Source organism: Phyllobacterium trifolii (assembly GCF_014192095.1).
Taxonomy (GTDB): Bacteria; Pseudomonadota; Alphaproteobacteria; order Rhizobiales; family Rhizobiaceae; genus Phyllobacterium; species Phyllobacterium trifolii.
Genome location: NZ_JACHXN010000005.1, coordinates 1 through 45845, shown reverse-complemented (window position 1 = coordinate 45845; position 45845 = coordinate 1). Strand labels below are relative to the sequence as shown.

Genomic DNA, 45845 nt, shown 5'->3' with positions numbered 1-45845 from the left:
CCGTGGACTACACGCTCGGCGATGGCGGGGCATGGGTGAGCCTGATGACGGGCGAGATGTCTGGAGACGTCCTGTTGAATGTCGAGAATCTGACCGGCAGCCAATACGCCGACTCTCTTGAGGGAGATGACAATGACAATATCCTGACCGGCGGAGCTGGGTTCGACATTCTCATTGGCAACGGCGGAACCGATATTTTCCGATTTCTTTATGCCGAGCATGGCAATCAGGATCACGAAGGACAGGCTTACGGCGATACGATAGGCGTTTTCAGCTCGGCGGAGGGCGACAGGATCGACGTTTCACCGATAGATGCGGATACGACCATCGACGGCAAGCAGGATTTCCATTTCATCCGCAACGGTGACTTTACCGGCAGTGCAGGTGAATTGCGGATGGTGGTGCCGGACAATGTGTACCCCAAGGATTATCTCCACCTAGAAGGAGATACCGACGGCGATGGCGATGCGGATCTGGTTGTCGCAGTCGTTGGCGATTTTGACCATGACTGGACCGTGAATGATTTCATCATGTGAGGCGGAACGAATCTTGAGTTTCATTACCAACAGTGCGCATTTGAACATCTTGTGATTTTGAGTCGAGGACGAATTTTTGGAAGACTGGGACCCTAACGTAGTCAAGATGCTCAGCATCTTCATGCCGACCACTTTTGACAGGCGCCTGGCCATCAAGGGGCATTCCCGCTTCGTCCATTACACCACCGCCGAGAACCTGTTTCGCATTCTCGATCAAGAGGAAATACGGTTTCGAAACACGCGATGCATGAACGATTATCGCGACGTCGAACAGGGGGTCATGCAGCTGCACCAGTGGAACAATGATGGGGAAAGCAGCGAGCCCCTGGCGAAGGCGCTTGAAGCCAGCAGTCCGGGGGTTTGGGGTGAGGCAATCAAGAAATACTACCAAGCATTGCCGAGCTTGCGGACCCAATCCTATGTCCTGTCGGTCGCCGAACATGATCCTGCTGAAAATGACACGGGCCGGCTGTCGTTGTGGCGGGCCTACGAAAAAGGCGAAACCGGGATCGCCGTTGTCGTCAAGGTCGCGCCTTTCATGCAGGTGACGGAGGCCCTGAAAGCCTATTCGAGCCCGGTGGCATACTGGACGCGGCACCAGCTTGACGATGAGTTCAAGGTCGTTACCCAGCGCGTGTCTGCCAACAAGGATTTCCTGTCGAAACTACCGAAACCCGCACTGATCGAAATGCTGTTCCTGATGCTGGTCTTCGCGGCGACATGCTCCAAACATCCGGGACTGAGCGACGAGCGCGAATGGCGTGTTTTGACCAATCCGCAGCTCTGGCCATCGCCGCAATTGGTCGAACACCATGACGTCATCGGTGGAATTCCGCAGACGGTCTACCGGATGCCGCTGAAAAACAGCCCCGCCGACAATGTGATGGGTATAGAACTGCCCGAACTCATCGACCGCGTCATCATTGGCCCGACAGCCTATGCCGGACCGATCCGCGATGCGATCATTGCGAAATTGGTAGAGAGAAAGATCGACGATCCCGCATCGAAGGTTGTCATATCGGGGATGCCAGTTCGAGCGAAGGCAATGGGGTAGTAGAGGCTGGTAAATGCAGCGTGATCGAAGCTCCCGAAATCGTCGCCGTCGAGCCTCCTTTTGACCAAGAACAGACCTAGACTGAACGCAACCTCGGGACGCTTTTGACGTTCGAACCGAGGGTGCTATTTTCGCGCAAGGAGGATAGTCAGATGCACGACCTAACCATAGTTCTGGCAATCTTCGCTATTGTTGTTCTCGCTTATCAGTCCGAGATCGATGACCATCCCCCCGTTCAGGACGAAGACCAGGCGGACTACGGTGACTGACCTAATGGGCAGCACCGGCAATAGCGTCCGGAAGGCCAACGGAATGGGCAATGCGATGCAACTTCCCTGGGGCGGTTTCCTCGCCCATCTCGATGCCGTTGAGTTCATCGACGGTCAGGCCGCAGGCGACGGCGAGATCCTCGACAGTGTAGTTGAATTTTTGCTTGATCATTTTCACCAGATTTGCGCTGGCGGCGATGGCGGAAGCCGTCGTTTCAATCGTGTCGACCATGGCGGATCTCCGGATCTGGCAAGTTTCGGTCTCCCGAAATGCACTGGTTCATATTTGGTTCCAAGCTGACGCAGCAGACTCTAAAATCAGAATGGTCTTGACAGTGAATACGCATATCCAGCCGGGCCGATCTCGATCCCCGCTATTCGATAGTTTCTGCCGGCGATCTTACTGCACGAGCGATCTGGACTGGTTGATCCAGTCGATCGCTTCGTGATGCGGCATAGGCTTTGCAAAATAGTGACCCTGCATGGTCACGCATCCGAGTTGCCGCAGAATGCGCAGGTCGGCTTCAGTCTCGACGCCTTCGGCGACGACCTCGATTCCGAGTGACTTGCCAAGGCCGAGAATGGACTGCACGACTTTGCGATCATCCACCGACTCCGCGATGCCGTAGATGAACGAACGGTCGATCTTGATCCGGTCGACATGCAATAGCCGAAGCGATGACATTGACGAATAGCCGACACCAAAATCGTCGATGGCAATGCGCACGCCTTCTTTGGCCAAGGCAGCCAGTTTGCCTTGCACCGAGCTGATATCCTTTGCCGTGTCCTCGGTGATCTCGATCTCCAGCATGGAAGCCGGCAGATCGAGTTTGCGCAGTTTTGCGATTATCAGGTCGTCCACAGCGAGTTGAGACATTTCTCGCGGAGACATGTTCATCGCCACCCGCAAGTGTCCGAGGTTCATTGCGCGCAATGTCTGCATCATGGTGCAGACGTCCTTCAATATGTATCGGAACAGCGGTTCCGCAAGTCCGGAGAACGATGCGACTGCTACCAGATCTGTTGGGGGAATCCAGCCGTGCCGCGGGTGTTTCCAGCGTACCAACGCTTCCAGATCGGTAATCTTGCGCCCGCCATTTCCAAAAATTGGCTGGAACCAGACCTCCAATGCGTCATTGCTCAATGCCTTGGCGACGTCGCGCTCTATATCGCGCCGCATCGCGAGGTGATCGCGCAAGTCGTCGTCGAATACATAATGCCGATTACGACCCTGTGACTTCGCCCTGTAAAGCGCTGCATCCGCACGGACCAGCATCTCGTCGACATCCCGTTCGCTGGATACACAAACGCCAATGCTGACGCCGATACGGCCGGCATCGAAGGTGGCGAACGGAATGGATATTGCAGCGATCAATTTGGTGGCGAGTATCGGCGGCGTCTCGTCATAACTGGCGGTGTCCAGCAGAACAGCAAATTCGTCGCCGCCCAGACGTGCCACAAGCACGTCGTTACTCAGACTCTGACGAAGCCTCCTGCCGACTTCCACAAGCACCCTGTCGCCCGCCTTATGACCGAAGGCGTCATTGATCGATTTGAAGCCATCGAGATCGAGAAGCATGAGCGCGAATCCGGTCATGCTGGAGGACGGTAAGGTTGCAACCTCCTGCATGAACCCGCTGCGGTTGAGAAGCCCGGTCAGTTCATCGTGGGCGGCGCGATGTCCCATTTCGGCGGCGGCTTGCGTCGCCTGATCCCTGGCCGCTTCCAGAGAGATCGCCATGGCGGTGGCCTCGTTCTTCAGCCTGCTCGACTGCCGGAACAGTCCTTCGCTTTCCCGTGCGCCGCGTATGAGCGCTGCGAGGTAAATTATCGTCGTTGCTGCCAGACAATACCGGTCAAAACCCCCGGCATAGACGAGGCAACCGGCAACCGACAGTAGAACCGGGACAATGTAACAGATCGGCATCAGCGCATAGGCAAAACCGGCGGTTACAGCGCCCGCAGTAATTCCGCACAGGACGACCAGGTAAAATACCGATTGCGGGGCGGTATAACCGTCGCACAGAACTGCGATGAAAGCCCATACGACACCTGAGGTCGCCGCCATGACCGACTGCAAGTAGAGATGTTGTTTTACCGATGCCGGGTCCAGGTTCCTCGCCTCAACCGGACCGGCGGGATCAAGCAGCCGTACTGGGAAACGGCACAGAAGCATCCGGGCCGCATTCACGAGGCTTGAGGCGAGAAACCACAACAACCCCGCCAGTCCTTGTCCGTAGTGAAGGGCCACGAGCAGGCTGATCAACCCCAGGATAATACTGACGGGAACGGAAATGAGCATGCTGCGGCGCACGGCCAGGAGCTGGTCGGCGGCGATCAGGTGCTGCAAGGGCAGCGCAAGCGCTTCTGCAGGTTGGTTGGGACTCATCGCGTCTCTGCCAGATATGCATCGTTATTGTTGCCTGAGGACAACTTAACCGCCTTCTGCATAATTATTGGTAACTTTTGCGAGCGGGCAGGCTCACCCAACCATTGTTAATTTTTCAGGCCGCGATCAGCGCAATAGGTCATGAACTCGTCCGGCAACATGATATCTTCACCCTCAACCTCCACCTGCAGGACCGGATGTTTGTGTACCGCGTGCAAGGCGTCCTTGGCGCATGGATATTTGATTGCCGTTATCGTCAACCGTCCTTCGACAATGAACACGCGAACGGTCGTGTCTAGCCGGGACATCGCCGTGGCTCCTTTGTATGTGCTTCGATTTGACCCTTAGATAGTCATTGAAGTGCACACAAAAAAGACCCGGGCTTGATTCCGCTACGCTTTCCACGCCGAGCCGCGAATGACGCTGCAGAAGTTGCCCCGGTGGAAATGCGGATCCTTGTCGGCAAGGACATCAGCCTTGACGTTACCGAAGGTGGTGTCGGGCTTGTGCTTGATGCCGTCATAGAAGGCCTGGATGATATCCTCCTTGAAGTGATCGCTGCGGGGATGGGCGTGTGCAACCGTCTCCCGCTCCGTATCGCTGTATTCAGGATAGGTCAGCCCGAGCACGTCCATTTCAACGCCTGCAGTCACCAGCGCGACAACCGGGTGCATGTGCTGTGGTATGCCGGGTGTCGTGTGCAGCGCGATGGCGGTCCAGACGAGATCGATGTCGGTCTGTGCGATGCCATGTCCACGCAGAAAATCGCGGGCGGCGTTGGCACCATCGACCTCGAACCGCTCATGCGCACTGCTGTGCCGATGGGTGAGGCCCATGTCGTGGAACATGGCGCCGGTATAGAGAAGCTCCGGGTCGAACTCGAGACCGCGATGCTTGCCGGCGAGCGCCCCGAAATAATAGACACGGCTCGAATGGTGAAACAACAATGGCGAAGCGGTGTCGCGCACGAGTTCAGTGACCTCGCGTGCGAGCTTGCTGTCGGGGATGCTGACCCCTTCGATTGTCAATGCCATGGGACTTCTCCTTCTTTCTGTTGGCAAAGTGTAAGAGATGCGCTAGTTTGGCCGCAATTGTCGTTGTACGACGAATACAGACATTCTCCGCCGGAAAGGGACATGGACAATGCCGAGAGGGCTGTTGAGGGTTGCGATACTGGCCGTGCCCGGCGTTCAGCTGCTGGATGTGTCAGGGCCGCTCGATGTTTTTGCCGAGGCGAATGTGCAGGCCGGCCGGCCGGTCTATGAGCTCTGCGTCCTTGGCACCCGGCCGGGCGCCATCCGAAGCTCATCGGGCGCGCGGCTGATGCCGGACGAGATCGTCGGGGAAAGCCCGAACTTGAAGATCGATACATTGCTGGTGGCGGGTGCGCCGAACGCGGCGAACGTGCCGGCCGATGGCCAAGTAGTCGATTGGCTGCGATCCGCCACGCCCTCCATGCGCCGCTATGGTTCGGTCTGCAGCGGCGCGTTCTTTCTTGCGCAGGCGGGCCTGCTGGACGGAAAGCGGGCCACGACCCATTGGGCAGTGGCCGAGCGGCTGGCCCGGGAATTTCCAGCGATGAGTGTGGACGCCGACGCACTACACATCCGCGATGGCCGCCTGTGGACGGCCGCGGGCGTCACCGCCGGTCTCGATCTGGCGCTGGCTTTGGTTGAGGAAGATCTCGGCCGCGAGGTGGCGATGAGGGTGGCGGGACAGCTCGTGATGTTCTTCAAGCGGCCGGGCGGGCAGATGCAGTTCAGCCGGAAAGGCGAGGCGGCTCCCGTTGGCCGGTCGGCGCTACAGGAGGTGCAGCGATGGGTCGCCGCGAACCCCGCCGAAGACCATAGTGTCGCAAGCCTTGCGCAGCGAACGGGCCTAAGCTCACGCCATTTCGCCAGGCTCTTCCGCCAGGAGGTCGGCATGACGCCGGGGGACTGGGTGGAGGAAGCGCGCGTCACCGCCGCAAGGGAAATGCTCGAGAGCGGAGATGCTGCTCCGAAGCAGGTGGCCGGACGATGCGGGTTCGCCGATGTCGACACGCTGCGGCGCGCCTTTGTCCGGCGCGTCGGTGTGACACCGGCGGAATACCGGAAGAGATATGCTCGGGAGGACATGAAAGTCGCCATTCCGTGAACGGAAAAGGGGGCTGCGCCAATACGAGCGCAAGCCACTCAAGCGCGGTTGCCCGCGGAACGCTGTGGCGCGTTGGAGTTGCACCAAACTTTGTTCGTGTCATATTCACATCGAAATAGACCTGCCAGCCGGATTGGACAAATGAACATGATGATCTTGCTCTTGGCACTTCTGATCGGGATTGTAGCTGGTTTGCGCGCAATGACGGCTCCGGCAGCTATCAGCTGGGCTGCTCACCTCGGTTGGCTGCATCTCGGCGACAGTTGGCTCGCATTCCTCGGTTATGCATTCACACCCTGGATATTTACCGCCCTGGCAATCGTCGAGTTGGTCACCGACCAACTGCCGTCCACGCCAAGCCGAAAGGTGCCGGTGCAATTTGGTACACGTATTGTCATGGGAGCCTTGTGTGGCGCGGCGGTTGGAATCAGTGGCGGTTGGGCTTTAGGCGGTGCTGTCGCGGGGGTGATCGGCGCAGGAATTGGCACTCTGGCGGGCGCCAACATCCGAGGACGTCTGGCCAGGAGCTTTGGCCAGGATCGGCCGGCCGCGATCATCGAGGACGTTGTGGCAATAGTTGCTGCCTTCCTGATCGTCGCTGCTTTACCCTGACGCCAATGGCTTCACTCGGGCACGGTCACAAGGACACTTCTGCGAGCGACGTCGGAATTACAAATGAGCCGGGCATCTGAACGACCAAGGAAGCCCACCGCGCATCGGTGCCGGCGCGGCCGGCACGCGGTCATCCACTCAGCCTGGTATTTCGTTCAGGATGAAGGCGGGAGAACTCCCTTGCCGACATCAGGACGGGCATAAGGCTGCGACCAGAATCGTTAAGACCATACTCGACACGTGGCGGCTGCTCACCAAAGTCTCGCCTGACCACAAGTCCGTCGTTCTCAAGCTCTCTGAGATGCTGCGTAAGCATTTTCTGCGAGATGTTTGGAATGTCTCGCAACAACTGCGAACTCCGCATCGACGGTTCTGCGAACAGGCGGAACAAGATCGGCAGCTTCCATCGTCCGCTGATCATGCGCAGCACTCTGGCCACATGCGCAACCGATCCATCCGGGCCAAGACAGACGTCTTTTTCCTCGCGTTCCATAGGCACTTTTAAGTGCGTAATTGCTTCACTCATCATCCTGTCCTCATAACATCCTGACACTAACATGGGAGTGACGTAATGGATTTGAAACTTGATGGAAGGGTTGCGCTGGTCACAGGCAGCAGCAAAGGCATCGGGGAAGGGGTGGCTCGAGGGCTCGCGCGCGAGGGTGCCATCGTCATTGTTCACGGCCGCAACAAGACCAAGACCGAGGAAGTCGCTCACAATATCATCGCCCAAGGCGGACGCGCCCATGTCGTCATCGGCGACCTGACGAATGACGCCGAGGTGCAACGCCTTGTCGATGAGGCGCAGGCTTTCATCAAGCCCGTCGAGATCGTAGTCAACAATGCGGGTGGCTCCGGCGAAACGGAAGACTGGGCAACGACGCGCGCCGAGACGTGGGCGGCGGGATATGATCGCAACGTCCTTGCGGCCGTTCGGGTCACTTCGCGTCTGTTGCCAAGCATGCGGGAGGCGAAATGGGGAAGGATCGTCAACATTTCTAGCCTCGCGGCATTGATGCCTCCTTTCAAAAGACCTGACTATGCCGCAGCAAAGGCAGCCATGATCGCAATGACCGCATCCCTGGCAAAGGCTGTTGCCATGGATGGTATTACGGTCAATACCGTTTCGCCGGGAACGATCCATAGCGTCAGCCTCGATGAGGCTTTCCGGAATGTGGCAGTCAACCATGGGCTTGCGGCGAATGCGCCATGGACGGAAATCGAACAAACGGTGCTACCCCTGTTCGCTGAAGTTCCTATGGGACGGGTTGGAACGCTGGAAGAGATTGCCGATGCCATCTCTTTCCTCGTCAGCCCTCGAGCCAGCTACATCACCGGTGCAAATCTACGGCTTGACGGAGGAATGTGGCCTGGACTTTAGATACTCGCTTTGGCCAATAGCGGGCGAGCCGTCATGGCCGCACGCCAAAAACCGACGGTCCTGATGTTCAGGCAATTTCGCCAAGGTGACGTCGAACCCATTTCGTTTCTTCCGAGGCCGTGCGTCCGAAATGCCGTTTGAAATCGCGGCTGAATTGAGCCGGGCTGGCGTAGCCGACTGAACCCGCGACCTCTGCGATCGTCCTGCTCTGGCGAGCGATCATCAATCTTGCTTCGTGGAGCCGCATCGCTTTCACGTACTGCATTGGACTGCTGCCTGTGAAGCCCTTGAAATGGACGTGGTAGGAAGGAGCGCTCATGCCCGCTTCTCTTGCCAGATCGGCGATCGAAATTTCGGAGCTATAGTTTTCCCGCAACCAGATGAGGCTTTGGACGACCTTTCCAGATGTGCCTTTCTGCTGGAGAGCGGCGATCATCGCGCGGCCTTGCGGGCCAACCAGCACCCGGTAATGCAGTTCGCGCAAAATGCCGGAACCAAGGACAGCGACTTCAACGGGGCTGCGAAGTGCCATCAGAAGGCGCATGAGGACATCCTCGATATCGGCATCCATCCTGCTCGACACGAGACATCGTGGCTTGTCGTTCGCCAATTCTATGTGATTAGCCACTTGCATGGCGATCCAGGCGGCCATCTGCATGTCGAACTCGACATAGACCGCAAGCAGTGGCCGCTCCGGACTGGCCGTTGACTCCATCCGGAATGGAACGGGTACTGAAACGGCCAGATAGTGTTCCTCATCATAGAGGTAGGTTTCCCCTTCGAGAATGCCCTGCTTGCTTCCCTGCAATACGAACACCGCCCCTGGCTTGTAGAGGACCGGAATGTCATGGAGCACAGCCTCCGTGCGGAGTATCCGGACGCAATTGAGCGCGGTTGGATTGTATCCGCGACGAGAGGCGAGGATACCGGCGAGCCCGACCAATTCACGTCGCCGTGATCGCCGGGGTTCCGTATTGATAGGATTTGGCAACAAATTCATAGAATCCGCAGTCGATTCACCCACCTTCTCATATTATCTGTCAATCCTGTCGTTATCAAGGAGTTTGCAGATCATGTCACAAAAGACCTTCTTCATCACCGGAGCGAATTCTGGCTTCGGCTTCGCCATTGCGTCCGCCGCCGTCCAAATGGGCCACAAAGTGATTGGCACTGTCCGTTCAGAGACGTCACGCACATCGCTCACCGAAGCGCTTCCTGCGGTCAAGGCAGTCCTCTGCGACGTGACAGAGTTCGACCGCATACCGGATGTCGTCAGACAGGCGGAAGACGAGCACGGACCTGTTGATGTGTTGATCAACAATGCCGGTTACGGCCACGAGGGGGTACTTGAGGAGTCGCCAATAGAAGCGATGCGCCGGCAGTTCGACGTGAACGTCGTCGGCGCGGTTGCGGTTGCCAAGGCATTTCTTCCGAGGTTTCGTGTGCGACGCAGTGGTTTCATCGTCAACGTCACCTCGATGGGCGGCATGATCACCATGCCCGGCATCGCATATTATTGCGGTAGCAAGTTCGCGCTTCAGGGCATATCGGAAGTGATGCGCTCGGAAATGGCCCCGTTCGGCGTCCGCGTGACTGCCCTCTGCCCCGGTTCCTTCCGGACGGACTGGGCCGGACGATCGATGGTCCGCACGGAGAGATCAATCGCCGACTACGATGCCCTTTTTGATCCGGTACGCGAGGCGCGGCAGGCGAAAAGCGGCAGGCAGCTCGGGGACCCAGACAAACTGGCGGCCGCCGTTTTAAGCCTGGTCGAGTCCGATAATCCTCCACCGCAGCTTTTGCTTGGCAGCGATGCCCTCAAGCATGTGTCGGATAGAATTGAGCGCCTCCAGCAGGAGATCGAGGCGTGGAAGTCTGTCACAGTCTCGACCGATGGGTAACGGAGCCGAAGTTCCGCCTTCCTCTTGACAGCCTCCCTACCAGAAGGTAGACAGGGCCATGAGCAACCTTTTGACAACATCCGACGAAATCCTGGCTTCCGCACTAACACTGATCATGAGCGGAGGATATAACGGCTTCAGCTATGCTGACATTGCGGGGGTCGTCGGCATTCGCAAGGCCAGCATCCATCACCATTTCCCAAGCAAGGTCGATTTGGTCCGCACGCTTGTGAAGCAATATCGTAAAGACGCCGAAGTGGGTGTGGCGGCTCTGGAGCAAGGCGTGCAGGACCCGCTCGAGCTCCTCAAAGCCTATGCGGGCCACTGGGCCAGGTGCATCGAGGACTCAAGCAGGCCCTTTTGTGTGTGCGCTCTGCTGGCAAGTGAACTGCCAGCGTTGCCGCCGGAAATCGCGGAGGAGGTGAAGGCTTTTTTCCGCTTTCTCTCGACATGGCTGACTTCAGTCATGGACCGAGGCTCCAGGGAGGGAGCTTTGAATCTGTCAAGCCAACCTCGCGTCGAGGCTGAGGCGTTCATGGCGTCTGTCCACGGAGCCATGCTTTCAGCGCGGGCCTACGGAACACCGGAAGTGTTCCCCGCCATTCTGGCGCCCACCTTGCAGCGACTGTCTCCGACGGTCGCTCAATAAAACTTCGGGCGGATGCAACCCCCCGGAGTGACAAGTTTAACTAGTGAAACTACCAACCAGTAGGAAGGTCAAAATGATGAAAAATATTCTCCCCGCTCTCGTGCTAGGACTATCCGGTATCGCGGCGATGGTTATTCCAGCGTCGCCTGTACATGCCGAAGATAAAAAGGCCGAGCAAATCCATGTCAGGGGCAGCATCGTCAGCTACAGCGCATCCACCCTGAAGGTGAAGACGCGCGAAGGAGACACCGTCGATGTCGCCCTCGCCGACGACTGGAAAGTTTCCAGCGTGGCAAACGCAAAGGTCACTGACATCAAGCCCGGCGACTTTGTCGGGATCGCATCTCTGCCGAAACAAGGCGGTGGTGACGGCGCCCTTGAAGTGCTCATCTTCCCGCCGGCACTGAAAGGTGCAGGTGAGGGCAGCTATGGTTGGGACCTTAAACCTAACAGCAGCATGACCAATGCTACCGTGGCAAATGCAGTCAAGGACGTCGACGGCCGGACGGTCACCGTTTCCTATCATGGCAAGGAAAAGAAGATCTCCATACCGGATGGCACGCCTGTCGTGACCTTTGCTCCGGCGACCAAGGATGATCTCGTTCCCGGTGCCATCGTCTTCGTACCGGCCGAGAAAGCTGCAACCGGCACCATCGCCCATCAGGTCCTTGTCGGAAAGAACGGCGTGGTTCCACCCATGTAAGCCACGCCGTCGCTGGTCGCTCCGGCGCCCCACCGGTTCGACCGGCGATTACGACGGCCCATACTAGCGTGCTGAGCGGCCGTTTTCATGCCCCCACTCAACAACTGGAAAGATATCTCTATGACACACTACCAAACGACCGTCGCTTCTCGCGAGAAGGAGCAGTGGCTGACGCGATACTATTTCACGCGAGCAGGGTTTTCTGCCGTCTGGGTCGCAGCTGCTTTGACTGTCGGCCAGCAATCGGCTTCCATCGCCGCCGCCTTGCTAATCATCTACCCTGCCTGGGATGCAGCCGCCAATTTCGTAGATGCATCGCGCAATGGCGGGCTGGGCAACAATCGAACACAGGCGATCAATGTCGCCGTCAGTTCCGTCATGACGGTCGCCGTTGTTGTCGTGCTCACAATGAGCATGAATTGGGTTCTGAGTGCTTTTGGCCTCTGGGCCATCTTCTCGGGTGTCTTGCAGCTTGGCACGGCCGTTCGCCGCTGGAGGACAAGTGGCGGCCAGTGGGCGATGGTCCTCAGCGGCGGCCAATCTGCCGTGGCCGGCGTATTCTTTATTGCTCAGGCGCGGATGCCCGAACCGCCTTCCATTGCCAATATTGCGGGGTATGCCGGCCTCGGCGCCTTCTATTTCCTCGTATCGGCAGTATGGCGAAGCGTCAGCCACATGCGGCGGAAGACCGCCTGATTTGGCGGGGGAGAGAGCGTTCTCCAGCTTGCTCGCTCTCTCCGGTGCTCAAGATCAGCTGCGGGGCTGTAGCAGCGCCAGCACGACTGTCGATGCAGCAAGGATGGCGGTAAGGGTCAAGGGTCCCGTGGCGCCATAGGTGTCCACGACATAGCCGCCGACAACCGCGCCGATAGTGATGGCGACCTGGAACGAGGCGACCATCAAGCTGCCTGCTGCCTCAAGCGCGTCAGGCGCCGCACGGGACAGATTGGTCGGCAGCACCACCGGCGCCATGCCGAAGGCGAAGCCCCAAAGCGTAGCGAAGCCGAAGGCAACGCCGATGTGTGCGCCCCAAAGCACCAAAGCGAGCGCAGCAACCGCCATTAGCGCGGCGGTAACCGCGAGGGCAACGCGGATATTGGCGTCGGCCATGCGGCCGCCGGCAATATTACCGACTACAGCGGCGATGCCAAACCCGAGCAGCGCCAGGGCAATCGGCCCGGTTGCAAGGAGCGTAACGTGCTCGAGGAAGGGGCGCACATAGACTGAGCCAGCAAAATGCCCCGTCATCAGCAAAAAGATGGCAAGCATGCCGAGCTGGATACCACGCCGCCGTGTCAGGCGAAGGACATCGGCAAGGCTGTTGCTTGTGGTTGCAGGCAAGGTCGGCAGGCTGAGAAACTGCAGCAGCATGGCAAGCGCGGCCAGTCCGGCTGTCATGGCCATGGCGCTGCGCCAGCCCAGCCAGTCGCTGATCAACGCGCCCATCGACGGTGCCGCAATGGTGGCGAGCGAGACGCCGAGGGTGACGATAGCCATGCCACGGCCTGTCGCATTGGCGCCAACCAGCCGCGCCACGACGGCAACTGAAAGCGCCCAGAAAGCGCTGAGGGCGATTCCCAACCCGGCCCGACCCAGCAACAATAGCCAGAAATCGGTCGCTACCGCCGCAAGAATATTGGAGCCGATCGCCAGGGCACTGAGACCAACCAGCACCGTCTTGCGGTTCAGTCGGCCGATGAGAACATTGCTCAACAAGGCCGTCACGGCGCCGACGGACGCGGTGGCGGTGACGACCTGTCCGGCTGTTCCCTCGCTGATGCCCAGATCGCGCGCCATTGGCGTCAACAGACCTGCCGGAAGAAACTCGGCTGACACCAGCGCAAAGCTGGCGGACGCCATTGAAAGGACCGCGAACCAGGTGGCCGCGCTCCATTCGGTTGGTGCAGCCGTATCGAGCTCTATGACCTCGCCATCAAGTTGTAATGTTGTGTCCGTCATCGAAATATCTCCAAGGGTTTGGAGATATTGATAGACGAGTCTTTCCGGATGATATGTGTCCTAAAATCCGAAATCCATGTCCATTCGTCCGGAAATTGTGCGGCGCACAACGCCAGGCGAGACATTGGTGATGCGTTTGAACGCGCGAGCGAAGGATGCCTCGGATTCATAGCCCAAGCGGGTGGCGACCTCAGCAACCGACATGCCGCTTTGTCCCAGCAAATCGCGGGCAAGCTGCATACGCAGACGGGCGAGATAGCGCGCCGCGCCCTCCCCTAAAACAGCGCTGAAGCGCTCGGCGAAAATCGAGCGCGATTGGCCTGCGAGGCCGGCGAGGCTTTCGAGTGTCCAGTTACGGCCGGGGTCCCGGTGCATTGCTGCGAGGGCGCGGCCGATATGGGGATCGCGGATGGCAGCGAGCCAGCCGGTGGTCGACGCTCCGGTGCAATTAACCCAGCAGCGGATGAGCCGCGCTGTGAGCAGGTCCGCCATACGTGACAAGATGGTGGCGCTGCCCATCTGCGGATGTGTGGCTTCAGCCGTCATCGCAGCAAGCAATGGACTGACGATCGGGTCATTGCTGGCCACGTCGCAGCCCTTGATGACTGGCGGCATTAAACTGATCAAGGGGTTGAGCGCACAGGCGCCCAAGGACATGGAGCCACAGAAGAGGGTGCTGGTCGCGCCCGTTCCTTCCCGGATCACTTCGCAAACGTTGCTCCCCAACTTGGTCACCTGGCAACCCTTGAGCGAATCGCCCACAACATCCGGCGCACTGGCCAGCCGATGGGCGATGCCTTGCGGCAGCAGCACCAGATCGCCATCGTGCAACTCCTGCCAGCCTTGCGCTTCTGTGTGTATCCAGCATGGACCCTGGCTGACAAAGTGAAAACGAAGCAGCGGTTGTTGCGGAAAGGCGATGCTCCATGGATGTCGGAGCTCGCAGCGGCCATAGTTGACGCCACTCAAGCGAAAGTCCTGCAGGACTTCGCTGAGCGCATCCATAGGCATATGTGGCGGCGTAGACGGTCGGGACGAATGGTCAAGCATTTTGTCAATATATATGCCGAACGTCCGACCGGCAATAGCATTCGGCTCAGGCGGCTGTGTCAGAGCCGGCCTCCCTGAAGCGTGTCTCGAATTCCCGTCGCAGGCTTCGCCTTGCTTCTGCGGCTCGCAAGCGTTGCTGCGCGATCTCTGTCGCTGGAGTATACGGTGGCACTGCAGTTGGCTTGCCATCTGCATCCACGGCCACCATTGTGAAATAGCAGGAGTTTGTGTGTCGGCGCGCGCCGGTGCGGATGTCTTCGGCCTCAACCCGAATACCGACTTCCATGGAGGTACGGCCGGCGTAATTGATCGAGGCACGAAAGGTCACCAATTCACCAACCATGATAGGCTGACGGAACACGACCTGATCGACCGACAACGTGACAGCGTATTGCTTCGAGAAGCGCGAGGCACAGGAGAAGGCGACGCGGTCCAGGAGATTGAGCAGGGCGCCGCCATGGACCTTGCCGCTGAAGTTCGCCATATCGGGCGTCATCAGCACGACCATTTCTATTCGACTTGTATCAGTGCCGTCATCCATTGTGCGCCTCCGTTGTGTTAGCAAATCAATTGGTATCAGCATCCGCTCTCGGCGTAGACCTTCTTTACAACAATCCTGGTTATGAAAACGTGCGCGGTGGCCTGTCCACGATTGAAGAGAAAAGTCTCGGCGCCATAGCCAGAGCAGGTTCAACCCCTATCAAGTCGGTACTCCGAGCCCCCTGCCACGCCCGGCCATGGTTGGCGACTACCTGATACCTCCGGCAAATAGTCTTGATTGAAAATCAACAATAATTCAATTTTTAAAGTATATTAACAGAATATCGAAATAAAAAATTCAGTTGGCTCGAAGGCTATTTTGTAGTTCACTGTAATTTCATAAGCAAATGACAGTGCCCAAGCGAACAGCGACTTCGATCACGGCTGGACGACAAATGATTTCACGATGTGATTATCAGAACAAAGGAGGATTCTATGTCAAAGATAGAACTCAACCTGTCGTCAACATCCGATAAGCCGGGGTGGGCGCCCGATGAATATTCAGAACATAATGCCTATTGGAAGGAAGCGGCGACGCGTTACACCTATACGACGGCCATCAATCCGGATCCGGTTCAGACCGCAGGGGGCAGCTTTGATTCCGCATCGGGCGACACCCGGATCAACCTGGTAGAGTTCCCCGACACTCAGGTTGGCAACGATCCCGACACCGGCGCGCCGGCGATCAGCATCGACTGGCAGGATGATGACAGCCTCGATATCGCGTTGAACCGGACCTGGAACACCATCAAGAACATCGAAATTTCCGATTTCACCGGATCGGCGCTGAGGGTTTCGAACTTCGTCGATGCCTGGGTGCATCTCAACGGCGACGCCGACCGTAACATCGCTATCGATGGGGTGAAGCGGGCGGAGGTGGCGACCGACGGCGGCGATGACCATGTCCGGATCGGCATCGACAGCAACACGGCCGACTGGAGCAATGACCTGCGCATCGACACTGGCGCTGGCGACGACGACATTCGTGTCGGGTGGGCCAGCCGGGACTTTACCGGTGACGGCGAGGTCAGGACGGGCTGGACGAACGGTCAGATATTTGCCGGCTCAGGCGACGACGTTGTCGACGTCGGCAACGGCAACTTCACGATCGATGGCGGCGACGGCTCCGACGGAATCTACGGCGGATCGGGCGACGACATCATCATGGGCGGCGACGACACGCTGAACGGCAATGGCGGCGAGCCTTATCACAACTATCTGAGTGGTGGCTCGGGCGACGACACGCTGATCGGTGCCAAATGGGGAACGAACGAGTTCAGATTGAGCGACGTCGGTCCCGGCGACCACGTCATCGGCGGCAATCTGACCGACAGGCTGTACCAAGATTATCAATCCGTAGCTTACGATATCACGGCCGCCGGAAACAACGCGATCGTCAATGGTGCCACCTTGCACGCGGTCGAAAGTATCGGCCTCGACTTCCTGGAGGAGGCCAAAGTGACCATCACCGGCGATTTCTCCTCCGGCGACTTGGACACCATTTCTGTCACCATTGGGTACAGCGGCAACGCACCCCATGAGAGCAGCTTCAATGTCGATGCCCGCGGCTCCAGCGGTGTCGATGTCCACCTCAGGAGTTGGGACGGCCCCGGTACCTTCCTCGGCGGTGGCGGAGACGACCGGATCGACCTGTTCTTGCTCGACAGCCGGGATGTGCTCGACGGTGGCGGCGGTGCGGATGAATTGCGTTTCGAGAGGACGGCCGTCGACGAGGAATCGATCGATGTCAACATCGAGGGGAAGGGCTCCTTCATCGATATCGATGGCGCTAAGGTCAGCGGCATCGAGAGCATCACCATCGGAAGCGGGAGCGGGAGTGACCATATCACCGTCTCCGGCGCGCTAGCCGCGGGCGGCCTTAGCAGCGTGACCTACGCGAGCAGCGCCTACACCGGCGATGAGGGCGACACCTTCGATGCCAGTAACTCGACCGATACTGCCGTCCGTTTCATCCTCACGGGCGGGGCTGGAAACGATACCCTCACCGGGGGCTCCGGCAACGATACGCTGAGCGGATCTTACGGTGCCGACATCCTGACCGGCGGCGCCGGTGACGACACGATCACAGGCAACGGCGTTGATGGCGTCGATGATGGCGCCGATCACTTCGCGTTCGCGCCCGACAGCGGCAATGATGTCGTCCTAGGCTTCCAGGCCGGAAGCGGCGACGTCTTGGACATTGCGGGCTACGGTTTCCTGAGCTTTGAGCAACTCGAAACGGAAGGCAGGATCACGGTCGTAGGTGACCACACCGAGATTGCCTTGAGCGATGATGACTCGATTCAGGTCCATGAGATAGGCCTTGCAGCCACCGACTTCCTGTTCGCCTGAGACGCGAGACAGCAGCGGAACGGCGCCGTTAGTATCAGAACCCTTCATACTAAGGCAGAGGAACGCAGGCAAAAAATTCTCATCCTACGAGATGTACTACGGCGGACTCGCCCGCAGCTGCAATTGGATAAGCGCAAACGACACCGCCGCCATTAATCCGACCACAACACAAATTGCCAATGACGGTCCCATTCCTAGCCAATGCATGATGAAGGCGAATACAAACGGTGCGGCCGACGACGCGACCAGACGCACTGCCGTGGATTTGCCGACCCTCTCGCCGTAACCCATGCTTCCAAACAGCGCTAACGGGAGGGTACCCTGGGCAATGCTTGAAAGGCCGCTTCCAAGGCCAAACACGATAGCGAATGCCAACGCCCCCGTCAGCCAGCTACCGCTCCAGAGCAGGATCGCTATCGCCGATGCCATCAGGCCTGACGATATGATCGCCAGACTCAGCGGCTGTAACTTGTTCCCGCTCATGAGGCTGAACAATCTGCTGGCGACCTGCGCGGGGCCGAAGAGCGTTCCCACCAGAACGCTGACGCTGCCGAGCCCCAAAGCAGTCAGGATCGGCAGCATATGGATCAGAATGGCAGCGTTGATGAATCCCAAAAGTGCGAAACCGGAGACCATAAAGAAGAATCCAGTGTGGAGCCGATCTGCCGGAAGTGTACCCTTTACGATAGGCATCGCAGCCTTAAGTGCAAGCTCATGGTGGTTGCGCGTAAGCCTTGCCAACCAGAAATGGATCGGCATGCAGAGAAGCAAATGCGCAGCGGCGAACACGTAATATACCTCACGCCATGTCAGATGTTCGTGAAGCGTCGTCGTCACTGGCCAGAAAATGGTCGAAGCGAATCCGGCGATCAGAGTTAAATGCGTGATGCTCGTTTTTGCTATGGTGGGCATGATTTGCACCAACAGAGCGAATGCGGCGCTGTAGAGCACCAACGTCGACGCGAGCTCGATGACAACAAGTCCGATGACGAAAGAAATCGCATTTGGTGCGAGGGCACAAGCCAGTAGGGCAACAGCTGCACCTATCGAACCGAACGCCATAACGCGTCCCGCGCCAAACGTGTCAATCCAGCGCCCCACCCAGGGCGACGCCAAGCCGCTTGCAAGCAACGACGCGGAAAACGCTCCAAACACCCAATCAGACGCCCAGCCGAATTCTTGAGCCATTGAAGCCGCCAATGGACTGAAGCTGTAGTAAAGTGTGCCGTAGCCGATGATTTGCGTCACGCCCAACGCAGCCACGATAAGGCGGCTTTCAGTGAAGAGGGGCAGGTTTGGAAATGTCCTCAACTCCGCCCTACGCCTCGCAGACTGCAGAACAAGTACCGACAGCAGGATCGCAGCGTCCTTGGCAGCAGTCCTTCATCAGAAACTCGATTAAGCCGGAAAGGGCGGGATAAACGGCGCTGTAGATTATCGAACGCGACTCTCGACGTGACTGGATCAGTCCGGCCCGTTCGAGATGGCTGAGGTGGAAAGATATTTTTGACGAAGACGCTCCCATTGCATCGCCAACCGCACCAGCGGGCATTCCGTCGGGTCCGGCCATGACGAGTAGGCGGACAATGCGAAGCCGGGTTTCCTGTGAAAGTGACGCAAATGCATCAAGGGCTTGCAATTCGTTCATTGTTATCTCAATATCTCAATAGATGTTGAAATGAGGATAACGCAACATGGACACGATGACCAGCCCAGTTCTCACTGAATTTTACGGCGACGGATCACTTGCCGGGATTCTTGCCGCGTTGGAACCGCACGCCGATAAACCGCTCATCATCGAATATGGCGGACGCACGATCCAATCGGGCTATCACGTCACGGAGGTTAAGGCGGGGGCCTTCATCACGCTCGACTGCGGCGGCAATCCCGATCAATGGCATGAAACGATTTTGCAGATTGAAGACATTCCCTCGCAGGATGGCCGCGATTTCATGAAGGTTGAAAAATTTCACAAGATCCTCGCGCAAGTTGCGAACCGGATCGAACTTGACGCCGACGCCCGCCTAACCTTTGAGGTGGGAAAACTCGAAATGCCCATGCAAGTCTTTGATGTCGGCACGCTGACGATCGAGTCTGATCGCATTGTCCTTGCCCTTGCTGCACGTCCCGCTATCTGTAAGCCGAGACATCGGGCTGTAAAAGGCGCGGCAGCGGCACCGTGTTGTGGTACCCCGGCAAGCAATTCGGGATGTTGTTCCAAGGCATCTTGACGATCCAGGTAATATCGGTATATCCCGATATATGGAAAAAGATAAAACCATTGCAGCCTTTTCGGCTATCGCGCAGCCAACACGTATGGATGCCTATAAGCTCATCGTCATGCACGAGCCAAATGGTATCGCGGCGGGAGAGGTGTCGCGCATCCTCGATGTTCCGCAAAATACCATGTCAACCCATCTCGCGATCCTCTCTCGGGCGGGCTTGATCTCGTCCGAGCGGCAAAGCCGTTCCATCATCTATCATGCCAACTTCGAAAACCTGCGTGCAGCCATCAACTATCTTTTGAAGGATTGCTGCGCGGGCCATCCCGACATTTGTGCACCAGTGCTTGCCGACATCGTCCCGTGCTGCCCGCCCAAGGAGAATCTCAATGCATGATCGCGTCTACAATGTTCTCTTTCTCTGCACTGGAAACTCGGCGCGCTCGATCCTGGCAGAATCGATCTTGAACACGGAGGGCAAGGGACGCTTTCGCGCATACTCTGCGGGGAGCCAGCCGAAGGGAGAGGTCAATCCATTCGCTCTGAAGGTCCTCGATGCTCTCGGTTATTCAGCTGAAGGTTTCCGTTCCAAGAGCTGGGACGAATTTGCGGAACCGGGAGCGCCGGAGATGGACTTCATTTTTACGGTCTGCGACAGCGCGGCGGGAGAGGCGTGTCCGATTTGGCCAGGCCATCCCATGACCGCTCATTGGGGTATCGAAGACCCTGCCGCCGTCGAAGGCATCGACATCGAAAAGGAGAGAGCCTTCTCGCTGGCAGCCCGCTACATGAAGAACAGGATCATGGCATTCCTCAACCTGAAGCACGATTCCGTCGATCGGCTGTGGCTGACAACAAAGCTGCAAGCCATCGGCCGCCGTGAGGGGCTGGAAGCGGAAGAAATTAATCCAATCGACACGGACTTCGAGACGGCCCTTCAAGCAGCATCGTTGCCGACCGACGATCTTGCCGAATCCAAAGGCAAGTTCTTTCGCTTTGCCGATCGTCAGGGCCATCATGTCGGATATGGCGGTATCGAATTCTACGGAAAGGATGCGCTCCTGCGCTCGATTACAGTGCCGCCCGAGGCGCAAAAGCATGGACATGGAAGTGCCATCACACGTTTGTTGCTCCGGTATGCTGACATCCAGGGAGCGGAAACGGGCTATCTACTGACGACCAATGCCGCACCATTCCGAGGCAAACTCGGCTTCCATCCGGTCGACCGAAGCGCTGTGCCCGCCGCAATTTTGGCATCGCCGCAGGCATCCAGGCTTTGCCCCGCGACAGCGTTTGTCCTGACGCGATCAGTTTCCATCTGAGGAAGAGCCATGCCCGTGGTACCAGACCTAGCCCGCCGCCTCGCGGCAGAAGCACTCGGCACGGCAATCCTTGTTGCCACGGTCGTCGGTTCGGGAATCATGGCCGACCGACTGACCAACGATGTGGCGCTTTCACTGCTCGGAAACACCATCCCCACTGGCGCTATCCTTGTCGTCCTAATCACTATTCTGGGGCCTGTCTCGGGCGCACACTTCAATCCCGCGGTCACGATGGTCTTCGCGCTGCGAAGGGATATCGAGCCTATTGCCGCGCTCTTCTATATCGCCATGCAGATACTGGGGGGTATTGTCGGATCGTTCATGGCGCATGCCATGTTTGAGCTTCCAATTATCGAGGTTTCAAGGACCGTTCGCACCGGTAGCGGGCAATGGATCGCAGAAGTCGTCGCCGCCTTTGGCCTGATATTCACCATCCTTGCTGGCCTTCGATTTCGGCCGGATGCAATCGGTTGGCTAGTTGGACTGTACATCACGGCCGCCTACTGGTTCACCGCCTCAACTTCGTTCGCCAATCCAGCCGTCGCTATTGCACGGTCCCTCTCGGACACCTTCGCGGGTATCCGTCCGCTTGATCTACCCGGCTTTATCATTGCGGAGCTGGTCGGTGCATTGCTTGCAATGGCAATAGCCAATTGGATGCTGGCGACCGAACCACTTAGCCAATCAAAAGGACAATGACCTGAACGTCACTATTTACGGTCCGGATGATGTGTCGACCGATCGAGATTGTCCGCCCGGCGCTCTCAGCCTGACCAGTCTCATTGTCTTTCTCGATGTGTGGAGTGTTAAAATTGGGCGGTGCGCTGACCTATCGGACCTGCCGGCCGGAGAGCACTCTTAGCCAGGGTGCCAGGTGGAAGGCGCTCATCAGGAGATACATCGCCGCCATGCCAGTGAGTGGCGAGGAGCCCATGCATAGCATGGCCGCATCGCCAGCCTGAAGACAGGAGAGCAGTGCCATCACGGCGAAGGTGGGTGCGGCAGCGAGGCATAGCCAGTCGGCGATGCTGAGGGTGGGGGTGTTTTCGGAGGGCATGCTGCCCGGTCGAGAATGGATATCGCTCATGGTCTTAATCCCCTGATGGTTACGCCAGCCAGGACTGGTTCCTCGCCCCTAGGGAGTGGGGAGAGGAACCCAAGCTGGATAGCCGTTACTGCTCACCCTTATCCCTGAACGCCGCCTCGCCGGCGGCCGACACTTCTTCCCATGTCTTGTCGGCTCCGGCGTCGTAATTGTCGTGCCAGTTCCACCAGGAGTAGAGCGGGGTCTGCGGATAGCCTTCAGGCGAGTCCTCCCAGATTTCCTGGCGGCCAAGCGGCGTCGCGTCGAGATAGCTCCAGACGGTGCCCATCGCCTCGTCGCCCCGGCTGTTGATGAAATAGGTGCGGAAGATGCGGTCGCCATCACGGATGAACACGTTGTGGCCGTGCCATTCGTCGACGCCGAAGTCTTTGTCGAAACTGTCCGTGATGGTGTACCACGGCATCTCCCAGCCCATCCGCTGCTTCAGCCGCGTAATGTCAGCCTGCGGGGCGCGCGAGGCGTAGGCAAGCGTGGTATTGCGGGCGTTGAGATGGGCGAGGTGACCGACCTGATCGGCGCCGAGCGAACAGCCGCGGCAGGCATGCTCGGGCCAGCCGAACACGCCGGGCTCGAAGAAGGCGCGGTAGACGATCAGCTGGCGGCGGCCTTCGAACAAATCGAGCAGGCTCGCCTTGCCATTCGGCCCCTCGAACACATAGGCCTTGTCGACTTCCATCCACGGCATGCGCCGACGCTCGGCGGCCAGCGCATCCTTGGCGCGCAGCGTTGCCTTCTCCTTCACCAACATCTGTTCGCGCGCGGCTTCCCAATTCTGCCTTGAAACGATCGGCGGGGTCTTCATTGCGGTGTGCTCGATCATTGGTCGTCTCCTTTGCCAGTCTGTTGTTGCTTACTATGAGTTAGAATAGGGCGGTGAAACGCAGGGGTGGGAGTTACAAGTGTGACGGGATTTGAAGGACCCGGCCCGCCGCAGCAGGGATGGCGGATCCGCTCAGCTTGCTCGGCGGTGTCGCTCGTCGCATGGAGAGGCAGATCGTTGGAGTCAGGCATGTCAGTTATCCCTTGTGAGATGCTCAGGGCTTGCCAATGCGGATATTGTCGTCAACGATGGCCACAGCGTCGACACCCCTTGCTGGTTGACGGCCATGACTTACGTTATGGCGGGCAGTGCTGGGGTGGGAGTAACAAGTGTGACGGGATTTGAATGGACTCGCTGATCACCGCGGCGGCACTGGCACTGGCCGCGGGCGATCCGCTCGGCGCGCTCGATCGCGTCGCCTTGCGCGAAGACCCGCCGGCGCTGGCGCTGCGCGGCATTGCGATGGCGCAGCTCGGCGACCTCGATCGTGCCAAGACGCTGCTGCGGCGGGCCGCGCGTGGCTTCGGCCCGAAGGAGGCGGTAGCGCGTGCCAGATGCGTCGTCGCCGAAGCGGAGATCGCGCTAGTCTCGCGTGACCTTGGCTGGCCCGCCAAGATTTTGGACGCGGCGCGGGCGACGCTGGAAAAGCATGGCGACCGGCTGAACGCCGCGCATGCCGGCCACCTCAAGGTGCGACGCCTGCTGCTGATCGGCCGTCTGGACGAGGCCGAAGATGTGCTGGCCGGGCTCGACCCGATGCCGCTTCCGCCGGCTTCGAGAGCCGCGCACGAGCTCGCCGTCGCCGGCATCGCTATGCGGCGCCTCAGGACGAAGCCGGCGCGCAGGGCGTTGGAGTGGGCAAGCCACGCTGCCCGCCGCGCCGGCATTCGGGGCCTTATCGCGGAGGTCGACAGCGCGTTCCTGGCGCTGGACACACCGGCGGCGCGGCTGATCGCGGGTGGTGAGCAGCGCCCCTTGCTGCTCGAGGAGGTCGAGGCGCTGCAGACGTCGCCGGCGCTGGTGGTCGACAGCTTCCGCTATGTCATCCGCAAGCAACAAGCAATCGTCTCGCTGGCAACGCGCCCGGTGCTGTTTGCATTGGCACGCACGCTGGCCGAAGCGTGGCCGGGCGATGTGTCGAGGGCGAGGCTGATCGCCGAAGCCTTCGGCGGCAGGCACGCCGATGAATCGCACCGGGCGCGGCTCAGGGTCGAGATCGGCCGGCTGCGCGCCGAGCTTCGGGGGTTGGCCGATATCGGCGCGACCAGCCAAGGCTTCGCGCTGGCGCCGCGCGAGGCAGGCGACGTGGTGGTGCTGGCGCGGCCGATCGAGGAGCGGCACGCGGCGGTGCTGGCCTTTCTCGCCGATGGAGAATCCTGGGCGAGTTCGGCGCTGGCGCTGGCGCTTGGCACCGGCCAGCGCAGCGTGCAACGGGCTCTGGTGCAGCTTAGCGAGGCCGGCAAGGTGCAGTTTTTCGGGCACGGACGGGCGCGCCGCTGGATGACGCCGCCGCTGGTGGGATTCACGACCACCTTGTTACTCCCGGCACCGCTGCCGAACGGTTAGTAACGGACATCAGACCATCTCAGTGAGGATAGAGACATGAAACAGTCAACAGCCGAAATCCTGCGCGAATACGGACCCTTTCCGTATGTGGAGAGGGTGCATGGGGTGAGCTTTGATGGCAACAACGTCTGGTTTGCCTCGGGTGAGAAGCTGAACGCCTTCGATCCGGAAAACGGGCAGGTGCAGCGCTCGATCGATGTCGCGGCGCATGCCGGCACCGCCTATGACGGCCAGCATTTCTTCCAGCTTGCCAACGATCGCATCCACAAGATCGACCCCGACACCGGGCGGGTTCTGGCGACCATCCCGGCACCCGGCGGCGGTGGTGATTCCGGACTAACCTGGGCCGAAGGGACGCTCTGGGTGGGGCAATACCGCGAGCGCAAGATCCACCAGATCAACCCGGAGACCGGGGCAATCCTGCGCACCATCGAATCCGACCGTTTCGTCACCGGGGTGACATGGTGCGACGGCGAGTTGTGGCACGCCACCTGGGAAGGCGAGCAGAGCGATCTGCGCCGCGTCGATCCGCAATCGGGCAAGGTTCTCGAGAAGCTTGATATGCCGGCCGGCATGGGCGTGTCGGGGCTGGAATCCGATGGCGGCGACCGCCTCTATTGCGGTAGCACATCGGCCGGGGTGGTGCGGGCGGTCCGACGGCCGCGCCGCGGCTGACTTTGGGTTCGACGCACCATATCGGTCGCGATCGGCGAATTCGGCCGCCGGGCCGCAATCAAAACTCCTAATGTGAATCCAGAAAAGCGAGCGGCAGCGCATTTATCTCCGCAGGGCGCTCTATAGGGGCTAGATGCGCCGCGCCTGTGACTACTTTAGCGTCGCGTTCGGAATGCGATCTGCGATCAGTTGCGACGCCGTGATGGGCGTCGTCTTGTCGTCACTGCCGACAATGACGGAAGTGGGACATGTCATCGAGGGAAGGAAAGCAGCACCAAATATCAAGCTGCTAATCGGCTGGCACATTCCCACTTGACAAGAATTGCTTGCCCGTATTTTAATCGTGCCTGCAGATTGTGCATAGCTTCTGCAATCACATGACTTTCGATGGTCGACGGGCAGTTTCGCCCCATGACGCCCCGTCTTAGATGGGAGCAAGCGTCGTGGGGTTTTTCGTATTGGCAGGTTAATGGACGCTGTAAAAATCGGCATTCTTTATTCGACTACGGGACCCTATGGCGCGATGGGGCGTGAATCCCGCGACGGCGCCGAATTTGCGATCGAAGAGTTGGGCGCTGCGCATGGCGATTTGATCCAGCCAATTTTCATCGATCCGCATGGCATAATCCCGGAATATCTCGAAGGCGCGCGTTCAATGCTGCGCGATTCCGGTTGCCGCCACATCGTTGGAACGATCACGTCTCTGGCGCGCAAGGAAGTCATTCCGCTTGTCGAAAAACATGATGGTCTGCTTTGGTATATGTGCCCCTATGAGGGCTTCGAAGCCAATGAGAACGTCATCTATACCGGCGCTTGTCCCAATCAGCATCTAATTCCCCTGTTCGAGTATCTCCTTCCCCGCTATGGCAAGCGGCCTTACCTCGTCGGCGCCAATTATGTCTGGGGTTGGGAGATGAATAGGCTCTCGCGTGAACTGATCAACGAGTCGGGCGGTGAGATTCTTGGCGAGCGCTATTTGCCGTTCGAAGAAACGGCGGTTGAACGCATCGTCAATGACATCGAACAGCGCAGGCCAAGTTTCGTCCTCAGCAATCTTATTGGTCCGGCAAGCTATGCTTTCCTGCAAGCTTTCAAGCAGCTTGGAGATCGCGACCCGGCCTTCAAGCCCGAGAACTGCCCCGTTGTCAGTTGCGATCTGACGGAATGCGAACTCGGCGACGTCGGTCGCGGCGTTGCTACGGGACAATTGTCGGCAGCTTCGTACTTCGACAGCCTTAATTCACCCGAAAATCTGGCGTTCAAGGCACGCCTCGCAAAGCGCTTCGGGACGGAGCGGCGCATTTCCAATTTCTTCGCCAGCGCTTATTCGGCTGTAAAAATGTGCGGCGAAGCCATTCTGGCCTCCGGAACGGACGAGCCACAAATCGTTCGCCGCAGATTGTCGGGAGCGCCCCTGTCGACGGTGCATGGCGATATTCGCATCGACGCCGAAACCAATCATGCAGCGTTGCCATTTCATCTTGGCCGCATCACCACGGACAATGGGTTTGATATCATCGCATCACGGCCTGCAATCGCGGCTGACCCCTATCTGACCGGACGCCGTAGGCGCTCGGCACCAAAATTGCGGATCGTATCATGAAGGAGACGCCGAACTTCACCGGTTGGCGGGTTACCGTCCTGCATCGCTCCGACGCCACGACGGAGCGGCTGACGCGGCAGTTGAAGCTCTTGGGTTTCCACGTGACAATCCAATGGATACCTCTCGATGCCGACGAACTGCCAGACGTAATTCTGGTTGATGCGGATCAGGGATGGAACGACCTTCTCCCTTGGAGCGGAGCCAGCGCACCCCGGCCAGTTGTCGCACTTCTCGGATCGGAAGCGCCGGGCCGCATCGCCTGGCTCATGGAACACGGCTCTTGCACGATCATATCCAAGCCGATCACCGCGTCGGCCATCTATCCTGCACTGGTTATGGCAATGAGCGTCCACAAGGAGCGTGAAGCGGTTCGCAACAGACTGCTGCACCTCGAAGAGCGTATTCGCCTCCGCCCATTGGTTCATGCCGCGGTACAGAAAATCATGGCGGCGCGCCAGATCGACGAAGAGCATGCGTACAGCATCCTGCGCAGCTGCGCGATGCAGAGGCGAGTCCCTATGGAACAGGTTGCAGCCTCGATTATCGGCGGTGCAGAACCCCTGCCGGAGGCCGGTTGATGCGGGTGCTGAAGGCCATGTTGCGCCAACCTGCGGCGCTTTTCGGGCTCATCGTCGTTGTGGCTGTCATGGCGATGGCGATCGCGGCACCGCTCATTGCTCCCTATAGCCCGGACAACCAGATGTTCGACGGGCTGACGCTTGAGGGTGCTCCGATGCCCCCAAGCGAACAGTTTCTGCTTGGAACGGATACGTTGGGGCGCGATCTGTTTTCGCGACTGCTTTTCGGTGCGCGCACATCATTGGTCATCGGTCTGGTTGCGAACGGAATTGCCGTGGCGATCGGATTGTTCATCGGCATCCTCTCCGGATATCTGCGTGGCATCGTTGGCAACCTGCTGATGCGCTTCACCGATCTCATGATGGCGTTTCCGGCCCTTTTGCTTGCAATCGTGCTTGCCGCCCTGCTTCGACCCAGCCTGTGGATCGTTGCGATGGTTATCGCGCTGGTGAACTGGGTGCAGGTGGCGCGCATCGTCTATACGGAGACACGAGGCCTGGTCGAACGGGATTTCATACTCGCGGAACGTTCGCTCGGTGCTGGACATTTTCGTATTCTGTTCATGCACATTCTCCCGCATCTGATGCCGACAGCAATTGTCTGGGGAACACTCGGCATAGCGACAACGGTGCTTCTGGAAGCGACGTTGTCATTTCTTGGCATCGGGGTGCAGCCGCCGCAGCCGTCCTGGGGCAATATCATCTTCGAAAGCCAAAGCTATTTCCAGGCGGCGCCATGGCTCGTGTTCTTTCCTGGCGCAATCATCCTTTTGACGGCGCTGTCGTTCAATCTCGTCGGTGATGCGTTGCGCGACATTCTCGATCCGACGCAGCGGGGGCGTGGCTGATATGGCACTCCTTGTCCTGCGCCGCCTCGTGCAAACCGCTCTGATCTTGCTTGGTGTGGCGGCAATCACCTTCCTGCTGCTTTATGCCCTGCCAGCTGACCCGGCACGCATGATTGCAGGCCGCAGTGCGACGGCGCAGACGGTTGCCAATATCCGCCGCGAACTTGGTCTCGACCAACCACTCCTTGTTCAGTTCTGGGCCTATCTGCAGGGTATCGTACATGGCGATCTTGGCCGGTCCTATGCGCAGAAGACAGATGTAGGCTCGTTGATAGCAGCCCGTATCCCAGCCACACTTGTTTTGATGGCGGCGGGAATTCTGGTCGAAGTCTTGCTCGGTCTGACGTTTGGCATCATTGCAGCACTGCGCCGTGGCGGAGCTGTCGACAGGGTTGTCATGATGGCGTCGTTTGTTGGTGTTTCCGCTCCCCAATTCGTTGTTGCCCTGCTTCTTCTTTATGTTTTCGCAGTGACACTTGGCTGGTTCCCGATGAGCGGTTTCGGCACGCCAGCGCATGTGGTTTTGCCGGCGGCGACGCTCGGTATTCTTGGTGCGGGATGGTACGCCCGCATGGTGCGCTCGGCTATGATCGACGTTCTCAATCAGGATTACGTCAGGACCGCGAGGGCCAAGGGTCTATCGTCCGCGCGGATTATCCTGCGGCACGCCCTTCCCAACGCCATGCTGCCCATCATTGCGATGATCGGAATCGATATCGGCCAATTCATGGGTGGCGTCGTCGTCGTCGAGGCGGTTTACGGTTGGCCCGGTATCGGCCAACTCGCCTGGCAGGCGATCCAGCAGGTCGACATCCCGATCATCATGGGTGTGACACTCGTTTCGGCGCTCGCTATCGTTCTCGGCAATCTCGTGGCAGACATTATTGCACCGCTCATCGATCCGCGCATTCGTGCACGCTGAATTCCAACAACCAAAAAGGGGAACAAAATGTTCAAAAGCTGGCTTAGAAACACAACAATTGCGACGGTACTGGCACTCACGCCACTGCCTTCGTTTGCACAGGATACGCCGCAACAAGGCGGCGATATCATCGTTACCTACAAGGATGACATCGCCACCCTTGATCCAGCGATCGGTTACGACTGGGTCAACTGGTCGATGATCAAGAGCCTTTATTCCCGGCTGATGGATTATGAACCAGGGACGGCCAATCTGATTCCATCGCTCGCCGAGACGTTCGGGGTTTCGGATGATGGCCTCACTTACACGTTCAAGCTTCGCAAGGGTGTGAAGTTTACAAACGGCCGCGAAGTCGTGGCCTCCGACGTAAAATATTCAATCGAGCGGGCTGTAAATCCAAAGACTCAAGGACCCGGCGCTGGTTTCTTCGGGTCGATCAAGGGGTATGAAGACGTCACAGGTGGCAAGACGACCACATTGGAAGGTATTGCGGCGCCGGACGACTCGACTGTCATCTTCCACCTGTCCCGTCCTGACGCGACCTTCCTCCACGTCCTTGCAATCAATTTTGCTTCCGTTGTTCCGAACGAAGCAGTCGAGGCAGCGGGCGGCGACTTTGGCAAGAAGCCGGTCGGTTCTGGTACCTTTGTCCTTAAGGATTGGACAATTGGTCAGCACCTCGTCTTTGAACGCAATCCGGATTATTTCGTCAAGGACATGCCGTACATCGACAAGTTTACGGTCGAAGTGGGTCAAGAGCCGCTTGTGGCACTGCTACGGCTGCAGAAGGGCGAAGTCGATATCGCCGGCGATGGCATACCCCCGGCAAAGTTTCTCGAGATCAAGAACTCTGCCGATGGTCCGAAGATGATCGTCGATGGCGAACAACTTCAAACCGGATACATTACGTTGAACACGAAGGTGAAGCCCCTCGACAATCTGAAGGTTCGCCAAGCGCTCAACATGGCAATCAATAAGGATCGCATCACGCGTATCCTGAACGGCCGTGCGACGGCGGCGAACCAGCCGCTTCCGCCACTAATGCCGGGCTATGACAAGAGCTTTACCGGCTATGCCTATGATGTTGAAAAGGCCAAAGCGCTCCTGGCGGAGGCAGGGTTCCCAACCGGTTTCGAAACCGTGCTCTATTCCACCAACACAGATCCACAGCCGCGTATAGCGCAGGCGATTCAGCAAGATTTGGCGGCTGTCGGCGTGAAGGCGGAAGTTCGCGCGCTGGCGCAAGCGAACGTTATCGCTGCAGGCGGGACCGAGGGTGAAGCACCCATGATCTGGTCTGGCGGCATGGCCTGGATCGCAGACTTTCCGGACCCGTCGAATTTCTACGGACCAATCCTCGGCTGCTCCGGCGCTGTAGCCGGTGGCTGGAATTGGTCTTGGTATTGCAATCAGGATATCGACAAGCGGGCGGTTGCTGCGGATTCGATGTCTGATCCGGCTAAGGTGGCCGAACGCTCAGCCACATGGGGCAAGATATTCACAGACATCATGGCCGATGCTCCATGGATTCCGCTTATCAACGAGCGCCGCGTCGTTGCCAAGTCGCTACGCATGGGCGGTGCCGACAATATCTATATCGATCCAACCCGCGTCATCAACTACGACGCCATCTACGTGAAGCAGTAATCGCCTTCGTGAGATCCCCGGGGCGTAAAAAGTCCCGGGGAATGATATTCAATTTTCTGGAGAGCTGCCATGTGCGTTGCCTGCACCCACACCATCCATCGTGCGAGACATCATTTCGGCTGGAACCGCGACTTCGAGCCTGCTCTTGTCGCCAAGGCCGGCGAGACAATCCATTTCGAATGTCTGGACTCCTCCGGTGGACAACTCGGCAAGGGTGCGACGCTTGAAACCCTTTCCAATCTCGACTTCGGCAAGATCAATCCTGTTACGGGTCCAGTCTACGTGGAGGGTGCCAAACCCGGTGATGCGCTGAAGGTCACACTCCGCCGCTTCGTGCCTTCAGGCGTCGGCTGGACGGCTAATATTCCGGGATTCGGCCTGCTTGCGGATCAGTTTGCAGAACCGGCTTTGCATATGTGGACCTACGACCCGGTCGCCATGACACCTTCGCTTTATGGTCCGGGCGGACGCGTTCCCCTGAAGCCCTTTGCCGGTACAATCGGTGTTGCTCCTGCGGAACCGGGATTGCACTCGGTGGTGCCACCGCGTCAGGTCGGTGGCAATATGGATATCCGCGATCTGACGGCGGGCGTAACGCTTTATCTTCCGGTGGAAGTCGAAGGCGCGCTGTTTTCCATTGGCGACACGCATGCGGCGCAGGGCGATGGCGAAGTTTGCGGCACGGCCATCGAAAGCCAAATGGAGGTCGAAGCCACTATCGAGCTCGTTAAGGACGCCCGGCTGAAAAGTCCAAGGTTTACGACGACAGAGCCGGTCACCCGCCATCTCGATGGTGCGGGCTATGAGGTGACGACAGGTGTTGGGCCTGATCTTATGACAGGCGCCCGCGAAAGCCTGATGCGTATGATCGATCTGCTTGGTGTTGAGCACGGCATGAGCCCGATCGACGCCTATCTGCTCTGCTCGGTCTGCGGCGATCTGCGGATCAGCGAAATCGTTGACGCACCCAACTGGGTGATTTCGTTCTACTTCCCGAGGATAGTGTTCGCGTGAAACTTGTTACACCAGTATCCGTGCCAGTTCTGTCAGTACGTGATCTGTGTGTGGATGCCCGCACGCCGGAAGGCAGGCGGCATGTTCTTAAGGACGTCAGTTTTGATCTCAATCCCGGCGAGACATTGTGTATTGCCGGAGAATCCGGGTCCGGCAAATCCGTAACATCCCTGTCGATCATGCAATTGCTGCCCAAGGCCTCGCTCCAAATCGCCTCGGGCAGCATCAAACTCGCCGACCGCGAATTGACCAACCTTTCAAACCGCGCGATGAGGAGCGTACGTGGCGGCGATATAGCCATGGTTTTTCAGGAACCGATGACGTCGCTCAATCCTGTGCTTTCAATCGGAACGCAACTCACCGAAGCGATCCGTGAGCATCAGGTAACCGAAGGTGGCAAGGCTGAAACGATAGCCAGGCAAATGCTCGACGCAGTCCACATCACCGAGCCCGGCCGCCGCCTGACGCAATATCCGCACGAACTCTCCGGCGGCATGCGCCAAAGGGTCATGATAGCGATGGCCCTTTCATGCAGACCGAAGGTCCTGATTGCCGACGAGCCGACGACAGCGCTCGATGTCACCGTACAGGCGCAGATCCTCAAACTGATGCGGGAATTGAAGCGAGAATTCGGAGCGTCGATCGTCCTGATCACCCATGATATGGGCGTGGTCGCCGAGATGGCTGACCGTGTTGCGATCATGCAGAACGGGCGGATCATTGAACAAGGCAGTGCCTTGACGGTCTTCGAGCGTCCGACGGAGCTCTACACGCGACAGTTGCTTGCCGCCGTCCCTCGTCTTGGTGCCCATGCGGGGACGGACGGACCACCTCGCGTCGGTTCTGAAGTTGCGCGCGGGGAGGTACCAGACCGTTCGCCAGTCCTCCTTGTGCGCAATCTCAACGTTGCTTATGGAAGTCCGACGCGTTGGCTGTTCAAGGGCAAGCCACCTGTTTCCGCTGTTACAGATGTATCATTCGAGCTTCGTCCGGGCGAAACGCTCGGGCTCGTCGGCGAAAGCGGCTCGGGTAAATCGACGACCGGCAAGGCCGTGCTCGGCCTGATCCCATTCACGGGTGATGTGGTGATCGATGGAAAGAATATTGGCGGGCTGAGCGCACGCCAGATGCAGCCCATCCGACGCTCGGCGCAGATGATCTTTCAGGACCCTTATGCTTCGCTGGACCCGCGTATGGCTGTGGGCGCTGCGATAGCGGAACCACTGATCATTCACGGTCTCGCCAACAAGGGCGAGCGAGACGATCGTATCGCCGAACTGCTCCGCCGTGTCGGCCTGCAGGCTGACGCCGCCAGCCGCTATCCACACGAGTTTTCCGGCGGTCAGCGCCAGCGCATCTGCATTGCGCGCGCTCTTGCCTTGGAGCCAAAGCTCATCGTTGCAGACGAGAGCGTGGCCGCGCTCGATGTTTCGGTGCGGGCTCGCGTTCTCGATCTGATGCTCGAATTGCAGGAAACGATGGGGTTGGCTTACCTCTTCATCTCGCATGACATGGCCGTGATTGAGCGTATGTCGCATAATGTCGCCGTCATGAGAGCAGGCCGGATAGTCGAGATGGGCACGCGGCGCGAGGTTTTTGAATCGCCAAAGGACGAATACACCCGCGCGCTGATGGCTGCCGTTCCCATTCCAGATCCGCGTGCCCGCAACATAATCTGATTGAACGATGCCGCTTGCGCCGCATTTGGAGCGCAGGACTTCCATGAAAGCTGCTGTTTTGAAGAATTGGGTTGTTTGCCCAATTTTCAAAACAGGAGATGACGACGCTATCGCGGCCGGCCTTGAAGCATACAATTCCGATTAGTTGGCTATCAACTTGCCTCTCGTCACCCGACTTGAACGAGGTGTCCATTCGACACCTCACAATATTTGCGGACCGGCGGCAAATAGTCGACGGACCGAACAGGGTTTTTCAGTTCATCGGTCGCAACGTCGCGCTTGATCGCGCGGCGCGCGGGATCGGGCACGGGCACCGCAGCCATCAGCTTTTTCGTATAGTCGTGCTGGGGATTTTCGAACACCGCGGCGCGCGGGCCAATTTCAACGATTTCGCCCAGATACATCACTGCGACGCGGTGGCTAACGCGCTCGACCACGGCCATATCGTGGGAAATGAACAGGAATGCCAGATTGAAGCTCTGTTGCAGATCGAGCAGCAGATTGACAACCTGCGCCTTGATAGAAACGTCGAGTGCCGACACGGATTCATCCGCAACGATAACCTTTGGATCAAGAGCGAGCGCACGCGCGATGGCGATACGTTGACGTTGGCCACCGGAGAACTCATGCGGATAGCGTTTCATCATATCCGCGGTCAAACCGACACGTTCGAGCAGGTCGACGGTTTTGTCCTGCGCTTGTTTCTTGGTTCCAAGCCTGTGGGCAATGAAGGGTTCGGCGATCGTTGCGCCGACACTCATGCGTGGATTGAGGCTGGCGAAAGGGTCCTGGAAGATCATCTGGATGCTCTTGCGCATATTGCGCAGGCTGGCCTGGTCCAGAGTGAGTACATTGTAGCCGTCGAGGTAAACCTCGCCGCTGTCGGGTTGCACAAGCCGGGTGATCGAGCGGCCGGTTGTGGATTTTCCGCAGCCGGACTCGCCGACGAGGGACAGGGTTTCGCCCTGAAACAGATCGAAGGAGACGTTTTCCACTGCGTGGATGGCGCCGGACTTGCGCCCGAACAAGCCGGAGCGGATATCGAAGCGCGTGGTGAGGTTCTTGACTTCGAGGATTGGTGTCTTGCGCTTGTCGACTGTATCGGAGACTTCGGTCGGGACGGTGGATACGCCCGTGGTAACATCGACGATCGGAAACCGCAGCGGCCAACGCCTGTCCTTCATCGAACCGAGGCGCGGTACGGCGGAAAGCAGGGCACGAGTATACGGGTGTTTGCCGCGATGGAAAATGTCGTCGGTTGGGCCGCTTTCGACCGCCTCACCGCGATACATAACGATTGTGCGGTCGGAAATCTCCGCGACTACGCCCATATCATGGGTGATGAAGAGAACGGCCATGCCTTCCTCTTCCTGCAAAACCTTGATCAGATCGAGAATCTGGCCCTGAATTGTCACATCCAGTGCAGTTGTAGGCTCATCGGCAATGAGAAGTTTTGGCCGGCTGGCGAGGGCCATGGCGATCATCACACGCTGGCGCATACCGCCGGAAAACTGGTGCGGATATTCGTCGAACCGTGATGAGGCGTTGGGGATGCGCACTTTTTCAAGGAGCCGTATCGTCTCGGCACGTGCGTCGGCTTGCGACAGATTGCTGTGGCAGGTCAAAGCTTCCGATATCTGCCGGCCGATGGTGAAGATGGGGTTGAGACTGGTCATCGGTTCCTGAAAGATCATCGACGCGTCATTGCCGCGCACATCGCGCATCTGCTTGTCGGTGAGCGACAGGAGATCCTTGCCGCTCAGCATGATCTTGCCAGTAATGCGGCTCGCACCCTTGGCGAGGAGCCGCATGATGGAGAGAGAGGTGACGCTCTTGCCCGAACCGGATTCGCCAACGATGGCAACAGTCTCGCCGGGCATGACGTCAAACGACACGTTGCGCACCACGTTTTTCCAATCACCATCAACGCTGAACGACGTGGACAGTCCTTCAACTGACAGGACAGGCTTGGGCCTGGCAACGTTGGTAGTCTTCTCCGGTACGGTGGCTGCTAAGGTGTTCGTCATCGTCGGCTACCGTCCTACTGCATAGGCTTGCATCAATCTGGGTGTAGCTGCAGCGCGTAGTAAACCGTCTGCATCGCGCTTGGCGGCGGTCATACGCCCCACCGTCCAGGGATCGGCCACGGTGATTTCGTGACCCTTCTGGCGCAGTGCGTCGAGTACGTCCGCTCCGACACCGGCTTCAACGGTAATGTTGCCCGGCTGACTGGTGCGGGGATAGAAGCTGCTGGGAAAATGTGTCGTATGGAACAGCGGCTGGTCGATCGCCGCCTGAAGGTTCATTCCGTGGTGGACATGGCGCAGGAAGAACGGAAGCTGCCATTGATCCTGCTGGTCGCCGCCGGGCGTGCCAAATGCCATGGCTGGTCGGCGCTCAAAGAGCGCAATCGTCGGGGTGAGGGTGGTGCGCGGTCGCTTGCCCGGAGCAAGCGACGTCGGCAAACCCTCGCTCAGCCAAAACATCTGGGCGCGGGAGTTGAGGCAAAAGCCGAGGCCGGGAATAGTGGGCGACGATTGCAACCAGCCGCCGGATGGCGTGACGGACACCATGTTCCCCTCGTGGTCGATGACATCGATATGGACCGTATCGCCCCGCTTTTCCGATAGATGCGCCATCGTCGGCTCGTAGACGGGCCCTTTTGTCGAACCCATGCCACCCAGCATGGCCATTGTCAGATCATATTGTCTTTCGAAGCCCGCGATTCTGCCAGGCCGAAGTTTCATGGAGGCTTCTGCGGATATCAGCTTGCGACGTTCATCGTTGTAGGTGTCAGACAGGAGATGCCGCATCGGAACATCGCAGAACGCCGGATCGCCGTAATAGACTTCCCGGTCGGCGTACCCAAGCTTCATGGCTTCTGTCACCGTATGGATGAAGTCGGCGCCGTTCGGATCCATGGACGCGAGATCGAAACCCTTCAGAAGGGCGAGCGACTGCAGGAGCACCGGACCCTGGCCCCATGGGCCTGTCTTGGCGATGGTCCAGCCGTGATAGTCGTAAGTTTGGGGTTGTTCGACGCTCGCCTTCCAATTCGCCATATCGTCGGCCGTAAGCACGGCCTTGTGCCGGTTGCCGCTTGCATCCATGACCTCGGCGTTTTTCAGGTAATCGGCAATCTTTTCGGCAACGAAACCGCGATAGAAGGCATTGCGCGCCGCGTCGATCTGGTCTTCGCGATTTTTCCTGGTTTCGGCTTCGGCAATGATGCGCTTCCAGGTTTCGGCAAGGACTGGATTCCTGAAATTGGAATAAGGCTCGGGTGCACTGCCGCCAGGCAACCAGGTTTCAAAGGATGTCGGCCACTCCTTGCGAAAGAACTCGCTCAATCCATTGATGGTGGCCGCCACACGCGGAAGAACGGGGTGACCGTTTGCGGCATAGTAGATAGCCGGCTCAAGAACATCGCGGACGGAAAGCGTGCCATAGTCGCGGAGCATGAGCATCCAGCCGTCGAATGATCCGGGAATAACAGTGGCCAACAGGCCATCACCGGGGATGAGGTCAAGTCCTTCACCCTTGTAGTGGTCAATCGTAGCACCCGCGGGGGCCGGTCCCTGCGCGCAAATGACCTCGACCTCGTCCTTTTTCTTCGAATAGATGATGGCCGGCATGTCGCCACCGGGGCCATTCAAATGTGGTTCGACGATCTGGAGTGCGAAACCTGTTGCAACGGCAGCGTCGAATGCGTTGCCACCCTTTTCCAGAATGCTCATCCCGACGGCGGAAGCGATCCAGTGCGTTGAGGTGACGACGCCGAATGTCCCCAGGATTTCGGGCCGAGTCGTAAATGCAGTCATAGGAAGTTTCCTTTTTGAATATTCATGCTTCGCGCGGATCGAGGGCGTCGCGCAAACCGTCACCAAGAAGATTGAAGCCGATAACGACCAGGAAGATTGCCGCACCCGGCCACATTGCCATCCATGGGGCTTGCGACAGGAAGTTTTTGGCCACGTTGAGCATCGAGCCCCAGCTCGGAGCAGGGGGTTGCTGCCCTAGGCCTAGAAACGACAGGCTGGCCTCGGCGATGATTGCGGTCGCGATTGTCAGGCTTGCCTGAACCAGAAGCGGCGAGAAGACATTCGGCAGGATGTAACGTGTAATGATCTGGTAGTGACCGAGACCGATGGACCGGGCGCCCTCCACATAGTCTTCTGTTTTCACGCTGAGGACCTGACCGCGGGTCAAACGCACGAAAAGCGGCATCGCCGACAGACCGATCGCAATCATCGCATTGAACAGGCTCGGCCCAAGAAAGGCAGCGAGCGCGATCGCCATAATGAGAAATGGCATAGCGAGGAAGGCCTCGGTGACGCGGGAAATGATCATATCGACCCACCCACCGAAATAGCCGGATATCAGGCCGAGAGGAACGCCAATGGCCACTGCGATACCGACCGAGAAGACGCCTGCCATCAGCGATGCCCGGGCACCCCAGATCATGCGGGAGAGAATGTCGCGGCCGATGTCATCTGTCCCTAGCCAATGTGCCGCCGATGGCGCCTTGCGGATTGCCGACCAGCTTGTGGCCATGGGATCGGCGATAGGCAGCAGCGGCGCAATGACGGCAAGAGTCACGAAAAAGATAATGATGACCAGCCCCACAACGGCGCTTTTGTTGGCCTTGAGCTTTCTCCAGGCACGATTGCCGGAACGCACGTGCTGGGGGGCTATCTGCAGGGTTTGTTGCAGCTTCGTCATAGCGCAGCCCTCATTCTGGGATTGAGCAGGACGTAGAGCACATCAGCGACAAGATTCATCAGGATGAAGCCGATCGCCGTACACAGAACAACGCCCTGGACCACCGCATAATCGCGGTTGAAAACAGCATCGACGATGAGCTTGCCAAAGCCTGGAATGGTGAAAATTTGCTCCGTAAGGACCGCGCCTGCAAGCAGCTCTCCGAAGAGGAGGGCGGTGAGCGTGACGATCGGCAGAAGCGCATTGCGAAAACTGTGCTGCAGGATGACTGCCTTTTCCGAAACGCCCTTGGCTCTCGCCGTGCGAATGTAGTCGGAACGTAATACGCTGAGCATGGATGACCGCGTATGCCGCATCAGGGTTGCCGCAAGCGCCAGCCCTAGAACGAAGGCAGGCATGATCATTGTTTGCAGGGACCGTACCGGATTGTCGAAAAACGGCTCATAACCCGAGGCAGGAAGCCAGCCAAGTTTAACCGAGACAAGTAGGATGAGCATGATCCCCATCCAGAAATTCGGCACCGATAGACCTGATAGCGCAACGATATTGGCGATGTAGTCGATCCATGTGTTCTTCTTGACGGCCGCCAGGATGCCGATGGGAACGCCGATGGCGAGCGCGAATGTCATTGCCATGATCGCAAGCTGGATCGTGACCGGGAGTTTCTCCGCAATCAATGAAAGCACCGGCTGGTTGGTCCGCAGGGAAATGCCGAAATCACCCTGGACCACTGCGCCAACCCAATAGAAATACTGATAGACCACGGGATCGTTCAGACGATACTTGTCACGCAGGAATTCGATCACCTGCGGGTCCCGCTCCTCACCCGCCATCGCCAGGATTGGATCGCCTGGCAGAAGCTTTTGCAGGGAGAACGCAAAGATCGATATGATGATCAAGGTCGGTATGGCGAGCAACAGCCGCTTTCCGATGTAAGTGTACATGGCTTGCAATCCTGACGTGTTGATCGGCATTCAAGCGAGGCTGCAAGTCGCTACAGCCTTACCGATTTGACTAGCCGCTCTTCTTCACGCCCTGCAGGCGGATCATTCCGTCCGGGTAGGGCACAAAGCCTGTTACGCCCTTCTTGAACGCCCAGATGTAGGACTGATGGCCGAGATAGATGACCGGCAGATCGTCGTTCAGGATCTTGGCAGCGGCGTCGTACTTTTGCTTGCGCACCGTATTGTCAGTCGATTTGCGGGCATCGTTGAGAAGAGCGTCCACTTCCGGATTGCAATATTTTACATCGTTGATGCCGCCCTTGCAGGTGACGAACTGATGCAGGTTGCCGTCCGGATCGACACGGCCGGACCAGTCGGAACGGCTGAGCTGGTAGTTGCCTGCGGTCTGCTCCGACAATAGCGTAGCGAATTCCGTTGCCTTCAGCGTGACATTGAAACCGGCTTCCGCGACCATCGACTGGATAATCTGCATCATCTGCATCGCAACCGGGTTGTTCGGTACCTGAAGCTCGATGTCGAGTTTCTCGTGCCCGGCTTCCTTCATCAGGGCCTTGGCTTTTTCGAGATCGCGAGCTGGCACCGGTATATCCTTGTCGAACCAGGGGCTGTTAGGAGCATAGGGCTGGTTGCCAGCGACCGAGGTGCCTTCGTATACGACCTGGTTGACGGCATCACGGTCGATGGCGAGCGAAAATGCCTGCCGCAGCCTCTTGTCCTTGCCGAAGGGATTATCCGCACGCGGACCATTGGCGATATTGGCGTAAAGAGCCATGTAGCCGATGTTGATCGTATCGGCATAATTCAGGCTGGAATCGCTCTTGACCGCATCCAGATCACTCGCGGCCAGCCGTTCCAACATGTCGAGGTCGCCAGACTGCAGGTTCGCGAGGCGAACTGTCGTATCGGGAATCGGCAGGAAGGTGACCTTGTCGATGAAGATGTTGGCGGCGTTCCAGTATTGCGGGAACTTCTCGAGGACGATGCGATCCTGCTGGACGCGTTCGACGAACTTGAACGGCCCGGAACATATCGGCTTGTTGCCGAAATTCGCACCCATTTCCGCGGCGGCTTTTGGCGAAACCATCATGCCGGCGCGATCGGAAAGCTGGGCGAGAAGCGTCACGTCCGGACTGTTTAGCGTGAACCTGACCTGATAGTCACCGATCGCCTGGACCGTCTTGACGGAGGTGAGTTCGCTCTTGCGGCGGGATTCCGGCAGTGTTTTCGAACGTTCGATATTGGCAACGACAGCTGCCGCGTTGAACGGTGTGCCGTCATGGAACGTCACGCCCTGGCGCAGGTTCATGACAAGTTCCGTGCCATCTTCCGACCATTTCCAGTCGGTCGCAAGTTGCGGCACGATGTCGAGCTTCTGGTTGACATCGACAAGCTTGTCGCAGAGCGCTGTATAAACGATGCGACCAACGAAGGTTCGTGACTGAGCCGGGTCAAGGACATCGGCATCATCCTGGAGACCGATTTTCAACTCGGTGGCAAAGGCTGGAAACGCCAAAATCGCTCCCACCACAAGCGTCGCAATAAATCTTGCCGTTTTCATACGTTAAACTCCTCATTGTAAGCGGTTGCATGCGCTCGTTTGTTCCACATTGATGCCGATTGTTTTCTCGGTCTTTTGGTGACGGCGCCGTTGAAAGCGCGTTCCTATGATGCGTCGCTCAGAACACCCTTTCCCGCGGTGTCCATTGACGTCTGGCGGATCAACCGTTCTTGCAGCATCAGAAGATGCTGACGCATGGCTTCACCCGCTTTTGCTGGATCATGTGCAGCGATTGCATCGATGAGCATTGCGTGTTGAGCGTGAGAGACCGACAGGGTGTCGTTGGCGCTGCGCGCTTTTTCGCGAATAAGCCGCCAGGCCTCGTCCTGGCGAACTCTGTTGATCACATCGAAGATCGTCAGAAAGAACTGGTTACTGGCACTCTGGGCGATTTGCCGATGCAGGGCGCCGTCCCACAGCTCACGCGAATCGGAGTCATCGCTTTCGCGTATCTTCAGCGCGAGTTCCCGCATGCGGGTTATCTCATCCTTCTTGGCGCGCATTGCTGCAAGTTGTGCCAGCTGCGGCTCTATCCTGAGGCGGACCTCCATGATCTCCATGAAATTGGTACCGGCAACGATAGTTTCGACGTGATCGGCCCAGTCATCCTGCTCGGGGCCGGCATAGGTGCCTGAGCCTTGGCGACGCCAGATTTGACCCTCGGCTGCCAATACTTCCAGCGCACGCCGTATAGAACGCCGGCTCACTCTGAACATGAGCGCCAGCGCCCGTTCGGTGGGTAATTTTCCATCACTATCGAGTTGATCAGACGCCAAGAGACCACGCAGGCGCTCGAGCGCATAGTTTGAATTTTCCTGGGACTGATTAGTTGCCATGTGGGTAATGGTTCGAACCAATTGTGATATTGGTTCAGTCGAAGTTATTTTTAGAACTTCGTCAAGGTGTTTTTTGAGCATATTTGATTTTGCTCAATTTTTGTGCAGTCGAGCATTCCGATGAGCGGCGCATAGCTTGGCGCTTCTTGCGCCTTTGCATCTGCTGCAATCGCCGCGCCCGCGGCAGTCAGACCCATGCGCCCAGAAAGCGCCGTCGATCGATTGCCGTTTGAGTCACGAGAAAACCTCCAGTTCGATTTCTGGTCAAAACTGCCAGCCCGCCGGGACCCAGGCGTAACCCATGTCGGTCTTGAGCATTCGTCCCAGCCCTGGGAACGGATAATGAAACCCGAGAACGAGGAGCCTATCGGTCGCGGCCATATCGAATATGCGGCGGCGCGACGCGAGCGCGGTATCCTTGTCTCTATCAGGTCCGGGTCGCCATGGATGGTCGATGTTGACGACTGGGTGATAGGCAAGGTCCGCAGTGAGAAGCAGTTGGTCGCTACCTGAGTGGAGCAGGAAAGTTGCCATGCCCGGCGTATGCCCGGGCGCAGCTATCGTGGTGAGGCCCGGCACGATTTCCACACCTGCCTCGTAGAGCTCAATGTCCTTGGCGATCGGCTCGACACTACGTTTGATCGCCGCTGCAAACCGGTCGCGAAAGTCCCGCGTCACTGGCATGTAGGAGAGATCGGGATCGTTGCGCACAAAAAAAATCCCAATCTGCGCGGGGTGCATAGACGACGGCATTGGGAAATGCTTTTTTGCCTTCGGAATTGCGCAGATTGCCGACGTGATCAGGGTGCGTGTGAGACACCACGATCGTGTCGATATCGCCTGCACCGAGACCGACTGCGGCGAGATTGTCGAACACACGCCCCGCATTCGGTCCCATCGTAGCGCCGGCTCCCGCCTCAAGCAGTATTCGCCTACCGCCGACTTCAAGTAGCAGCGTGTTGAGTTGTAGGGTCATGTGATCGGTGGGCAGGAAAGCGCGACGAAGGACCTCCTGCAACTCGGCTTCCGGAGCATCGTTGGCATAGACCGTCGGTGGACCGCCAATCAGGCCATCGCTCAAAACTGTCGCCTTAATCTGCCCGACCTGGAATCGATAATATCCGATATTCCCGGCTTCCGATCTCTGCACCTGCGCATTGCCTGATCGGGCTGAACCTCCCAGCAGGAGAGCGGACGTTCCAGCAACCGCTGAAACCATGACCGTTCGTCGGTTCAATGTGAGTCGATCCATTGCTTTCCCTTTCAGTCGACAATCCGCATGTGCGGTTGAGGTATTTAGATGACCTCAAATCACTGCGCTGATAAGACGAGCAAATCTACTCAGCTTGATAAGGTAGGCTTCGCAATGGATCAATTTCGTTTGGATAGCCTGGATGTTTTCGCGGCGATCGTCAGATGCGGCGGATTCAGGGCGGCCGCCCTGGAGCGAGGTGTTTCATCATCGGCACTCAGCCAAACAATTAACGCTTTGGAAGAGGCGCTCGGCATCCGCCTGCTCAACAGGACAACAAGAAGCGTTGCGCCGACGGAGGCGGGAGTGCGTCTCCTGCAGCGCCTCGGTCCAGCTTTGACGGACATCCGTCTCGCAGTCGATGACCTTAACCAGTTGAAGGAAAATCCGTCCGGCACCCTTCGCATCAATGCGCCGGGCCCCGCAATCGATCACCTGCTCTGTCCGGCAATGTTCACCTTTATGGACACATACCCGGACATCAAGGTCGAACTTGTCAGCGAGGCAGCGGTCATCGACATCGTCGAGCGGGGCTTTGACGCGGGCGTTCGGTTCGGAAGGCAACTGGCACAAGATATGATTGCACTGCCGCTGGGACCATCGCTTCGATACGCGATCGTGGCGTCGCCGGATTATATTGCAAAGCATGGCCTGCCTCTGACCCCCAACGATCTCACTGGCCACAACTGCATTCGCCGACGATTTCCCGGCGGCACACTGGTATCCTGGAAATTTGAAAACGGCGGAGAAGCGCTGGATGTCTTGCCGGAGGGGCGATTCACGGTGAGTTCAGCACACAACGAACTGCAGGCCGCTGTCGCCGGATGCGGATTGGCCCATGTCTTCGAGGACTACGCCACACCCTACCTAACGAACGGCCGGTTGACGGAGGTTCTGAAGGACTGGAGCCCCCTTTTGCCAAGCTGGTATCTTTATTACCCGAGCAAAAGACACTCCAGCGCCGCCATGCGAGCATTGGTGAGTTTCTTGCGCTCCTACGATTGGAAGGCGCCCCGGATGCCGGCTTAATTGAACGGTCATAACCTGACCTACGCCTGACTCGCCTCGTGAGGACTCTCGTCAACTCAGACCAACGTAGAAATTACGGAAGACTCCTTTCATCATGCTAGCGCTAGTGACCGTGGGACGATTTACGGTATTTAGGAATGAGGTGGCGCTGCCGTCGATACCAGACGGAAAAGACAAGCCAATCGCGCACTGCACTGGAAAGGGTATGATGATTAGAAACCGCGCTCTTGTCCCAATTGTACTTGCGATGATCCTATCAGGAACCGGGGCGAAGGCGGCCGAGGAGGCTCCCCCGTCCTATTCGGAAACCACGCTCACGGGTGACTGGAACGATTATCGAAGTTGGCTCCGCGATAAGGGCGTCATCTTCACAATAACTCAAACCAGCGATTGGCTCGGCAACGTATCGGGCGGCGTGCGGACGGGGACAGCCTATGACGGCGTTTTCCAGTTGCAAGGCGATTTCGATATGGATCGGCTGACGGGCTGGACTGGCGGCAAGATCCATTTCTCGGGATATGCAATCCAAGGCGAAGGTCTGTCGAAGCGTGATCTCGGTAACCTGTTGACCGTGACATCGGTCGAGGCCGACAGCAGTGTCAGGCTAGGTGAATTCTACATCTCTCAGAGCCTGATGAAAGATTCCGTTACGCTTAAGATCGGGCAAATTCTGGCAGACCAGAATTTTGCGATCAGCAACACAGCAGGTCTTTTTGTGAACTCCACGTTCGGCTTTCCCGGCCTTTTTGCTGTCGACCTCCCCGAGGGAGGTCCAGCTTATCCCTTCGCCGCGCCGGGGGGACAAATCATTGTAAAGCCCGACGATGCACGGACACTCCAGGCTGCAGTTTTCAACGGCCGCCCGACAACCGATGCCAACGGGTTAGGTGTTTCGCTTGGCGATGGAGTTCTCGCCATTGCCGAGGCATCCTATGCTTATACCCCCGCCAAGGGTGATCCCGGCCTACCCGGCACATACAAGATTGGCATGTGGTACAATTCGGAAACGTTCGACAGTCTCTCCACCGCCTCGAACGGCATTTCACTCGCTAGCGCTGTGGCGAGCGGCAGCCCAATGCGACTCTCAGGAAATTATGCGATCTACGCTGTTGCTGACCAAACGCTCTGGCAGGAGCCCGGCAGCAGTGACAATGGTCTCAACGGATTTGTCCGCGTTGCGATCGCACCCGAGCAAGATCGTAACAGCATCTACTGGTACGTCGATATGGGTATGACTTACAAGGGGCTTTTGCCGGGACGTAACAACGATACCGCAGGGATCGGCTTCGCCTACGCGAAAATGAGCAACGGCGTGTCGAATCTAGCGAAAGCGGACATTGCGTTCAGCGGTATGTCGCAGCCCATTCCGGATTACGAGGCTGTGATTGAAGTCACATACCAGACGCAAGTTACGCAGTGGCTGGCTGTGCAGCCCTTCTTCCAATATATCATTCATCCGGGTGGCAATGCAGCCGATCCTAACAATCCTGGCTCGGCGATTGGGAATGCTGCCGTTTTCGGGCTGCGAACTGCCGTCACTTTCTGAAAAAACTCCGATCTGGGGCGGTATTGCAGTCAGTTCCATCTGACCCTCCCTTCCTGGCGAAAGGTGCACAGTGATCCCCAGATGAACGATAAATCAAATTTTCGCGCCTTGTGGAGCGCGTCGCTTGGCACAGTGAGGAAATCTCAACCGCAGGACGGGCACGGAGTGCCGACGTGGAGCCGAATAGTTCCACGCGCATGCCGACAGATGCGAAAAGATTGCCCAGTGCCTGTCGCAAGTGCACGTCGTCGTCAACGATAAAGACGATCGGCGTTGTGAGTTCGGCCATCATCCGACCTCCCTGTTGAATGGAATGGTGAATTCGAACGTGGTGCCTGCTCCCGGTTCGGAACTTGCACTGATGCTCCCGCCGTGCGCGGTCAAAATCGAACGACATATTGACAA

Annotated in this window: 45 protein-coding genes and 2 pseudogenes; 26 read left to right on the top strand and 21 right to left on the bottom strand. The window is 58.1% G+C overall.

The annotated features are described in order from the left end of the window. Positions 1-536, top strand: a 536-nt coding sequence (locus tag FHS21_RS09100) for a calcium-binding protein (protein WP_512699165.1), incomplete at its 5' end; no start/stop codon positions are given. Between the two features lie 76 nt (positions 537-612). Continuing rightward, positions 613-1590 (top strand): DUF2971 domain-containing protein, encoded by a 978-nt coding sequence (locus FHS21_RS09095; protein WP_158482227.1) that lies wholly within the window; start codon positions 613-615, stop codon positions 1588-1590. 270 nt (positions 1591-1860) lie between these two features. On the opposite strand, the gene FHS21_RS09090 is transcribed toward FHS21_RS09095, so the two are convergent. The 4 genes from FHS21_RS09090 to FHS21_RS09075 form a co-directional block, all read right to left on the bottom strand. Further along, positions 1861-2091, bottom strand: coding sequence for an XRE family transcriptional regulator (locus FHS21_RS09090; RefSeq protein WP_112524749.1), 231 nt, complete (start codon positions 2089-2091; stop codon positions 1861-1863). A gap of 168 nt (positions 2092-2259) precedes the next feature. Beyond that, complete coding sequence (locus tag FHS21_RS09085) at positions 2260-4248, bottom strand: putative bifunctional diguanylate cyclase/phosphodiesterase (protein WP_112524747.1); 1989 nt, start codon at positions 4246-4248, stop codon at positions 2260-2262. Positions 4249-4355: 107 nt separating this feature from the next. Continuing rightward, positions 4356-4556 carry a hypothetical protein gene (locus tag FHS21_RS09080; protein ID WP_112524744.1) on the bottom strand — a complete coding sequence of 67 codons (201 nt, stop codon included), beginning with the start codon at positions 4554-4556 and terminating at the stop codon, positions 4356-4358. Between the two features lie 84 nt (positions 4557-4640). Next, entirely contained in the window at positions 4641-5282 is a 642-nt protein-coding gene (locus FHS21_RS09075; RefSeq protein ID WP_183661718.1) for an HD domain-containing protein, read from the bottom strand. A 109-nt stretch (positions 5283-5391) separates the two neighbouring features. On the opposite strand from FHS21_RS09075, the gene FHS21_RS09070 reads away from it, so the two are divergent. Together FHS21_RS09070 and FHS21_RS09065 are read left to right on the top strand one after the other, a co-directional pair. Beyond that, the gene (locus FHS21_RS09070) at positions 5392-6384 is read left to right on the top strand and encodes a GlxA family transcriptional regulator (RefSeq protein ID WP_183661716.1); all 993 of its coding nucleotides are present in this window, start codon (positions 5392-5394) and stop codon (positions 6382-6384) included. 150 nt (positions 6385-6534) lie between these two features. Then, positions 6535-6996 (top strand): DUF4126 family protein, encoded by a 462-nt coding sequence (locus FHS21_RS09065; RefSeq protein WP_183661871.1) that lies wholly within the window; start codon positions 6535-6537, stop codon positions 6994-6996. A gap of 130 nt (positions 6997-7126) precedes the next feature. On the opposite strand, the gene FHS21_RS09060 is transcribed toward FHS21_RS09065, so the two are convergent. Then, the gene (locus tag FHS21_RS09060) at positions 7127-7522 is read right to left on the bottom strand and encodes a winged helix-turn-helix transcriptional regulator (RefSeq protein ID WP_112525192.1); all 396 of its coding nucleotides are present in this window, start codon (positions 7520-7522) and stop codon (positions 7127-7129) included. 45 nt (positions 7523-7567) lie between these two features. On the opposite strand from FHS21_RS09060, the gene FHS21_RS09055 reads away from it, so the two are divergent. Further along, entirely contained in the window at positions 7568-8377 is an 810-nt protein-coding gene (locus FHS21_RS09055; RefSeq protein ID WP_112524735.1) for an SDR family NAD(P)-dependent oxidoreductase, read from the top strand. A 67-nt stretch (positions 8378-8444) separates the two neighbouring features. On the opposite strand, the gene FHS21_RS09050 is transcribed toward FHS21_RS09055, so the two are convergent. After that, on the bottom strand, positions 8445-9371 hold the full coding sequence (locus FHS21_RS09050) for an AraC family transcriptional regulator (RefSeq protein WP_112525190.1): 927 nt from the start codon (positions 9369-9371) through the stop codon (positions 8445-8447). Positions 9372-9450: 79 nt separating this feature from the next. On the opposite strand from FHS21_RS09050, the gene FHS21_RS09045 reads away from it, so the two are divergent. The 4 genes from FHS21_RS09045 to FHS21_RS09030 all read left to right on the top strand — a co-directional run bounded on the left by FHS21_RS09045 (position 9451) and on the right by FHS21_RS09030 (position 12326). Continuing rightward, on the top strand, positions 9451-10278 hold the full coding sequence (locus FHS21_RS09045; RefSeq protein ID WP_183661714.1) for an oxidoreductase: 828 nt from the start codon (positions 9451-9453) through the stop codon (positions 10276-10278). Between the two features lie 58 nt (positions 10279-10336). Continuing rightward, on the top strand, positions 10337-10927 hold the full coding sequence (locus FHS21_RS09040; RefSeq protein WP_112524729.1) for a TetR/AcrR family transcriptional regulator: 591 nt from the start codon (positions 10337-10339) through the stop codon (positions 10925-10927). Between the two features lie 73 nt (positions 10928-11000). Next, positions 11001-11630, top strand: coding sequence for a hypothetical protein (locus tag FHS21_RS09035; RefSeq protein WP_183661712.1), 630 nt, complete (start codon positions 11001-11003; stop codon positions 11628-11630). A 120-nt stretch (positions 11631-11750) separates the two neighbouring features. Next, complete coding sequence (locus FHS21_RS09030) at positions 11751-12326, top strand: DUF308 domain-containing protein (protein ID WP_112524726.1); 576 nt, start codon at positions 11751-11753, stop codon at positions 12324-12326. A gap of 54 nt (positions 12327-12380) precedes the next feature. Here the strand turns inward: FHS21_RS09030 and FHS21_RS09025 are convergent, their stop codons facing one another. The 3 genes from FHS21_RS09025 to FHS21_RS09015 are packed head-to-tail and all read right to left on the bottom strand — an operon-like array spanning position 12381 to position 15180. After that, positions 12381-13589, bottom strand: a complete 1209-nt coding sequence (locus FHS21_RS09025) for an MFS transporter (RefSeq protein WP_112524723.1) — start codon at positions 13587-13589, stop codon at positions 12381-12383. 60 nt (positions 13590-13649) lie between these two features. Next, on the bottom strand, positions 13650-14639 hold the full coding sequence (locus FHS21_RS09020; protein ID WP_112524720.1) for an AraC family transcriptional regulator: 990 nt from the start codon (positions 14637-14639) through the stop codon (positions 13650-13652). Positions 14640-14685: 46 nt separating this feature from the next. Continuing rightward, positions 14686-15180, bottom strand: coding sequence for an acyl-CoA thioesterase (locus FHS21_RS09015; RefSeq protein ID WP_112524717.1), 495 nt, complete (start codon positions 15178-15180; stop codon positions 14686-14688). A gap of 56 nt (positions 15181-15236) precedes the next feature. Here FHS21_RS09015 and FHS21_RS30630 point away from each other — a divergent pair. After that, positions 15237-15350: pseudogene (locus FHS21_RS30630) on the top strand (hypothetical protein); the annotation flags it as partial. A gap of 264 nt (positions 15351-15614) precedes the next feature. Then, on the top strand, positions 15615-17531 hold the full coding sequence (locus tag FHS21_RS30625; RefSeq protein WP_183661709.1) for a calcium-binding protein: 1917 nt from the start codon (positions 15615-15617) through the stop codon (positions 17529-17531). A gap of 96 nt (positions 17532-17627) precedes the next feature. Here FHS21_RS30625 and arsK read toward each other — a convergent pair whose 3' ends face one another. Together arsK and FHS21_RS08995 are read right to left on the bottom strand one after the other, a co-directional pair. After that, on the bottom strand, positions 17628-18842 hold the full coding sequence (gene arsK, locus FHS21_RS09000) for an arsenite efflux MFS transporter ArsK (protein WP_112524707.1): 1215 nt from the start codon (positions 18840-18842) through the stop codon (positions 17628-17630). Positions 18843-18849: 7 nt separating this feature from the next. Continuing rightward, entirely contained in the window at positions 18850-19179 is a 330-nt protein-coding gene (locus FHS21_RS08995) for an ArsR/SmtB family transcription factor (protein ID WP_112524704.1), read from the bottom strand. Between the two features lie 46 nt (positions 19180-19225). Here FHS21_RS08995 and FHS21_RS08990 point away from each other — a divergent pair, with 46 nt between their 5' ends. The 4 genes from FHS21_RS08990 to FHS21_RS08975 are packed head-to-tail and all read left to right on the top strand — an operon-like array spanning position 19226 to position 21774. Next, positions 19226-19762 carry a DUF6428 family protein gene (locus FHS21_RS08990; protein ID WP_112524702.1) on the top strand — a complete coding sequence of 179 codons (537 nt, stop codon included), beginning with the start codon at positions 19226-19228 and terminating at the stop codon, positions 19760-19762. Between the two features lie 31 nt (positions 19763-19793). Further along, positions 19794-20150, top strand: a complete 357-nt coding sequence (locus tag FHS21_RS08985; RefSeq protein WP_112524699.1) for an ArsR/SmtB family transcription factor — start codon at positions 19794-19796, stop codon at positions 20148-20150. Further along, the gene (gene arsN2 / locus FHS21_RS31485; protein WP_112524696.1) at positions 20143-21075 is read left to right on the top strand and encodes an arsenic resistance N-acetyltransferase ArsN2; all 933 of its coding nucleotides are present in this window, start codon (positions 20143-20145) and stop codon (positions 21073-21075) included. The genes FHS21_RS08985 and arsN2 overlap by 8 nt, the downstream gene beginning before the upstream one ends. Positions 21076-21084: 9 nt before the next feature. Continuing rightward, positions 21085-21774: an aquaporin gene (locus FHS21_RS08975; RefSeq protein WP_112524693.1), complete on the top strand. Its 690-nt coding sequence runs from the start codon at positions 21085-21087 to the stop codon at positions 21772-21774. Between the two features lie 130 nt (positions 21775-21904). On the opposite strand, the gene FHS21_RS08970 is transcribed toward FHS21_RS08975, so the two are convergent. Then, a complete protein-coding gene (locus FHS21_RS08970) occupies positions 21905-22162 on the bottom strand; it encodes a hypothetical protein (RefSeq protein ID WP_112524690.1) in 258 nt (85 codons plus the stop codon). Between the two features lie 85 nt (positions 22163-22247). Then, positions 22248-23000, bottom strand: coding sequence for a DUF899 domain-containing protein (locus tag FHS21_RS08965; protein WP_112524687.1), 753 nt, complete (start codon positions 22998-23000; stop codon positions 22248-22250). A 345-nt stretch (positions 23001-23345) separates the two neighbouring features. Here FHS21_RS08965 and FHS21_RS08960 point away from each other — a divergent pair, with 345 nt between their 5' ends. The 9 genes from FHS21_RS08960 to FHS21_RS08920 all read left to right on the top strand — a co-directional run bounded on the left by FHS21_RS08960 (position 23346) and on the right by FHS21_RS08920 (position 33532). Then, entirely contained in the window at positions 23346-24566 is a 1221-nt protein-coding gene (locus FHS21_RS08960) for a helix-turn-helix domain-containing protein (protein WP_112524684.1), read from the top strand. A 36-nt stretch (positions 24567-24602) separates the two neighbouring features. Further along, positions 24603-25241: a Vgb family protein gene (locus FHS21_RS08955; RefSeq protein ID WP_112524681.1), complete on the top strand. Its 639-nt coding sequence runs from the start codon at positions 24603-24605 to the stop codon at positions 25239-25241. Positions 25242-25710: 469 nt separating this feature from the next. After that, positions 25711-26844: a transporter substrate-binding domain-containing protein gene (locus tag FHS21_RS08950; RefSeq protein WP_183661707.1), complete on the top strand. Its 1134-nt coding sequence runs from the start codon at positions 25711-25713 to the stop codon at positions 26842-26844. Beyond that, positions 26841-27422 carry an ANTAR domain-containing response regulator gene (locus FHS21_RS08945; RefSeq protein WP_183661704.1) on the top strand — a complete coding sequence of 194 codons (582 nt, stop codon included), beginning with the start codon at positions 26841-26843 and terminating at the stop codon, positions 27420-27422. Before FHS21_RS08950 ends, FHS21_RS08945 begins: the two co-directional genes overlap by 4 nt. Then, complete coding sequence (locus FHS21_RS08940; RefSeq protein ID WP_112524671.1) at positions 27422-28270, top strand: ABC transporter permease; 849 nt, start codon at positions 27422-27424, stop codon at positions 28268-28270. Before FHS21_RS08945 ends, FHS21_RS08940 begins: the two co-directional genes overlap by 1 nt. Position 28271: 1 nt before the next feature. Then, a complete protein-coding gene (locus FHS21_RS08935) occupies positions 28272-29192 on the top strand; it encodes an ABC transporter permease (RefSeq protein ID WP_112524668.1) in 921 nt (306 codons plus the stop codon). A 27-nt stretch (positions 29193-29219) separates the two neighbouring features. After that, entirely contained in the window at positions 29220-30839 is a 1620-nt protein-coding gene (locus tag FHS21_RS08930) for an ABC transporter substrate-binding protein (protein WP_183661702.1), read from the top strand. Positions 30840-30908: 69 nt separating this feature from the next. Beyond that, a complete protein-coding gene (locus FHS21_RS08925) occupies positions 30909-31853 on the top strand; it encodes an acetamidase/formamidase family protein (RefSeq protein ID WP_183661700.1) in 945 nt (314 codons plus the stop codon). After that, positions 31850-33532: an ABC transporter ATP-binding protein gene (locus FHS21_RS08920; RefSeq protein ID WP_183661697.1), complete on the top strand. Its 1683-nt coding sequence runs from the start codon at positions 31850-31852 to the stop codon at positions 33530-33532. Before FHS21_RS08925 ends, FHS21_RS08920 begins: the two co-directional genes overlap by 4 nt. A 167-nt stretch (positions 33533-33699) precedes the next feature. Here the strand turns inward: FHS21_RS08920 and FHS21_RS08915 are convergent, their stop codons facing one another. From FHS21_RS08915 to FHS21_RS08885, 7 genes and pseudogenes are all read right to left on the bottom strand, one after another. Further along, the gene (locus FHS21_RS08915) at positions 33700-35559 is read right to left on the bottom strand and encodes an ABC transporter ATP-binding protein (RefSeq protein WP_112524656.1); all 1860 of its coding nucleotides are present in this window, start codon (positions 35557-35559) and stop codon (positions 33700-33702) included. Positions 35560-35565: 6 nt separating this feature from the next. Then, positions 35566-37353 carry a gamma-glutamyltransferase family protein gene (locus FHS21_RS08910; RefSeq protein ID WP_112524653.1) on the bottom strand — a complete coding sequence of 596 codons (1788 nt, stop codon included), beginning with the start codon at positions 37351-37353 and terminating at the stop codon, positions 35566-35568. Between the two features lie 22 nt (positions 37354-37375). Next, positions 37376-38254: an ABC transporter permease gene (locus FHS21_RS08905; protein WP_183661696.1), complete on the bottom strand. Its 879-nt coding sequence runs from the start codon at positions 38252-38254 to the stop codon at positions 37376-37378. Then, the gene (locus tag FHS21_RS08900) at positions 38251-39198 is read right to left on the bottom strand and encodes an ABC transporter permease (RefSeq protein WP_112524646.1); all 948 of its coding nucleotides are present in this window, start codon (positions 39196-39198) and stop codon (positions 38251-38253) included. Before FHS21_RS08900 ends, FHS21_RS08905 begins: the two co-directional genes overlap by 4 nt. A gap of 70 nt (positions 39199-39268) precedes the next feature. Next, a complete protein-coding gene (locus FHS21_RS08895) occupies positions 39269-40777 on the bottom strand; it encodes an ABC transporter substrate-binding protein (RefSeq protein WP_112524643.1) in 1509 nt (502 codons plus the stop codon). Positions 40778-40881: 104 nt separating this feature from the next. Further along, positions 40882-41613 (bottom strand): FadR/GntR family transcriptional regulator, encoded by a 732-nt coding sequence (locus FHS21_RS08890; RefSeq protein ID WP_183661694.1) that lies wholly within the window; start codon positions 41611-41613, stop codon positions 40882-40884. Positions 41614-41877: 264 nt separating this feature from the next. Then, positions 41878-42865, bottom strand: a pseudogene (locus FHS21_RS08885) (MBL fold metallo-hydrolase). A gap of 48 nt (positions 42866-42913) precedes the next feature. Between FHS21_RS08885 and FHS21_RS08880 the strand changes: the two are divergent. Together FHS21_RS08880 and FHS21_RS08875 are read left to right on the top strand one after the other, a co-directional pair. Further along, positions 42914-43894 carry a LysR family transcriptional regulator gene (locus FHS21_RS08880; protein WP_183661693.1) on the top strand — a complete coding sequence of 327 codons (981 nt, stop codon included), beginning with the start codon at positions 42914-42916 and terminating at the stop codon, positions 43892-43894. A 205-nt stretch (positions 43895-44099) separates the two neighbouring features. Further along, positions 44100-45440 carry a carbohydrate porin gene (locus FHS21_RS08875; RefSeq protein WP_246410955.1) on the top strand — a complete coding sequence of 447 codons (1341 nt, stop codon included), beginning with the start codon at positions 44100-44102 and terminating at the stop codon, positions 45438-45440. 288 nt (positions 45441-45728) lie between these two features. On the opposite strand, the gene FHS21_RS08870 is transcribed toward FHS21_RS08875, so the two are convergent. Further along, positions 45729-45845, bottom strand: a complete 117-nt coding sequence (locus tag FHS21_RS08870) for an ATP-binding protein (RefSeq protein ID WP_281386070.1) — start codon at positions 45843-45845, stop codon at positions 45729-45731.

Bases quoted from the DNA above. Each gene is read 5' to 3' on its own strand.
- FHS21_RS08925 (WP_183661700.1), top strand. From the start codon at position 30,909: ATGTGCGTTGCCTGCACCCACACCATCCATCGTGCGAGACATCATTTC.
- FHS21_RS09030 (WP_112524726.1), top strand. From the start codon at position 11,751: ATGACACACTACCAAACGACCGTCGCTTCTCGCGAGAAGGAGCAGTGG.
- FHS21_RS08900 (WP_112524646.1), bottom strand. From the start codon at position 39,198: ATGTACACTTACATCGGAAAGCGGCTGTTGCTCGCCATACCGACCTTG.
- FHS21_RS09065 (WP_183661871.1), top strand. From the start codon at position 6,535: ATGATCTTGCTCTTGGCACTTCTGATCGGGATTGTAGCTGGTTTGCGC.
- FHS21_RS08905 (WP_183661696.1), bottom strand. From the start codon at position 38,254: ATGACGAAGCTGCAACAAACCCTGCAGATAGCCCCCCAGCACGTGCGT.
- FHS21_RS09025 (WP_112524723.1), bottom strand. From the start codon at position 13,589: ATGACGGACACAACATTACAACTTGATGGCGAGGTCATAGAGCTCGAT.
- FHS21_RS08945 (WP_183661704.1), top strand. From the start codon at position 26,841: ATGAAGGAGACGCCGAACTTCACCGGTTGGCGGGTTACCGTCCTGCAT.
- FHS21_RS09040 (WP_112524729.1), top strand. From the start codon at position 10,337: ATGAGCAACCTTTTGACAACATCCGACGAAATCCTGGCTTCCGCACTA.
- FHS21_RS09020 (WP_112524720.1), bottom strand. From the start codon at position 14,639: ATGCTTGACCATTCGTCCCGACCGTCTACGCCGCCACATATGCCTATG.
- FHS21_RS09085 (WP_112524747.1), bottom strand. From the start codon at position 4,248: ATGAGTCCCAACCAACCTGCAGAAGCGCTTGCGCTGCCCTTGCAGCAC.
- FHS21_RS08875 (WP_246410955.1), top strand. From the start codon at position 44,100: ATGATGATTAGAAACCGCGCTCTTGTCCCAATTGTACTTGCGATGATC.
- FHS21_RS08970 (WP_112524690.1), bottom strand. From the start codon at position 22,162: ATGAGCGATATCCATTCTCGACCGGGCAGCATGCCCTCCGAAAACACC.
- FHS21_RS09015 (WP_112524717.1), bottom strand. From the start codon at position 15,180: ATGGATGACGGCACTGATACAAGTCGAATAGAAATGGTCGTGCTGATG.
- FHS21_RS09070 (WP_183661716.1), top strand. From the start codon at position 5,392: ATGCCGAGAGGGCTGTTGAGGGTTGCGATACTGGCCGTGCCCGGCGTT.
- FHS21_RS08985 (WP_112524699.1), top strand. From the start codon at position 19,794: ATGGAAAAAGATAAAACCATTGCAGCCTTTTCGGCTATCGCGCAGCCA.
- FHS21_RS08990 (WP_112524702.1), top strand. From the start codon at position 19,226: ATGGACACGATGACCAGCCCAGTTCTCACTGAATTTTACGGCGACGGA.
- arsN2 (WP_112524696.1), top strand. From the start codon at position 20,143: ATGCATGATCGCGTCTACAATGTTCTCTTTCTCTGCACTGGAAACTCG.
- FHS21_RS08935 (WP_112524668.1), top strand. From the start codon at position 28,272: ATGGCACTCCTTGTCCTGCGCCGCCTCGTGCAAACCGCTCTGATCTTG.
- FHS21_RS08890 (WP_183661694.1), bottom strand. From the start codon at position 41,613: ATGGCAACTAATCAGTCCCAGGAAAATTCAAACTATGCGCTCGAGCGC.
- FHS21_RS08910 (WP_112524653.1), bottom strand. From the start codon at position 37,353: ATGACTGCATTTACGACTCGGCCCGAAATCCTGGGGACATTCGGCGTC.
- FHS21_RS09080 (WP_112524744.1), bottom strand. From the start codon at position 4,556: ATGTCCCGGCTAGACACGACCGTTCGCGTGTTCATTGTCGAAGGACGG.
- FHS21_RS08975 (WP_112524693.1), top strand. From the start codon at position 21,085: ATGCCCGTGGTACCAGACCTAGCCCGCCGCCTCGCGGCAGAAGCACTC.
- FHS21_RS08915 (WP_112524656.1), bottom strand. From the start codon at position 35,559: ATGACGAACACCTTAGCAGCCACCGTACCGGAGAAGACTACCAACGTT.
- FHS21_RS08950 (WP_183661707.1), top strand. From the start codon at position 25,711: ATGGACGCTGTAAAAATCGGCATTCTTTATTCGACTACGGGACCCTAT.
- FHS21_RS09035 (WP_183661712.1), top strand. From the start codon at position 11,001: ATGATGAAAAATATTCTCCCCGCTCTCGTGCTAGGACTATCCGGTATC.
- FHS21_RS08995 (WP_112524704.1), bottom strand. From the start codon at position 19,179: ATGAACGAATTGCAAGCCCTTGATGCATTTGCGTCACTTTCACAGGAA.
- FHS21_RS08940 (WP_112524671.1), top strand. From the start codon at position 27,422: ATGCGGGTGCTGAAGGCCATGTTGCGCCAACCTGCGGCGCTTTTCGGG.
- FHS21_RS08965 (WP_112524687.1), bottom strand. From the start codon at position 23,000: ATGATCGAGCACACCGCAATGAAGACCCCGCCGATCGTTTCAAGGCAG.
- FHS21_RS08880 (WP_183661693.1), top strand. From the start codon at position 42,914: ATGACCTCAAATCACTGCGCTGATAAGACGAGCAAATCTACTCAGCTT.
- FHS21_RS08955 (WP_112524681.1), top strand. From the start codon at position 24,603: ATGAAACAGTCAACAGCCGAAATCCTGCGCGAATACGGACCCTTTCCG.
- FHS21_RS09090 (WP_112524749.1), bottom strand. From the start codon at position 2,091: ATGGTCGACACGATTGAAACGACGGCTTCCGCCATCGCCGCCAGCGCA.
- FHS21_RS09045 (WP_183661714.1), top strand. From the start codon at position 9,451: ATGTCACAAAAGACCTTCTTCATCACCGGAGCGAATTCTGGCTTCGGC.
- FHS21_RS30625 (WP_183661709.1), top strand. From the start codon at position 15,615: ATGTCAAAGATAGAACTCAACCTGTCGTCAACATCCGATAAGCCGGGG.
- FHS21_RS08930 (WP_183661702.1), top strand. From the start codon at position 29,220: ATGTTCAAAAGCTGGCTTAGAAACACAACAATTGCGACGGTACTGGCA.
- FHS21_RS09075 (WP_183661718.1), bottom strand. From the start codon at position 5,282: ATGGCATTGACAATCGAAGGGGTCAGCATCCCCGACAGCAAGCTCGCA.
- FHS21_RS09055 (WP_112524735.1), top strand. From the start codon at position 7,568: ATGGATTTGAAACTTGATGGAAGGGTTGCGCTGGTCACAGGCAGCAGC.
- FHS21_RS09060 (WP_112525192.1), bottom strand. From the start codon at position 7,522: ATGAGTGAAGCAATTACGCACTTAAAAGTGCCTATGGAACGCGAGGAA.
- FHS21_RS08895 (WP_112524643.1), bottom strand. From the start codon at position 40,777: ATGAAAACGGCAAGATTTATTGCGACGCTTGTGGTGGGAGCGATTTTG.
- FHS21_RS08960 (WP_112524684.1), top strand. From the start codon at position 23,346: ATGGACTCGCTGATCACCGCGGCGGCACTGGCACTGGCCGCGGGCGAT.